The sequence below is a fragment of the Paenibacillus sp. NPDC056933 genome, assembly GCF_042674385.1.
Taxonomy (GTDB): Bacteria; Bacillota; Bacilli; order Paenibacillales; family Paenibacillaceae; genus Paenibacillus.
In genome coordinates this window covers 173,014-230,684 of sequence record NZ_JBHUQN010000004.1, presented here as the reverse complement: position 1 = coordinate 230,684, position 57,671 = coordinate 173,014, and the positions used below count along the sequence as shown (strand labels likewise).

At 48.7% G+C, this 57,671-nt stretch carries 50 protein-coding genes (1 of these 50 running past the window's edge); 16 read left to right on the top strand and 34 right to left on the bottom strand.

What is annotated here, in order from left to right:
- Positions 1–152: 152 nt before the first annotated feature.
- The 4 genes from ACFTRD_RS25145 to ACFTRD_RS25130 all read left to right on the top strand — a co-directional run bounded on the left by ACFTRD_RS25145 (position 153) and on the right by ACFTRD_RS25130 (position 5,982).
- Positions 153–1,052 carry a glucose 1-dehydrogenase gene (locus ACFTRD_RS25145; protein WP_379384798.1) on the top strand — a complete coding sequence of 300 codons (900 nt, stop codon included), beginning with the start codon at positions 153–155 and terminating at the stop codon, positions 1,050–1,052.
- A 235-nt stretch (positions 1,053–1,287) separates the two neighbouring features.
- Positions 1,288–2,898, top strand: a complete 1,611-nt coding sequence (locus tag ACFTRD_RS25140; protein ID WP_379384796.1) for a gamma-glutamyltransferase family protein — start codon at positions 1,288–1,290, stop codon at positions 2,896–2,898.
- Between the two features lie 397 nt (positions 2,899–3,295).
- Positions 3,296–4,303 carry a BMP family lipoprotein gene (locus ACFTRD_RS25135; protein WP_379384794.1) on the top strand — a complete coding sequence of 336 codons (1,008 nt, stop codon included), beginning with the start codon at positions 3,296–3,298 and terminating at the stop codon, positions 4,301–4,303.
- Positions 4,304–4,329: 26 nt separating this feature from the next.
- Complete coding sequence (locus ACFTRD_RS25130; protein ID WP_379384792.1) at positions 4,330–5,982, top strand: methyl-accepting chemotaxis protein; 1,653 nt, start codon at positions 4,330–4,332, stop codon at positions 5,980–5,982.
- Positions 5,983–6,112: 130 nt separating this feature from the next.
- On the opposite strand, the gene ACFTRD_RS25125 is transcribed toward ACFTRD_RS25130, so the two are convergent.
- From ACFTRD_RS25125 to ACFTRD_RS25115, 3 genes are all read right to left on the bottom strand, one after another.
- Positions 6,113–7,786, bottom strand: coding sequence for an NAD(P)H-hydrate dehydratase (locus ACFTRD_RS25125; RefSeq protein WP_379384790.1), 1,674 nt, complete (start codon positions 7,784–7,786; stop codon positions 6,113–6,115).
- 162 nt (positions 7,787–7,948) lie between these two features.
- A complete protein-coding gene (locus tag ACFTRD_RS25120) occupies positions 7,949–8,581 on the bottom strand; it encodes an NAD(P)-dependent oxidoreductase (RefSeq protein WP_192262802.1) in 633 nt (210 codons plus the stop codon).
- Positions 8,582–8,831: 250 nt separating this feature from the next.
- Positions 8,832–9,257 carry a GNAT family N-acetyltransferase gene (locus ACFTRD_RS25115; RefSeq protein ID WP_379384788.1) on the bottom strand — a complete coding sequence of 142 codons (426 nt, stop codon included), beginning with the start codon at positions 9,255–9,257 and terminating at the stop codon, positions 8,832–8,834.
- 213 nt (positions 9,258–9,470) lie between these two features.
- Between ACFTRD_RS25115 and ACFTRD_RS25110 the strand changes: the two genes are divergently transcribed.
- Positions 9,471–10,397 carry a hypothetical protein gene (locus ACFTRD_RS25110; RefSeq protein WP_379384786.1) on the top strand — a complete coding sequence of 309 codons (927 nt, stop codon included), beginning with the start codon at positions 9,471–9,473 and terminating at the stop codon, positions 10,395–10,397.
- Between the two features lie 180 nt (positions 10,398–10,577).
- On the opposite strand, the gene ACFTRD_RS25105 is transcribed toward ACFTRD_RS25110, so the two are convergent.
- From ACFTRD_RS25105 to ACFTRD_RS25080, 6 genes are all read right to left on the bottom strand, one after another.
- Positions 10,578–10,817 (bottom strand): YezD family protein, encoded by a 240-nt coding sequence (locus tag ACFTRD_RS25105; protein WP_192262798.1) that lies wholly within the window; start codon positions 10,815–10,817, stop codon positions 10,578–10,580.
- A 241-nt stretch (positions 10,818–11,058) separates the two neighbouring features.
- Positions 11,059–11,934: a sulfate ABC transporter permease subunit CysW gene (gene cysW, locus ACFTRD_RS25100; protein WP_379384784.1), complete on the bottom strand. Its 876-nt coding sequence runs from the start codon at positions 11,932–11,934 to the stop codon at positions 11,059–11,061.
- A gap of 218 nt (positions 11,935–12,152) precedes the next feature.
- Positions 12,153–12,989 carry a sulfate ABC transporter permease subunit CysT gene (gene cysT / locus ACFTRD_RS25095; protein WP_379384782.1) on the bottom strand — a complete coding sequence of 279 codons (837 nt, stop codon included), beginning with the start codon at positions 12,987–12,989 and terminating at the stop codon, positions 12,153–12,155.
- Positions 12,990–13,071: 82 nt separating this feature from the next.
- Positions 13,072–14,151 (bottom strand): sulfate ABC transporter substrate-binding protein, encoded by a 1,080-nt coding sequence (locus ACFTRD_RS25090; RefSeq protein WP_379384780.1) that lies wholly within the window; start codon positions 14,149–14,151, stop codon positions 13,072–13,074.
- Positions 14,152–14,623: 472 nt separating this feature from the next.
- On the bottom strand, positions 14,624–16,498 hold the full coding sequence (locus ACFTRD_RS25085; protein WP_379384779.1) for a rhamnogalacturonan lyase: 1,875 nt from the start codon (positions 16,496–16,498) through the stop codon (positions 14,624–14,626).
- 263 nt (positions 16,499–16,761) lie between these two features.
- Entirely contained in the window at positions 16,762–17,817 is a 1,056-nt protein-coding gene (locus ACFTRD_RS25080) for a lactonase family protein (RefSeq protein WP_379385238.1), read from the bottom strand.
- A gap of 221 nt (positions 17,818–18,038) precedes the next feature.
- Here ACFTRD_RS25080 and ACFTRD_RS25075 point away from each other — a divergent pair, with 221 nt between their 5' ends.
- Both ACFTRD_RS25075 and ACFTRD_RS25070 read left to right on the top strand, forming a co-directional pair.
- The gene (locus tag ACFTRD_RS25075; RefSeq protein ID WP_379384778.1) at positions 18,039–18,890 is read left to right on the top strand and encodes an AraC family transcriptional regulator; all 852 of its coding nucleotides are present in this window, start codon (positions 18,039–18,041) and stop codon (positions 18,888–18,890) included.
- A 148-nt stretch (positions 18,891–19,038) separates the two neighbouring features.
- Entirely contained in the window at positions 19,039–19,725 is a 687-nt protein-coding gene (locus tag ACFTRD_RS25070; protein WP_379384776.1) for an S-layer homology domain-containing protein, read from the top strand.
- Positions 19,726–19,874: 149 nt separating this feature from the next.
- On the opposite strand, the gene ACFTRD_RS25065 is transcribed toward ACFTRD_RS25070, so the two are convergent.
- Together ACFTRD_RS25065 and ACFTRD_RS25060 are read right to left on the bottom strand one after the other, a co-directional pair.
- On the bottom strand, positions 19,875–20,501 hold the full coding sequence (locus ACFTRD_RS25065; protein ID WP_062322614.1) for a nitroreductase family protein: 627 nt from the start codon (positions 20,499–20,501) through the stop codon (positions 19,875–19,877).
- Positions 20,502–20,752: 251 nt separating this feature from the next.
- Complete coding sequence (locus ACFTRD_RS25060; protein WP_379384773.1) at positions 20,753–21,217, bottom strand: Rrf2 family transcriptional regulator; 465 nt, start codon at positions 21,215–21,217, stop codon at positions 20,753–20,755.
- A 432-nt stretch (positions 21,218–21,649) separates the two neighbouring features.
- Between ACFTRD_RS25060 and ACFTRD_RS25055 the strand changes: the two genes are divergently transcribed.
- On the top strand, positions 21,650–22,375 hold the full coding sequence (locus tag ACFTRD_RS25055; RefSeq protein ID WP_379384771.1) for an MBL fold metallo-hydrolase: 726 nt from the start codon (positions 21,650–21,652) through the stop codon (positions 22,373–22,375).
- Positions 22,372–22,944, top strand: coding sequence for a TetR-like C-terminal domain-containing protein (locus ACFTRD_RS25050; protein ID WP_379384769.1), 573 nt, complete (start codon positions 22,372–22,374; stop codon positions 22,942–22,944). The genes ACFTRD_RS25055 and ACFTRD_RS25050 overlap by 4 nt, the downstream gene beginning before the upstream one ends.
- 403 nt (positions 22,945–23,347) lie before the next feature.
- Here ACFTRD_RS25050 and ACFTRD_RS25045 read toward each other — a convergent pair whose 3' ends face one another.
- Positions 23,348–24,478 carry a hypothetical protein gene (locus tag ACFTRD_RS25045; protein ID WP_379384767.1) on the bottom strand — a complete coding sequence of 377 codons (1,131 nt, stop codon included), beginning with the start codon at positions 24,476–24,478 and terminating at the stop codon, positions 23,348–23,350.
- 463 nt (positions 24,479–24,941) lie between these two features.
- On the opposite strand from ACFTRD_RS25045, the gene ACFTRD_RS25040 reads away from it, so the two are divergent.
- Positions 24,942–25,427, top strand: coding sequence for a CcdC family protein (locus tag ACFTRD_RS25040; RefSeq protein WP_379384765.1), 486 nt, complete (start codon positions 24,942–24,944; stop codon positions 25,425–25,427).
- Between the two features lie 246 nt (positions 25,428–25,673).
- Here ACFTRD_RS25040 and ACFTRD_RS25035 read toward each other — a convergent pair whose 3' ends face one another.
- The 9 genes from ACFTRD_RS25035 to ACFTRD_RS24995 form a co-directional block, all read right to left on the bottom strand.
- Positions 25,674–26,333 carry a response regulator gene (locus tag ACFTRD_RS25035; RefSeq protein ID WP_379384763.1) on the bottom strand — a complete coding sequence of 220 codons (660 nt, stop codon included), beginning with the start codon at positions 26,331–26,333 and terminating at the stop codon, positions 25,674–25,676.
- Between the two features lie 30 nt (positions 26,334–26,363).
- Positions 26,364–28,688, bottom strand: coding sequence for a sensor histidine kinase (locus ACFTRD_RS25030; RefSeq protein ID WP_379384761.1), 2,325 nt, complete (start codon positions 28,686–28,688; stop codon positions 26,364–26,366).
- 32 nt (positions 28,689–28,720) lie between these two features.
- A complete protein-coding gene (comX, locus tag ACFTRD_RS25025; RefSeq protein WP_094938120.1) occupies positions 28,721–28,903 on the bottom strand; it encodes a competence pheromone ComX in 183 nt (60 codons plus the stop codon).
- Between the two features lie 247 nt (positions 28,904–29,150).
- The gene (locus tag ACFTRD_RS25020; RefSeq protein ID WP_379384758.1) at positions 29,151–30,068 is read right to left on the bottom strand and encodes a polyprenyl synthetase family protein; all 918 of its coding nucleotides are present in this window, start codon (positions 30,066–30,068) and stop codon (positions 29,151–29,153) included.
- Between the two features lie 150 nt (positions 30,069–30,218).
- The gene (locus tag ACFTRD_RS25015; protein WP_379384756.1) at positions 30,219–31,325 is read right to left on the bottom strand and encodes a site-2 protease family protein; all 1,107 of its coding nucleotides are present in this window, start codon (positions 31,323–31,325) and stop codon (positions 30,219–30,221) included.
- Positions 31,326–31,336: 11 nt separating this feature from the next.
- On the bottom strand, positions 31,337–31,519 hold the full coding sequence (locus tag ACFTRD_RS25010) for a hypothetical protein (RefSeq protein WP_301881909.1): 183 nt from the start codon (positions 31,517–31,519) through the stop codon (positions 31,337–31,339).
- Positions 31,516–33,087: a S8 family serine peptidase gene (locus ACFTRD_RS25005; RefSeq protein ID WP_379384753.1), complete on the bottom strand. Its 1,572-nt coding sequence runs from the start codon at positions 33,085–33,087 to the stop codon at positions 31,516–31,518. Before ACFTRD_RS25005 ends, ACFTRD_RS25010 begins: the two co-directional genes overlap by 4 nt.
- Entirely contained in the window at positions 33,071–35,221 is a 2,151-nt protein-coding gene (locus tag ACFTRD_RS25000) for a peptidase domain-containing ABC transporter (protein ID WP_379384751.1), read from the bottom strand. The genes ACFTRD_RS25005 and ACFTRD_RS25000 overlap by 17 nt, the downstream gene beginning before the upstream one ends.
- Positions 35,214–35,474, bottom strand: a complete 261-nt coding sequence (locus ACFTRD_RS24995) for a LuxR C-terminal-related transcriptional regulator (protein WP_379384748.1) — start codon at positions 35,472–35,474, stop codon at positions 35,214–35,216. Before ACFTRD_RS24995 ends, ACFTRD_RS25000 begins: the two co-directional genes overlap by 8 nt.
- 244 nt (positions 35,475–35,718) lie before the next feature.
- Between ACFTRD_RS24995 and ACFTRD_RS24990 the strand changes: the two genes are divergently transcribed.
- The 3 genes from ACFTRD_RS24990 (at position 35,719) to ACFTRD_RS24980 (ending at position 39,667) form a co-directional block, all read left to right on the top strand.
- The gene (locus ACFTRD_RS24990; protein ID WP_094938127.1) at positions 35,719–35,907 is read left to right on the top strand and encodes a mersacidin family lantibiotic; all 189 of its coding nucleotides are present in this window, start codon (positions 35,719–35,721) and stop codon (positions 35,905–35,907) included.
- Positions 35,908–35,969: 62 nt separating this feature from the next.
- Positions 35,970–36,206: a mersacidin family lantibiotic gene (locus ACFTRD_RS24985; RefSeq protein WP_094938128.1), complete on the top strand. Its 237-nt coding sequence runs from the start codon at positions 35,970–35,972 to the stop codon at positions 36,204–36,206.
- A gap of 191 nt (positions 36,207–36,397) precedes the next feature.
- Positions 36,398–39,667 (top strand): type 2 lanthipeptide synthetase LanM family protein, encoded by a 3,270-nt coding sequence (locus tag ACFTRD_RS24980; RefSeq protein WP_379384746.1) that lies wholly within the window; start codon positions 36,398–36,400, stop codon positions 39,665–39,667.
- 149 nt (positions 39,668–39,816) lie between these two features.
- On the opposite strand, the gene ACFTRD_RS24975 is transcribed toward ACFTRD_RS24980, so the two are convergent.
- Entirely contained in the window at positions 39,817–40,830 is a 1,014-nt protein-coding gene (locus ACFTRD_RS24975) for an NADP-dependent oxidoreductase (protein WP_379384744.1), read from the bottom strand.
- Between the two features lie 185 nt (positions 40,831–41,015).
- Positions 41,016–41,762, bottom strand: coding sequence for a type I methionyl aminopeptidase (map, locus tag ACFTRD_RS24970; RefSeq protein WP_192262750.1), 747 nt, complete (start codon positions 41,760–41,762; stop codon positions 41,016–41,018).
- 372 nt (positions 41,763–42,134) lie between these two features.
- On the opposite strand from map, the gene ACFTRD_RS24965 reads away from it, so the two are divergent.
- Positions 42,135–42,356 (top strand): hypothetical protein, encoded by a 222-nt coding sequence (locus ACFTRD_RS24965; protein ID WP_379384742.1) that lies wholly within the window; start codon positions 42,135–42,137, stop codon positions 42,354–42,356.
- 52 nt (positions 42,357–42,408) lie between these two features.
- Here ACFTRD_RS24965 and ACFTRD_RS24960 read toward each other — a convergent pair whose 3' ends face one another.
- Positions 42,409–43,230 (bottom strand): serine/threonine protein kinase, encoded by an 822-nt coding sequence (locus ACFTRD_RS24960; RefSeq protein ID WP_379384740.1) that lies wholly within the window; start codon positions 43,228–43,230, stop codon positions 42,409–42,411.
- A gap of 141 nt (positions 43,231–43,371) precedes the next feature.
- A complete protein-coding gene (locus ACFTRD_RS24955) occupies positions 43,372–44,028 on the bottom strand; it encodes a hypothetical protein (protein ID WP_379384738.1) in 657 nt (218 codons plus the stop codon).
- 497 nt (positions 44,029–44,525) lie between these two features.
- Between ACFTRD_RS24955 and ACFTRD_RS24950 the strand changes: the two genes are divergently transcribed.
- Positions 44,526–45,479 (top strand): L-lactate dehydrogenase, encoded by a 954-nt coding sequence (locus ACFTRD_RS24950; protein ID WP_192262744.1) that lies wholly within the window; start codon positions 44,526–44,528, stop codon positions 45,477–45,479.
- Between the two features lie 118 nt (positions 45,480–45,597).
- Here the strand turns inward: ACFTRD_RS24950 and ACFTRD_RS24945 are convergent, their stop codons facing one another.
- From ACFTRD_RS24945 to ACFTRD_RS24920, 6 genes are all read right to left on the bottom strand, one after another.
- Positions 45,598–48,306 (bottom strand): PAS domain S-box protein, encoded by a 2,709-nt coding sequence (locus tag ACFTRD_RS24945; RefSeq protein WP_379384735.1) that lies wholly within the window; start codon positions 48,304–48,306, stop codon positions 45,598–45,600.
- 283 nt (positions 48,307–48,589) lie between these two features.
- Positions 48,590–49,324, bottom strand: a complete 735-nt coding sequence (locus ACFTRD_RS24940) for an ABC transporter permease (RefSeq protein WP_379384733.1) — start codon at positions 49,322–49,324, stop codon at positions 48,590–48,592.
- A complete protein-coding gene (locus tag ACFTRD_RS24935) occupies positions 49,325–50,041 on the bottom strand; it encodes an ABC transporter permease (protein ID WP_379384731.1) in 717 nt (238 codons plus the stop codon).
- Positions 50,038–50,952 (bottom strand): ABC transporter ATP-binding protein, encoded by a 915-nt coding sequence (locus ACFTRD_RS24930; protein WP_192262736.1) that lies wholly within the window; start codon positions 50,950–50,952, stop codon positions 50,038–50,040. The genes ACFTRD_RS24935 and ACFTRD_RS24930 overlap by 4 nt, the downstream gene beginning before the upstream one ends.
- A gap of 71 nt (positions 50,953–51,023) precedes the next feature.
- The gene (locus tag ACFTRD_RS24925; protein ID WP_379384729.1) at positions 51,024–52,514 is read right to left on the bottom strand and encodes a HAMP domain-containing sensor histidine kinase; all 1,491 of its coding nucleotides are present in this window, start codon (positions 52,512–52,514) and stop codon (positions 51,024–51,026) included.
- Positions 52,515–52,540: 26 nt separating this feature from the next.
- On the bottom strand, positions 52,541–53,224 hold the full coding sequence (locus ACFTRD_RS24920) for a response regulator transcription factor (protein WP_379384727.1): 684 nt from the start codon (positions 53,222–53,224) through the stop codon (positions 52,541–52,543).
- Positions 53,225–53,433: 209 nt separating this feature from the next.
- Between ACFTRD_RS24920 and ACFTRD_RS24915 the strand changes: the two genes are divergently transcribed.
- Positions 53,434–55,188 (top strand): alpha-glycosidase, encoded by a 1,755-nt coding sequence (locus ACFTRD_RS24915; protein ID WP_379384725.1) that lies wholly within the window; start codon positions 53,434–53,436, stop codon positions 55,186–55,188.
- Between the two features lie 113 nt (positions 55,189–55,301).
- Here ACFTRD_RS24915 and ACFTRD_RS24910 read toward each other — a convergent pair whose 3' ends face one another.
- From ACFTRD_RS24910 to sdaAA, 3 genes are all read right to left on the bottom strand, one after another.
- Positions 55,302–55,814: a helix-turn-helix transcriptional regulator gene (locus ACFTRD_RS24910; RefSeq protein ID WP_379384723.1), complete on the bottom strand. Its 513-nt coding sequence runs from the start codon at positions 55,812–55,814 to the stop codon at positions 55,302–55,304.
- Between the two features lie 109 nt (positions 55,815–55,923).
- Positions 55,924–57,141 carry a YhgE/Pip domain-containing protein gene (locus ACFTRD_RS24905; protein ID WP_379384720.1) on the bottom strand — a complete coding sequence of 406 codons (1,218 nt, stop codon included), beginning with the start codon at positions 57,139–57,141 and terminating at the stop codon, positions 55,924–55,926.
- A 249-nt stretch (positions 57,142–57,390) separates the two neighbouring features.
- Positions 57,391–57,671: the final stretch of an L-serine ammonia-lyase, iron-sulfur-dependent, subunit alpha gene (sdaAA, locus tag ACFTRD_RS24900; RefSeq protein WP_379384718.1), read on the bottom strand. 658 nt of this gene lie beyond the right edge of the window; only the last 281 of its 939 coding nucleotides appear in the window; its start codon lies off the right edge, out of view; its stop codon occupies positions 57,391–57,393.

Genomic DNA, 57,671 nt, shown 5'->3' with positions numbered 1-57,671 from the left:
CCATATTTTAATGGCCTGTTGCCCTAGCTACATCCTTATTATGGTATATTTTGCGCAAAAAACAAATGCCCTTCTTCCTCCTGTCGCACCTTCTTCTGGGCGAATGCATAGTTTAGGCGTATGAACGAACGTGCGAGGAGGATGTAAAACAAATGAATCCTGTCTATCCTTTTTACGGTGAGAAAACGGTGTGCAAGGAACAGAAGCTGGCTTTCCCACCCCAGCATCAGGACCAGCAGCCGGGCCTGGAAACCTTGATGGTACCTGAACCGATCAGTGAAGATCCGGCCTATATCGGCAGCTGCAAGCTGGAGGGCAAGGTGGCCATTATTACCGGTGGTGACAGCGGAATCGGCAGAGCGGCAGCCATTGCTTTTGCCAAAGAAGGTGCAGATATCGCCATCGCTTATCTATATGAACGGACTGACGCCGAGAGGACACGTGATCGCATTGAAGAGCTGGGACAACGGTGTCTGTTGATCGAGATTGATCTGCGTTTGAAGAAAAACTGTGAGGCAGTCATTCGCACGACGATGGAAACCTTCGGCAAAATCGACGTTCTGGTCAACAATCATGGCGTGCAATACGTACAGCCGAGCATAGTCGATATTACGGAAGAACAGCTATACCATACATTCCAGACCAATGTGTTTGCCTATTTCTTTCTTATTCAAGCGGCTCTTCCCCATCTGTGTAAAGGAGCATCTATCATCAACACGGCATCCATTACGGCCTATAAAGGCGATGTGCAGCTGATTGATTACTCCTCCACCAAAGGGGCGGTGGTTTCTTTGACCCGGGTACTCGCCAAATCGCTTGCCTCCGAAGGAATCCGGGTCAATTGCGTGGCTCCTGGACCCATCTGGACACCTCTTATTCCTTCCAGTTTCTCGGCCGAAGATGTGCAGGTGTTCGGTACAGAGACGCCGATGGGCCGGGCAGGCCAGCCTTATGAATTAGCGGCTGCCTACGTCTATCTCGCATCCCGCGACTCTTCCTACGTCACCGGTGAGTGCATTCATGTCAATGGCGGCGATATGGTAACAACCTAATCCCAATAGGTCACATTGATAGTGGTTGTTTTTGCACCATTTCTCCGTTCAAGGAAACTCACAAGGACATGGATGCGCGCGGTGTACACTTCGGTGTATCGGGCATGTCAGGTTGGATTTCGTACGGTCAGCAGGAGAACGGCGGTCTTGTTCCGAAGAGGTTTAGGAGTACATTCGTAAATCGAACCGGTCAATCCGGAACCTGACGTCTTGCGACAAGGAGCTGAGCAACCTGATGAACTACGATCCACTCTACCAACCGTATCCGTCTTACCGTGTGCCCGTCTATGCCAAGCAAGGCATGGTCGCCACTTCACAGCCTTTGGCTGCACAAGCCGGACTGGATATATTAAAAAAAGGCGGCAATGCCATTGATGCGGCCATCGCAACGGCGGCGGCACTGACCGTGCTGGAGCCAACGTCCAACGGCATTGGCGGCGATGCCTTTGCCCTCGTCTGGACCGAGGGCAAGCTGCACGGCCTGAATGCCAGCGGCCCAGCGCCTCAGGGCATATCCATTGAGGCGCTTCATGCGGCAGGCCATACGGAGATGCCGAAGCTTGGGGTGATCCCGGTGACGGTGCCTGGCGCACCGGCGGGTTGGGCGGAGCTGAGCCGCCGATTCGGGCGGCTTACGCTGGCGGAAGCGCTGGAACCGGCTGTCCGCTACGCGGAAGAAGGTTACCCGCTTGCGCCGGGGCTGGCCCGCCACTGGGCACGGGCAGCCGAAGTGTATGCACGCCAGGGCGATGCGGAAGCCGGTCGGGCATGGTTTGAGACATTTGCCCCGGGCGGACATGTTCCCGCCGTGGGCGAGATGTGGCGTTCGCCGGATCATGCAGCTACACTGCGCCGAATTGGCGAGAGCGGAGCGCGAGACTTCTACGAAGGCGAACTGGCGGAGCGTATTCATTCTTTTATGGCACAGCACAGCGGCTACCTGACCAAAGACGATCTGGCCGCATTCCAGCCTGAATGGGTTGATCCGATCTCGGTCTCCTATCGCGGATACGACGTATGGGAAATCCCGCCGAACGGTCAGGGGCTTATTGCTTTGGCAGCGCTCAATCTGTTGAAAGGCTTTGATTTTGATGAAAAGGAGTCCGTTCTGGCATACCACAGGCAGCTGGAAGCCATGAAGCTGGCGTTTGCCGATGGAGAAAAATACATTACTGAAGAACGCAAGATGGGTGTAACCGTGGAGGAGCTTCTGTCTGAAGCATACGCGAATGAACGGCGCAAACTCATCGGAGATACAGCACGCCTGCCTGAAGCAGGCGATCCACGGGCAAGTGGAACTGTCTATCTCGCTGCAGCAGATGGTGAAGGCAATATGGTTTCCTTTATTCAAAGCAATTATATGGGCTTCGGCTCCGGGCTGGTTGTTCCAGGCACAGGCATTGCCCTGCAAAACCGGGGACATAACTTCTCGCTTGATCCGGATCATGCCAACGCACTGGAGCCAGGCAAACGGACATATCACACGATCATCCCGGGCTTCCTGACACGTGACAATGAAGCGGTTGGGCCCTTCGGGGTCATGGGCGGGTTCATGCAACCCCAGGGCCATGTGCAGGTCGTCATGAACACGGTGGACTTCCACCTCAATCCACAGGCTGCGCTCGATTCTCCGCGCTGGCAGTGGACCACTGGCAAAACGATACTCGTTGAGCCTGGATTCCCTTCACATATTGCACAGGCACTGGCACGCAAAGGGCATGACATACAGGTCGCCCTCGACCCGTCGATGTTTGGACGGGGTCAGATCATCTGGCGCAACCCGGACAGCGGTGTATTGTGCGGCGGCACGGAAAGCCGGGCTGATGGCTCGGTAGCCGCATGGTGACCCACAGGGAGCCCTAGAGCCAGTTTATATCGCTAATCGCTACCACAGCGTTTTCTTATACATTTCGATTGGACAATTAACATCAACAGCAGGACATACCCATGATGTGAAATATGTACGCAACCGATCCATTCCATAGGCAAAGAGGAGATGATTCATCCCATCTCCTCTTTGCCTTTTTTCAGTCTTTTTACTTCTGCAAAGCAACCAGTTTCGGTTTTTCCACATCCATATGGCTGAGATTTGTAAACAAAATGTACAATTCATGAAATTATAATTTGTTTTCCGTAAATTTTCATCCCGCACCATAATACACACTCTGTTTCTGGCCGATATACATATAGGGAAATGCTCACCTCACGCTTCAACACTTATACAGAAATGAGGGTATACCGCTATGAAAACAAAAAGGAACATGAACGCAGGCTTCACCATGATGCTAATGCTAATGGTGCTGGTCCTGGGGGCGTGTTCAGCCAACAATAATAAAACGGCAACAGACACCCGAACGCGAGTCGGTATTGTTCTTACCGAAGTCGGTCTGGGCGATCGTTCTTTCAATGACGCCGCTTTTGATGGACTGGTTCAAGCCAGAAACGAGAAGAGCATTGTCTTTGACTACCGGGAGCCTAGCAAGGACTTAACCACCGAAGCTGCATTTGAGCAATTTGCGGAGGCCAAAGTAGACTTGATTATCGGCCTGAGCGACACGGCCCAAGCCGACATGGAGAAGGTAGCTGCCAAGTATCCTGATCAGCAATTTCTCTTGATTGACAGTCAGTCCAAGTTACCCAATATTTCTTCCATATCGTTCAAGGCTGAAGAAGGAAGTTATCTTGCAGGTATGATTGCAGGCTTTGCCACGACCGATGACCATGTAGGCTTTTTGGGTGGCATGGATATCCCTGTTCTCCGTAATTTCCAGCAGGGTTTTGAACAAGGCGTTAAGGCAGTCAACCCGGATGCTACTGTTGATGTTGTCTACGCTGGAGACTTCGGTAATGCCAAGCTTGGCGAAGAGCTTGCTTCTCAGATGATTGAGGAAAAAGATGCTGACGTTATTTACGTTGCTGCAGGTCTTACAGGCGTAGGTGCACTAACGGAGATTCAGAAATCAGGAAAATACGCCATAGGTGTAGATACCGATCAATTCTTTTTGGCGGAAAAGGCAATCCTTACGTCCATGCTGAAAAATGTGGATGTATCGATATATAACGCAGTTAACACGTTTATCCAAAACAATCACACCTTCCCTCAGAAACAAATCATTGAAGGTCTGGCAGAGAACGCCGTTGGACTTACCGCTCTTCATAATATCACGCTCAGTGATGAACAACAGCGAACCTTCGATGATCTGAATAGACAGATCTCATCCGGCAAAATAAAAGTTACGCTAGATCAATAAACTATCGGATTCGAGGAGATACGCTTATGAAATTGCAGGGAAAGCTGATATTTAATGCTCTAATCTCACTCTTACTATGCCTTGCATTGGTAGCCTATATCATTATGGAATTGCTCGGCATGAATGCCAAAAATCAAAATCTGGTGCCAGCAATGCTAAAGGTTAGTGAACTGAATGCCAATCAGATTCAGACCCAGCAGGCGCTCGATGTATACTCGTTCTCCATGACCGCCGGGAACCAGGATGCCGTAATCCGCTTGCTGGACGAAGGCCAAATGATGATTCAGCAGCTTACCGGCGGATTGCTCGAAACGGATCAGCAGCTACAACTCATTCAGTCTATCCAGACTAAATTGGCTGCTCTGAGTCAGGGAGCCACCGATGCCATGACAGCAATGGACAGCCCGGAAGCCAAACGCTATAGCACACGGGTTCGAGGCATACAGAACGATATTTATACGTTGGATGAGATCACCCGGGACCGGTATGATCAATATACAATCGATCTGGAGCGTGACATCCAGCAGACGTGGCAAGTCGCCTTGGGCGGGGCTGTCGTATTGCTTATCGCCGTTATGTTATTCAACATGTATACTTCACGTCAGATCGCCAAACGTATCCGTACACTGAAAGAAGCCGCGGGGCGAATCGCAGACGGTGATCTGACGGAGCAGCTGCCAGAAAGCCGGGGCAAAGATGAACTCGATGATCTGAATCGTTCATTCCGCCTCATGACAGACAACATTCGAACCATTATTCAATCGATTGGCGCAGCTGGTCATCGTGTCGATCGGATGGCCCAAGACATCGATCACGGAAATGACACAGTCCAAGCCATTGTACAGCAAGTATCACGCACGACAGAAGAACTGTCGGTTGGCAGTCAGAAGATTGCCGAAGATCTGAGTGAAACGGTCATGGTCGTGGACAAGATGCAGCTCACCTTCAATAACAATCTGCAGGCCACCTCACAATCGGCAATTGAGGGCAGCGAAGTGTTAAGTACCGTCGAAGAAGGAAACAAAGCTGTACAGGAACAGCTTCGCCTGGCCGAAGTGAACCGCATGGCGATGTTGGAAGTGCAGCAGACCGTGCTGGAGCTGGAAGAAAGTGCAGCCCGGATTACAACGATGACCGGATATGTATCGGAAATTGCCAAACAGACGACCCTTCTGTCTTTGAATGCCTCCATCGAGGCAGCTCGCGCCGGAGAAGCCGGACGCGGCTTCGCTGTCGTTGCAGGAGAAGTCAACAAACTCGCGGAACAGTCTGCTCAATCAGTGAAACATATCTATGCGGCTGTTGGTGAGATCACAACCTCCATGGACAAGGTGAAGAACTCTGTGGCACAGAGCATGCAGCTCTTTGGCGAACAGGAACAAGCCACCGGACAGACCCAGGAATCCTTCTCTGCTATTCGTCAGAGTGTGGAGCGGATTAGCACGGGTATCCACCAGCTTGCAGAAGATATGCAGCAATCGAGCGAACTCAGTGCACAGGTGCAGCAGGCCATCGAAAATATAAGCGCCATTACCGAACAGTCAGCGGCCAGCAGTGAAGAAATTACGGCTTCAACGGCGGAGCAGCAGCGTTCATTCGAAGAAGCGAGCATGAAAGTCAAATCACTCCGCGACATCAGTTCGGAGATGCATCAGGAACTTCAACGATTCCGTCTATAGTTAGATTTAATGGTATATCCAAAGGAAACCTACGTTCTCTTACATGAGGGAAACGTAGGTTTTCTTTTCTTATGTTGAGGTGCGAGATGCATTATTCATCGAATGTCTAATGGCTGTTCACAAACCAGCATCACAATGCGTCGATGATGTCCCCAGCGAGCAGAGAGGCCGGATCACCGCGCAGCAATGCTGCTCGCTCGGCAGCCTGCCCATGCAGATACACACCAAAGGCAGCGGCTTGCTCCGCGCTGAGCCCTTGGGCAAGCAGACCGGCGATAATACCGGTCAATACGTCTCCGGCACCGCCGGTAGCCATGCCGGCATGCCCGGTGGTGTTAATGTACGCCTCGCCGGAAGGCGTTGCGATGACTGTTCGTGCTCCCTTGAGCACAAGGGTCACGCCCTGCTCGCGGGCGTACCGTGCAGCGTGTCCGATTCGGTCACGCTGCACTTCCGGGGTCGGCATGCCCAGCAGTCGACCCATCTCTCCGGGGTGCGGCGTCAGGATGGTCGCCGCACTGCGTTTGCCCCAGTCGCGAGGCCCCTGTGGGCCGGCGTCTGCAAGCATGTTGAGGGCGTCCGCGTCGATGACGAACGGGCGATCCGTTTGCTGCCACAGACGGCGAAGCCAGTCTGTGTCGCCTTTGAAGCGACCGAGGCCCGGGCCGGTCGCGAGCACGTCGCGGCTTTCGGCGAGACGCAGCACGGCGTCCGCGGAAGCCGCGTTCCACTCGCCGCTGTCGCTATCTGTGGCGGCAGCGAGCATGAGCTCGGGCACGGTGCCGACGACATGCGGCAGCAGTGCCGCGGGCAGCGCCCATGTGGCGAGCCCGCAGCCAGCGCGCAGCGCGGCCTTGGCCGAGAGCAAGCCCGCGCCGCTCATCGGCAGACTGCCTGCGGCCAGCAGCACATGGCCGTAGGTGCCTTTATGGCCGTCCGGTGCCCGGAGACGGCCCGTGTCCACGCGCAGGGCACTGCGCAGCACCTCTTCCGTCAGCAGACGGACCGAGGGGCCATGCTCCGGCGCAAGCCGCGCGGGAATGCCGATGGAGCGCACCACGATGCGCCCTGCAACGGAAGCGCCCGGGTACTGCACCAGCCCGCGCTTGAGCAGCGCGAGACATACGGTCACCCGGGCTTGAATGCAGGGCTCATATACCTCCCCGGTGTCGGCATTCAGCCCGCTTGGCACATCGGCGGACACGACCGGCTTGCCGCTGTCGTTCGCCGCCTCAATCAGCGCCGCGTAAGCTCCGCGCGGCGCCCCCCGCGAGCCGGTGCCCAGCAGCGCATCCACGATGCCTGTGCACCGGCTGAAGTCCACGGCTTCGCGCCCGTGGACCAGAGCAGGGATGCCGAGCTGCGCGGCGGCATCCCGCTGCACTGCGGCTTCTCCCCGCAGTGACTCGGGCGCATCGGCGTAAACCAAAGTCACGCCGAGCCCCGCTTCAACCAAATGGCGCGCCGCAACCAGCCCGTCGCCGCCATTATTACCCTTGCCGATCAGCATGTACCACTGCTGATCGCCGGGTTGCTCCATCACGAGCGCCGGATCGGCGATGATGTCGCCACCATGACCTTGCCGATCCCCGGGCCCGGTGCGCGCCATGGAATTCGACGCCGTCTTTTCACACCGCGCTCCTCGCTCCATTCCACGCCTCGTGCCATCTTCCCTGCACAGCCCGATAACTTCCTCGGCAATAGCCCTGCCTGCATTCTCCATCAGACTGGCCGCAGGAATGCCGAGCTGATGAATGGTATGCTCATCCACAGCTTTCATCTGTTCAGCGGTTACGATAAACAACAGTCCATCCCTCCCCGGTGACAACCCTTTTTTACAACTTCACCCAACCTTATTTATTCTTCCTTGCTGCACTTTCACATCTCCGGAATTGAAATCCGTACTCACCTTCCATAAAACCAGCCAAGGTTCTCCATCTTACCATTCAGTCTGCATAACCCGTGCTTAGTACCCCACCGTAAACCGGGATTGAATAAATTGCGGATCATCCAGTTCATCCACTAACGCCGCTGCAAAATCGCCAACGGAAATCGAACTCTCACCAAGGTCATCGGTGATCACACGATTCATGCCAACCCGGAAGATGCCTGTCCGTCTTCCTGTTGTGATCGTAGCCGCAGGGCTCATGTAGGTCCAGTGTATATCCGATTTCTCAATGAGGTCATACGCGTCTGCATGAGCCTTCGCCAGTGGCTTGACTTCCTCCGGGAATCCTGGTGTATCCATCAGCATGTCCCCAGAATCCGTGATTAGGCTTCCCGCTCCGCCAACGACAACCAAACGTCCCGCCTTGCCTCGCCGTACCCCCTCAATCAGAGATCGCGTGACTTCAAGCATCTCTTCCTCCTGGCCAAACTGTGGTCCATAGGCGCTTACAACGGCCTCCTGACCGGCTGTAAAGTCGGCAATCTGGTCCGGGTTAAGTAAATCCCCTTGTACCACACGTAAACGCTCATGTTCCATCTCAACCTTCGAAGGCTCACGAACAATTGCCGTCACCTCATGTCCACGGTCCATCAATTCCCACAGTATCGTCTTCCCAATCGCTCCGGTTGCTCCAAAAATGGCAACTTTCATATTAAATCCCTCTTTTCAGTAGATATCATCTTGTCAATTTACCGTTATTTTAATACTTAATCCCATTGTTATATACCTTAAACGGCTCACGCCATCTTAAACCGTGTGTACTCACTTGTAAACCATCGTAAAAAAACATCTCTTGCCCTTAATTCATAGGAAAAAGCCCCATGATGCGGCTCAACAACAATGACCTCATATTTAGATGGAGTTTCTTCATCATACCTCGCTTCTTCTACAGCCCGCTGTTTTATTCCGGTCCATCTTCCCCTTGTCTCCACCACATGCCTTCCGATTTCGGACGGGTGTAGGCAAAGCCAAATTGAGCATACAAACGATCCGCAGGAACATCTGCCAGCAGACTGACCAAACCGCGAGCAGGTACCCGTTCACGCAAATAATTCATGATCTCGCTCATGATCAGTTTGCCATAGCCCTTGCCCTGGTATTCCGGGTGTACAGCGATATCTACAACCTGAAAGAAACAACCACCGTCTCCGATGACCCGGCCCATGCCTACAATTTCATTTTCTTTACGCAGACATACAGCAAAAAGACTATTCGGCAGCCCCATCTCCGCCCCCTCCTTGCTCATCGCACTGAGACCTGCGATCTTCCGTAACGCAAGGTACTCTGCTGCTGAGGGCGGTGTGTGTTCAACGTTGATTCGCTCCATAAATCATACCCCTTCCTATTAAAATGTGATTACATGCAAAAATAGAAAATCCATGGAGATTACATTTCTTTGCTTAGGCCCCTTAACCCTACTTATGACAGTAAATTCCTACTGTTCCTGCTTGAATTCATGTACTTCCTGTGTAATAGTTGAGAGAAGCTGAACTGATTCGTATTTCATGATACACCAAGTTCATGCAAAGGAGGAACACATGTGCTTCAACGCTGGATAGATGATGCCACATCACGACCAGGCTCTGATGCTGTGCTGTTCGGAGCAATGGCTGTGCTTCTGGGCATATACATATGGTCTGCCACTGAAGTTCGCCGCAGCCGTGACCGGCGAATGCGGAGAATACGAGATACTTTATACATAAGTACAGCTCTTCTGGGACAACTTGCCGACATCGAAAATCGGAAATTTAAATTTTCGGAACATGAACATAATGAATGGTTAACCGCCATGCTGGCCTGTAAGGCAGCAGCCTGCCTATCCTCCCAGCTTCAGGATCAGATCCGTGACTGTATTCGGGATCATGATCCGGCCAGACTCGCACTGATGCACAGGGCTTTGGAACGTGAGAGTACAGCATTATCCGAAGAACTTAGCCGGGATACACAGGCTGATCATTGGGGAAAAGCCGTTTGGAAAATCATCCGGCCTGCTGCTGAACCCGCTGCGCTGTTCGCGGTGTCGGTTCTCACAATCGATCTGATATTCCGTCAGCGTCTTCTTGAGGTTTCCATCGATTCCTGGCAGGCAGCCTTGCCCTGGATTCGCTTCGTTTCCCTGATGATTACCATAATTTATGGTTATCTGCTCTGGGCCAGCCCAAGACAGGATACAGCAGGTACAGTTACCAAAGCGCTATCCTTGCTGATTGCACTGTGCGGCCTTTTTCATCTGATTGGACTCGTTGCTGCTCCCTATGCGCTCGGATTGCAACTCATTCTGTTCATCTCCGGTTTCGGCCTGACAGGAAGTCCTTCTCGCAGTGATCGTCCCTATGTGGGACACACCGATTCCGATGATGAATTGAAGATGAGTACAGACACATATGCCAACGAGAACCTGAACCTGGAGCTGAATCTCAATAAACCACGCACACCCGGAGCTATTTCCGAAAAGTCAACCTTTTAACTCGGTTTGCCTGATATGAGCATTCTCAAGTTAATTCAATATCAAAAAAGAGAAGCCCGCGAAATCGTCGGCTTCTCTTTTTTTGATTTTCACTTCTTTCAGCATTTTGCATACTTCGATTTCCATTTTAGAAAAGGTCCAGACATATGATAACAGGTTCAATCGTGGATCACCTTAAGCCTATCCCTTCGCGCTCGCATTTGATCCGCGCAACGAACGGGGTGTATTGCTTCGTGCAGTGCTGCCGGATTTGGAGGCGCTGCCGGAGGGCGCATTTTCAAATCGCTTGCGTTCGGTCCGCTCCATCTGTACAATCTGACCTTCGTGTACAACGATGTGCAGCGAGCCAAACTCCATGTCATTCAGCTGTCCGGCAATGCGGTCCATCCATACCTCATCCACTTTTAACGGCTTAGCCATAGAGCCGCCTCCTCTTCTCGGGCTACTTGCCCGCGATATTCAACTCGTGTGCTGCCATCCAACCGAATTATAATTCATTCTTATCCAACCTATATACTTGGTTTATACATTAACAGGGCTTCCATTAGCTGTCAATCCGAATTTTTATGATTATGAGGCAAAATTTATTTTTATGCCATACTGTCCTGTCATCCAGGCTAAGGCATCCAACAAGGATTAAGGAGCATTGCGCCCCTTCTCTTCACTTTTCAGGAATCGTTTTATGCCCCAGCCAGCTCTTGAGCAGCAACGTAGCCAAAGCCAAGATCAACAAAAGGGAAGCGACAGCAAATGATGCCGAGAACTGGTACTCGTTATACAAAATCTCGACATGCAGCGGCAGCGTATTGGTTTCTCCACGAATATGTCCCGATACAACAGACACGGCTCCGAACTCGCCCATCGCCCGTGCATTACACAGAATAATGCCATACAACAGTCCCCACTTGATGTTGGGAAGTGTCACGTCCCAGAAGATTCGCCACCCGGAGGCACCCAACGTAACTGCTGCTTCCTCTTCCCTCGTGCCCTGATCCTCCATCAGCGGAATCAGTTCTCTGGCGACGAAGGGAAACGTAATGAATAATGTAGCCAGCACAATGCCTGGCAGCGCAAAAATAATTTTGATATCATGGTCGGCCAGCCACGGTCCAAACCATCCATTCGAACCAAAGACCAGGACAAAGATCAACCCGCCCACGACAGGAGAAATCGAAAACGGGAGATCGATCAGGGTGATCATAAGCCCTTTGCCCCTGAACTGAAACTTGGTAATAACCCACGCGGCCGCCACACCGAATATCGTATTCAGAGGTACGGTGATCCCAGCAACCAACAGCGTAAGTTTCAGCGCTGACATGGCATCGGGTTCGGTAAGCGCGGCGATGTAGACACCCCAGCCCTGCTTTAACGCCTCCATTAGCACAATCACCAGCGGCAAGATGAGCAGCCAGAGCAGCACCAGACTTGCCAAACCGATCAACAGCCATTTGACCCATGGCGCTTCCGTGGTTGCACGGTTTGGACTCGGCCCGGTTCGCACACGGGAAACAGGCGTTAATGGAACGGAACCCGCCATATATTCTGTACCTCCTTTTGGTTTATATAAGTTGAACAAATGATTTTACACTAAGCCACTGCGCGGTCAGAACATCTTCCGATTGCTGTTATCCCCCGATTTTTCATGAACCAATCCTAAAAAGGGGAAATGCAAACGCTCCGCTTCTCCAGATTTTTCTGTCCTCTCCGTTATCGTGTAAAGGTTACGTTCAACTTATATAGGTTGGCTTATATGCGTTAAGCTCTTCCTGCCTTTCGGCTCCAGCGCTGCAATGAATTAATGATCAGCAATAGGACAAAAGAGACCAGCAGCAGCAGCAAGGCTACCGCTGTAGCTCCTGCATAATCAAACTGCTCCAACTTCGCCATGATTAGCAGGGGGGCAATCTCCGTTTTCATCGGCATATTGCCTGAGATAAACACCACTGATCCATATTCGCCAATGCCTCGGGCAAAGGCCAACGCAAAGCCAGTCAGCAGCGGCGGGATCAGATCCGGAAGCAGGATTTTCCGGAATATCCGCCATCTTCCCGCTCCCAGCGTAGCTGCGGCTTCCTCCACCTCTGCCTCCAGTTCCTGCAAAACCGGCTGGACCGTTCGCACCACAAACGGAATTCCGATAAACATCAGCGCAAGAGTAATGCCCGCCTGTGAATAAGCCAGCTTAATGCCCAGAGGTTCCACCAACTGTCCGATCCAGCCATTTCCGGCATACAATGCCGTTAAGGCAACCCCCGCCACAGCCGTCGGCAAGGCAAAAGGCAGATCAATGACGGCATCAAACAGCCGTTTTCCGGGGAACTCATACCGGACGAGTACCCAAGCCAGAAGCAGCCCGAGGACCAAATCGATCAAGGCCGCTGCGCCTGCGGTTAGAAAGCTCACCTGAAAGGAAGCCAGTACCCGGGGATTCGTCGCCACCTCAATCAGTGTGGACCAGGTCAGTCCCGTGGAATTAAACAAAAGCGCTGCCAGTGGAATAAGTACAACAAGGCTCAGGTAGAGCACACTGTAACCCATCGTTAATCCGAATCCCGGCAGTGTACGACTCCGGGCCGCCATCACCTTGTTCATGCACGTTCATCCTCTCTGCCTTCAGTCGGTAGGACTGGTTGGCCGCTCACATGATCACGCAACAACATCGACATCAAAATCATTAGCTGCCCGGAACATAAATCTGGTCAAAGATACCGCCGTCATTAAAGTGCTTGGCTTGCGTATCCCGCCATGTGCCAAATACATCCTTCAATGTGAATAGCTCAAGCTGCGGGAACTGGTCCTTGAACTTTTCCTTCACGCTGTCCAGGGTTGGACGGTAATAGTTCTCGGCAGCAATCGTTTGCCCTTCTTCGCTGTACAAATATTTCAGATAGGCGTCCGCCACTTCACGACTGCCTTTTTTGTCTGCATTTTTATCCACGATCGCTACTGGTGGTTCGGCCAGAATGCTGACGGAAGGCACAACAATATCGAATTTATCCGGACCCAGCTCTTTAACCGACAAGAAAGCCTCATTCTCCCACGCAAGCAGAACATCACCAATACCACGTTCTACAAACGTCGTCGTCGCTCCACGGGCTCCAGAGTCAAGCACAGGCGCATGTTTGAACAATTCTGCAACAAATGCTTTGGCCTTCTCTTCATCATTGTTGTTATGTTTGAGCGCATATCCCCATGCCGCCAGATAGTTCCAGCGTGCTCCGCCGGACGTCTTGGGATTCGGTGTAATAACCTGTGTATCTCCCTTGATGAGATCATCCCAGTCCTTAATGCCTTTCGGATTGCCTTTGCGTACCAAAAATACAATCGTGGATGTATAAGGGGAGCTGTTATGCTCGTATTTGTCCTGCCAACCCGCATTGATCAAACCTTTATCCTCAATGGCATCGATGTCATATCCTAGAGCCAGCGTAACCACATCCGCGTCCAGCCCATCAATCACGGAACGACTCTGTTTACCTGAACCGCCATGAGACTGCTTAATCGTCACTTCCTGGCCCTTCTCTTTCAGCCAATACGCCGCAAAGGCCTTGTTATATTGCTCATAGAGTTCACGTGTCGGATCATAGGATACATTCAGCAGCTCGATCGCTTTTGCCCCTTCTTTGCCGCCTTCCGCTCCCTCCGGTGTTCCTGCTGCATTCGATCCACCGCCTTCCGATCCGCATGCCGCCAGTACCCCTGTTAACACCAATGCCAGACCAACCAGAATACCCTTATGAATTTTCTTTTTCATAGATAACACTCCCCCCGAATGGTTCTGCAAGACTACTTCAACAGGCTGAACAGCATGGAACGCACCGAAAAAAACAAAAAACGGAGGAACCCCCGCGCACTTCTCCCTCATAAAGTCATGCCGGCCCAAAGGCCGTGTATGCTTCATCCAGAATGATGCGCTGCGGTGTTCCTCCGTCTATACGGTGAGAACGTTATTCTGTTCACGTTACGATCTCTCATGTGACTGTAAATGACTGCTTCAGCAAATAGAACGTAGTCATTTTTATTATTCCTACCTGTTTAGTAAGTTATATACGTTATCATAAGGGCAGTATATATGGCTGTCAAACGTTTTTTCCGATTTCTCCCGATTTTCTGTTCAAGGGGTAGAAAAAGAAGAACAACGGACCTGAGTCCTTTGTTCCCCTGCGTTAAACAACCCTTATTCTTTGCAAAGCCTTCATTCGGATCGCATGCCTGTCTGCTTAGCCTTACTTGCCTGCATACCGGATATTGGGTACAGGAGGTGTGCTCATGCCATCTCCCAAATAAAAACCGGTGTGCGGCGGTTGGTTATAGGCTACATTTTGCCAGGCTACGCCAAGACGGTATACCGGATCATGCATCAGGGTATAGATACGTTTATCCGTTACGGCTGTTGTCGTGTAAATACGCAGCGCAGAGCTGTCATTGGTCCGCCATACCACTTCTTCTCTCCAGTCTCCAAACAGGTCGGCCTGCAAATTCGGTGTGGATTTCGTTCCATTATTGGAAGAAACACCGGAAGCGGTCAACAGATTCACCGTTTTGCTATTGGCGTAATCCCATTTATCAATCCGGTTGCTGTCCAGCAGTTCGCGGAGCAGATCACCATCCCACCAGATGCCAAAATTCGTGGAGGAAGGCAGGGTTGTCCCGATCTTCTGTCCTTTGGCTGTGTACAAACCACCATCCGCCCATACTTCGGCTCCCTTATAACGTGGGTCGATATCCGCCGCCATGCCTCGTCCAATATCCTTCGTTGTTGGTATGCCCCAAATCAACTGTCCTGTACGTGCATCACGGAATTCAACCCCCGCATTGGACGGTGTCTCATGAACCTGGAAAACTTCAAGTCCTGCACGATCCGGGTCCAGATCACTCAGATGCATGGCGTCTCCATGCTTCAGTCCCGTCGTATACAGACCTTTACCATTGTCATCCACCGCCATGGCACCATAGATGATCTCATCTTTGCCATCGCCATCCACGTCCGCCACGCTCAAATTATGATTACCTTGTCCGGCATAACCTGAATTACCTGATGTATTGGAATCAAAAGTCCATTGTTTCGTCAATTGTCCATTCCGCCAGTTGTATGCGACCAGCACAGTCCGCGTGTAGTAGCCACGCGCCATGACCAGACTTGGACGTTCCCCATCCAGATACGCAATCGCTGCGAGGAATCGATCCACCCGGTTGCCGTAATTGTCTCCCCAATCGGACACATTGCCACGCGCCGGTTCGTAGTTCACTGTGGAAAGTGCTTTGCCGGTCTGTCCGTTGAAGATCGTAAGGAACTCCGGTCCTGACAGCACATAACCGCTTAAATTCCGGTAATCCTTGCTGGCATCGCCGATGACCACACCCGTACCATCCCTGGTCCCATCTGCCGTTTTCATCGCCACTTCGGCCTTGCCGTCTCCGTCCAGATCGTACACCATAAACTGGGTGTAATGAGCCCCCGCACGAATATTTTTGCCCAGACTGATACGCCACAGGCGCGTTCCATTCAATTTGTAGGCATCCATAAATACTTCGCCCGTATAACTGCTTTGGGAGTTATCCTTGGAGTTGGACGGGTCCCACTTCACGATCAATTCATACTCACCGTCCCCGTCCAGATCCCCTGCACTCGCATCATTGGCACTATACGTGTAGGCTACACCATCCGGTGTTGTACCCCCTGCTGGCACACTGAGAGGTACGGACAAATAATGATTGCCCCATACGCTCGCTGCCGCCGAAGCAGCCTGCTCGGTTCCACTGACTACGGCTCGAACCGTATATTTGGAGCTGCTTGTCCCGCTTGCATCCTGGAGGTTGGTGCTGTTCGTTATGGGCGATGCATTCACCTTGGTTCCATCCCGGTAGACATTAAACGACACATTCGACCCTTCCGTACCCAACAGCCGCCAACTGACAAACACACCTGTGCCTGTCTTTACTGCAACCACACCGCGGTCCAGAAACTCCATCTGACGGGCACCCGCAGCATGAGTGACCGGCGTGTTTCCAAGACCGAGCGAAGTAACCAGTAACGCAGAACTCAACAGGGATACCCCCGCGGTCCACAATGTACGCTTCCATAACGATCGTTTTCCCATAAAGCCATTGCCTCCCCAATCGAATTGGTAAGCCCGATGCCCTTGGTAGCGCCATCTTTTATGTAAGCGCTTTAATATAATTATTTTAAATTAAACATATAATTCCATCTATAGGTCTAAATTAGTAGATTTCTAGAGGCGATATTCATAGCACTTTTCTAAAATCATATTTCCACGGACGCAAAAAAACTGTGGAAGCCCTGTCATATAGACAGGATTTCCACAGCTAATATTGACGTTATTGCACTTTACACCAAGGGATGTTAAACCACCGGAGCAATACACACCGGGCGGGACAACTCCAGTTTGAACCCGTTATGCGTCAGACGGCCGTCTTCTCCATTCATCTGAAAACCGACGAGATTGTTGCTGTCCTGATTGGCTACCAGCAGAATGCCACCTGGCAGCAGATTGAAGTTGCGCGGGGTCTGACCAATCGTCGAGGTCCACTCGACCGCTTCCAATTCACCGGATTCCTGATCAATGTGATACAGCACAATGCTGTCATCTCCACGGTTGGAAGCATAGAGGAAACGACCACACGTGGATACACGAATATCTGCCGCCGTGCCTTCTCCGTTATGTCCTTCAGGCAGTGTAGATATATGCTGCAAAGTATTGAATTCACCTCTACGCTCATCATACATGAATGCCGTAACGGTGTTGCTCAACTCGTTGATCACATATGCCCATTGTGAGTTCGGGTGGAAGACCAGATGTCTCGGCCCTGAGCCAGGAGGCTGATTCATCTCCCGATGAGTAACGAGACGTCCTTCTTCCAACCGATACACAATGATCTGATCCAGACCAAGATCACAGACAACAGCATACTGACCGGAAGGATCCGGCTGTATGGAGTGTGCGTGCGGCCCTTCCTGACGATCATCGTTCAACCCTCTTCCCGTATGTTTAACCAGCGCACTCATCTCTCCAAGCGTCCCCTGATCTCCAATCGGAAATACGTTCACACTACCACTGCTGTAGTTTGACGCAAGAACCCACTTGCCATCCTCCGTAACAGAGACATAACAAGGTGAAGCACCTTTCGTCAATTTGCGATCCATCAGATGAAGTTCACTCGTTGCCGCATCCCGGCGATAGACGAGCACTTCTCCCTCATCTGTTTCACTCGCGGCATACAGGCAGCTCCCGTCCGGGCACAGTGCCAGATAGGATGGATTATCCACACCATCCATATGATTCACAATCCGCATCTCACCTGTGTTCGTATTCAATGCACATAGAAAAATTCCAAGTTGATCCGCTGATGCATACGTACCTGTATAGAAAAATGTTTCATTGGTTGTTATCGGTTCCATCAACTATTCTCCCCCTATTCATTCAGATATTGATTCCATTGTTATGTACTTACCCAATTCACAGACTTCTGCTTCATTGGTCGCCCTCCATTCTTATGGATATGCATACCCTGGGAGCGCTTGCAGATAGACCATTGACTCCCCTATCCTCCCTCACCATAATACAAAGTATGAGACCCTACAATAGTTCAACCCCAATGCGTAAATCCGACGGATTCCATATGCAAAAACTTATTGTATTGCCTGATCCGCTACTGGAGGAAGCTGCGGCTGCTCCAGTCACGTCCGGGCTGTACGTTACCGATATTGGATATTTCCACGAAGCTGAGCACCATTACCGGGACCGGCCCGAAGGATGTGCTTCGCATATTGTGATGTACTGTGTCCAGGGTATGGGCTGGTATATGCTCGCTGGCAGCAAGCGGCATGATGTTACCGCTGGAAATCTGGTGATCCTGCCTGCCCATGTCGCTCACGTCTACGGATCCTATTCGGCTGAACCCTGGAGCATCTATTGGATGCATCTACGCGGCGAACACGCCTCTACTTATATCGAGCCGCTGGTTGCAGATGTCATCCCCACGATTTCTCCCACCAAGGCACAGAAATGGCTGGAGCTGTTCCATGAATGTTACAGCATACTGGAGACTGGTTATTCAATGCAAACCTTGACATACACTTCCCTGATTGCGGGTTATATGTTAGGTATGCTCGCTTATGGACACGAAACAGAGGGCGGGATGGTCAGCAGCAAAAGAGCAGCAGAACAATCTGTGCAGTATATGCTGGAGCATCTTGAAAGTGGGGTTACCCTCAAGGAGCTGGCTGCCCAAGCCCGTTTGTCTGCACCTCACTACTCCCAATTGTTCAAACAGGCTACAGGACATTCACCCATTGATTATTTCCTGCGCCTCAAAATTCAGCATTCCTGCCGCTATCTTGATTTTACCGATTGGACCGTAAAACAGATCAGCTCCGAGTTGGGGTTCAAGGACCCGTATTACTTCTCACGCCTGTTCAGCAAAATGATGGGACGTTCACCCACGGATTATCGCAATAAATCGAAAGGATAGGATTATCGGAGTGCCAAACGATTTGTTATGAATATTTTGGAATACGGCATGGGAAATTACAGCAACCTTTTTGAGGGAAGGGTCGTCTATAGGGACAAATAGCTTTTATATAAAGGGATGACCCCTGGAAAAGTGAGGCGAATCTGTAATGAAAAAAAATAATAAGTTGGCTGCATTGGCCGTCGGAGCTTTACTTACACTCTCTCTGAGCGCTGGTCCAATTCACGCTGCTCAAGCGGGTTTCACCGATATTCAAGGCATTGCGGGAGCAGACAAGATTGAATCCCTGCATCAGGATGGATTAATTAAGGGAGTGAGTGATAGCTTGTTCAAGCCGGAACAGGAATTAAATACTGCTCAGGGCATACAGCTCATTGCCGATGGACTGGATCTGAATTTGGACACGATCCGATTCATCAAACAACCACTGCCAAGTGACTCCTTCTCCCACGTAAAAGATGGCGTATGGTACAGCGATGCTTTTATCCGCGCCAAATACAATGGGATCAAAATGTCAGATGATATTGATCCATCCAAAGCACTGACCCGTGAACAGTACACCCTGTTCTTGATGCAGGGCATTGAAGCCAAAGGCGGTCTGCCGATGATTAACATCAAACCGGTAGATATCACGGACGAACAGGAGCTTACTCCCGAATACCAAGGCGCTGTTCAACGCTCCCTTGTCTTGAAGATTAACACGCTCGATGCGAACGGCAATTTCAATCCGAAAGATACCATTACACGCGCTGAAGCTGCGGTTATGATGTATAACGCCAAGGCCTATATGGAAGACTTCAATGCACCGAAAATCCCCGAGACACCTGAAAAGTAATGACTACGGGAGAGCCTCTGATCCTCCCTGATCCACATTTAAAAGCAAAACAAAACAGCCACATGCTCCCTCAAGAGGAACATGCGGCTGTTTCTGTTATATCTTCTAATATATGATTGTACGCCGGTATACCGGTATTCAGATCAGGATTAGAACGATCCTTTAACCACAACTTCAGACAACGGGAAACGACCTGCTGGACGAGCTGGTTGAGCTGCCTTACCCACAGTAATCAACAGCGTTGGCACGTAACGTGATGGAATGTTGAATGTTTCGATCAATTGTTGCGGGTTGTAACCACCCATTGGGCAAGTATCATATCCCAGGGAACGTGCAGCAAGCATAATATTCTGTGAAGCAAAAGATGCATTGCGAATCGCTTCGTCACGGGCGATTTGCGGATTTTGGTAAGCATTGTTGATCTGTCCAACCAATGCGTCACGAACTTCAGCCGGGATCGCACCTGCTTCAACAGCCTGATCATAAATCACGGCGTTGCGGTTCGCTTCCAGATCTCCGAGTACAGCGATAGTAACGGAGCTGTCTGTGATTTGACTTTGGCCGTAAGCGATTGGCAGCAACTTGGCTTTGTCCGCTTCGGATTCGATCACGAGGAATTTCCAGTGCTGCAGATTCCATGAAGACGGTGCTTCGGAAGCGGCAGTCAGGATCGCGTTCAGATCTGCTTCAGGCATAACAAAATCTTTTTCATACTTTTTGACAGCGTGACGTTCGTTAATCACGCGAAGTGTTTCATTGTTTTCAATGCTGGACATGTGTTCCACTCCCCAAGTTCTTTTTAATTTTTTTTTACGTTCGCAAGGCCAAACTCTACCGAGTACTTACCCTCCGAAAATAACATCAGCGCAGACGATCGCTTCCATCTGTGTTCACGTTATGCCCGGAATCTCCTGAAAATATGAACGGATCTTACTACCGGAGCAAACGTCCTTATATACCCTGTCCACCATACTTATCAGCAGCAGTCCAAGGCCAGATCATGAAGAAGCGTTAGCATTATTCTCCGTCATGATCTATCCTTTGTGGACAAAAGCTCCTTGGACAAGGAACATTCTTCCCCATTGCTGATACGCTGCTTCACATCCTCAATGGATATGCGGTCAAAATAGGCACTCAACGCTTGTTCGCCTCCATCGTAGATGCCTCCCATCACTTCTTGCATATTGGAAGAAACGACGCATGTTGAACCGGATTCTCCCGAACACCAGCTGGGACCAAGTGATCCACCCGCTACCAGTCTGTACAAATCTCCAAGCTTGATGTCCTCACTCGGACGGCTGAGTAAATATCCACCGTGGGCACCTTCCTTGGTGGTCAGGTATCCATTCTTCCGCAGAACACTAAGAACCTTGCGTACCCTGGCTGGATGTGTACCAACACTTTGGGACAAGTCTTCACTATTGGCCATACATTCATCCTTCATGGACAGAAAGACCAGACAGTGCACAGCAATGGTAAATTCACTGTTCATTACTTACTCCCTTCCCGGCACATTTCACCGATAAAAATTCATTCCAAGGTAAGTATAACTGTTATTATAGGAATAACAGTTATCTTTGTCAACACTCTCCAACAGTCGGTTAGGAATCCCGATTTATCCCGACACAGGCAGGATTTACAATCTCTTTTCGTCGATCGTATATCATCAAATTTGGGCCGTATTTCCATGAAAAAAAACAAAAAAGTGAGCCAATCGCTTCGCGAAAGGCTCCAATAAGATAGACATATGAAAGGGCTTACGTGATTATTATAATCGGTTATTGTCATTTTGAAAACGCTTTTTTTGTCAAGTGGATCATTATTTTAAATTTTTCTGTTCTAAACGAATATCGACACAGGGATTGCAAAAACTAATGGCATTAGTTATATTACTAATAACATTAGTTTTGAGGAGGATTTTATCATGCGAATCACCCGTGAACATGCCGTCATTCAAATTTCATTTCTTCCCCGCCTCTTCCCCGTGAATGTATATCTTGTCGAAGAAGAGGATGGATTTACCCTGATTGATACCGGAATGCCATTCAGCCTCAAAGGGATTTTGGCTACTGCACAATCCCTCGGCAAACCCATTATCCGCATCATTCTGACTCATGCTCATGGCGATCATGTTGGTGCACTGGATGGTCTTAAGGATGCTCTGCCCCATGTCGAAGTCTGCATCTCCAGACGGGATGCCCCGCTGCTGGCCGGAGATGCTTCCCTGCATCCCGGCGAGCCACAGACCCCTGTGCGCGGAAGTGTGCCCAAAGCGGTGCGAACCCGGCCGGATCGCTTGCTGGATGACGGCGACCGGATCGGCTCTCTGGTCGCCATTGCCACTCCAGGCCATACGCCTGGCCACATGGCCTTCATGGATACGCGCAGCCGCGTGCTGATCGCTGGCGATGCGTACCAGCTGCATGGCGGTCTCGCCGTATCCGGCCGCCTGCGCCCGCTCTTCCCGTTCCCGGCGCTTGCGACCTGGAACCGTGAACTTGCTCTTGCCAGCGCCAAGCGCCTGGCTGAGCTGGAGCCGTCCGTGCTCGCTGTAGGGCACGGACGACTCCTGCGCCAGCCCGCGGCCGCCATGCTCGCTGCAGCGGCTGACGCAGAGCAGCGGCTGCGCCCCGCCGGGGGGCGCCTGTGAGCCCGCGGCAGGGTCTGGATCGCGGCGCTCTGTTAAGCGCAGCCGCCCAGCTCGCCGACAGCGACGGATTCCATGCGCTGACGCTGGCCGCTCTGGCCCAGCGGCTGGATGTGCGCTCCCCGTCGCTGTACAACCACATCAGCGGACTTCCAGGGCTTCGCCAGGAACTGGCGCTGATGTCCGTACAGCAGCTCAGCCGCGCATTAACCGCGGCGGCGGCCAACCTCTCGGGCGACGAAGCCATTCACGCGGTTGCTGCCGCATATATCGCCTTCGTCCGAGAGCATCCGGGGCTGTATGAAGCCTCATTTCATGCCCCGGACCGCGAGGAACCGCAGCTCGCTGCGGCCAGCACAGCTGCGTTGGAGGTGCTGCTACATATTCTGCAGCCCTACCCGCTAACCGAAGCGGAAGCATTACATGCAGTCCGTGGTTTGCGCAGCCTGTGTCATGGCTTCGCCTCTATGGGGGCGCAAGGCGGCTTCGGCATGGACTTTGACCCGGACGAAAGCTTGCGTCTGACCATTGCCGCTTTTCTGAGTGGGCTGCATCACCTTCACAAAGCCTAACCCGTTTCTACAGACCAAAGTGAAGAGGGGCTGTCCCATCAGTCATAAGCATGACGATGGGCGCCCCTTGTTATCATTATTATGGTCTAACGAACCTGGCACACGTTATTCGCTATCATTTGCACCGTCCTGAGATGTAACGAATCACAGAGACGTTATGTCATCGGTTACGTCGCTTTTTAGGCTCTGAAGCCGTGTTTGCACTGAAATGGCGTCACTGAAGTTCGTTAAAATTGGCATGTATTAACAATCCGTCGTTTAAGGTGCGGTAGATTTGTTAGGTACCTTGTAAGTTTAGCGCATGACGCTGAGCAGCCGTTCGGTCATGCCTACCGTAGTGGGAGCCCTTTCGGGACAGACCCTCTATATGTATCCCGGCGTTCCATTTCCTGAAACGGTTTTTCTATTGCCAGGGTTGTCGCCCTGTCTGCACTTCCTGCAAAATCTTCTTCATAACGGGCACGTAGACTTTCCAGTAAAACAGGTCCGGAATCCCCTTTTCATCCGGCGTAAGCTTGTTTCTCAGTATCTCCCATCCCTTAATGCGCCGCCAAAACGAATAATGCTTCATCTCACCGAATGTTCCAGCCATATAATAAGACCGATTATAGTCATCATGTCGAATAAGTGCGGGGAATTCTGGTGGTATCCCTGCATCTTTCAGTTTCTGTTGGCCTTCCTTGGTCAGATCGGTTCCATACCAGGCCAGTACGGAATCATTTTCCTCCGGTACAATGATGTCAAACCAGTTGCTATAATGGGTATCCTTAGTAACTCCACTCCATTCTGCACCTTCCTTTGTGAAGGAAACCTGGATATCCTCCGTCTTCACATCCCGACCTTTCCGGAGTACGATAACCTGTCCATCCTCATGCGCAAGTACAATGCCAGCTCCATGGAAAGACCAATTCTTCTTCTCACTGCGTTCATAGTTCATTCGCACTCTCTGCGGTACTTCATCCGTATTCTGTAGATTCGATACCGATCTGCCCTGCCATCCGCTGCTTCTCATGCCCAGAATGGGGTACAACTGCTCTCTTGTCAGGTCAGAAGTGATGTTCGACAAGGCACTGGACTCGGCGACAATTGATACCCCTTTATTGGCAGCTTCACAAATTTTTTGGGCATCGTATATCGTGAGACCTTCCAATGTTTGGCCCTGTATATGTTCGTTGGGATCATCAGATGACATACTCTGGTTTGACGTCAGATAGATCAGGTCCGTATCCGTCACCTCATCAGGTAAGGACCGCTTCATACGAAGAATGCCGTTCTGGGTGTCATATCCATAGTAATCTTCCTCGTACCTGTAACGCTCTCCGGTCTGCTGCACAATCTTCTGCTGATTCAGAAGCCATACCAATCCCTTATGTGCCACATAGGAAAGATCAGGTTTACTTTTGTCGATAATCATGATGTTCAGCGGTGTCGAAGCCTGCGATTGCCACAAGATCCAGGGCACAACCAGAACTACCGAAACCACCGTCAGACAAGCCATCGTCCATACCTTGACTGGTCTGTGAGTTCTATTCATCGAAGCGTCTTCCTCCTTGCTCTGTTCCAAGGTATTCCTATGATCGGCATATTACTCGTTTCCGTTCTTACTGTCCTTCCTCCTGTAGCCCATCCATCCATAGATTGAATCGGGAATGTATATAATACGTCCACGCTCTTTCATCTGTTTCATATGTTTGTGCAGTCGCCTGACAAGCTCTATATGACCCACTTGATTATCTGTCTTGTCACCGTCGATTTTTATAACCCTACATGTTCGTTCATTTCCTGAATTCCCCTTATTCGAATAAACGGCTTCACATTGGGTACAATAAATACAAATTTTTCAAATAAATCCTGTATGTTCATTCCGGGTCCATGAGACACTAAGCATTCTATCGGCTTTCTGCGTTTGTGATATAATAGGAACAGAAAATTCCGGTAATTCGCATCATGTTCCGGATGTCCGGATAACATATTATTCCAGAAAGAGGGAGTTCTACGTGGCCCAAATCAGTCCGTTTTACCTTCAGATCGGCGCAACTCTGGGTATGCTCATCATGGCCCTGCTTGCCATTTTTATTCGAATGAAAGCCAGCCATCGCCCGGTTACCATTCGCAAAATTCTTATCCCTCCACTGGGCATGAGTACGGGCTTTTTTATGTTTGTTGTGCCTGAGACACATGTTCCGCTTCTGTGGGCATTCATCGCACTGCTGGTGGGCTGGTTTATTTTCTCGTATCCCCTCATTCGCAGTACACGCTTTGAACGAGTTAACGAGGAAATTTTCGCCACTCGTTCACGAAGCTTCGCGTTCATTCTGCTTGGATTGCTGGCTATACGTCTGATCCTGCACGAAGTCATTCAGCGATATGTAAGCATTCCGCAAACGGGTGGCTTGTTCTTCCTGCTGGCCTTTGGCATGATCGTACGCTGGCGGGTATATATGTACAAACACTACAAGGAAGTTGTTGGGGCACAATCCTGATCGGACTCCAACAGAAAAAAAACACGTTCCATGCATTCGCATAATGAAGTGCTTCCTGTCAAGTGAATAATCTAAAAAAACAAAAAAATCATTTTATTAGGTACCTCAGCTCGTGTTAACGAAGCTGAGGTACCTTTGTTATGCAACTCTTGAGTTATGTCGCGCCACCGCAAATTCAACTCATCTGCTCCTATTCCTCTCATCCGTAGGGCAGACGATTTTCTTGGGAAGGATTCCCTCTTTACCTCATAAAATCGAATTGTTGCGCAAAAGCCCAATGCGCATCGCTTCTGTTATCGCTTCGGAGCGGGAGCGCACGCCTAGCTTCTCGAAGACGCGGGTCAGACTGTACTCAACTGTACGTTGACTCATGAGTAGCTTTGCAGCGATTTCTTTGTTACTACGGCCACTTGCAACTTCCTGCAAAATCTCTTGTTCACGCTCTGTGATGGATACCTTATTCAGGGTCTGATCTTTATTACGTTTACTCAAATGAATCTCACTCCGACGCAATTGACGCAGCAAATGAACCGGAATAACTGCTTCATCACGCATCGCACAGCGAATTGCAGTCAGAAGCTGCTCACGGGTTGCTGTCTTACTCACAAAACCTGTCACACCTGAGTCAATAAGGATGTTGAAGTTGGGACTTATGTCATAACCGGTGTAAATCAATATTCGATTTTCCGGATCGAGCGAGATTACACGTTTAGTCAGCTCCAATCCACTGATCCCGGGCATATTCAGATCAAAAAGCAATAGGTCAAAGTTCTCGATTTGCAATCGTTCCAACGCCTCCATGGGAAGTGTAAGCGCCGTCACCTGAATCTCCGGGTCTTGCTCCAGCAAAAGCTTCGTTCCTTCTCCTACTGATGGGTGATCATCTACCAGCAATATACGAATCATTGGATTCTCTCCTTTCTTTCCACATTTACTTTATCCTTCATCTGCTCTGGTTACAGCATGACTACGGATCGGCAACCGGATTACGGCGAATAGTCCTTTTCCAGGCTGTGAGTACCAATCCAGGCTTCCCTCAAAGCTACGGACGCGCTCTTTTATTCCCGATATCCCCATATGACTAAATGAGTCCTCTGTCACCGACTCTTGCATCCCTATGCCATTGTCACGATATGTATAATGCAGCACCCCTTCCTCCAATTTAATGCCAATCTCAACTCTCGCAGCCCGCGAATGCTTGGCTGCGTTTCGAAGCAGCTCCTGAGTGATTCTATAAATGGCTAGTGTCTGTTCATCATCAAGCAGTCCATCAACGGATTCTGTCGAGAAATCTACCACATAATCCATGCGTGTCTGAGCTTCAATAAACAACTGTTCCAAAGCTTGAGTAAGTCCCATTTCCATTAAAAGTGGAGGGCGCAATTCATTACATGTCTCGCGGATCTGATGGATGACATCAAGTAGCCCTTCCTTAATCTGTTCCAGTTCATTACGCAAACCTTCAGACATCTCTTCATCAATAATAGCTGTCTCTAACCGCCGAAGCCAGATGATCTGATCCTGCAAGGCAGAGTCATGCAGATCTGAAGCCAAGCGCCGTCGCTCATTCTCAGACAAGTTGAAGATTAGCCGAAGCACCCAGGATGGAGCATGACTGTGCTTTTGTATTTCCGTCTCCATATCCACGATTAGTCCTTCAATTAAGTAAAGATTTTCATAAACAATAGCGCTATAATTGGCTAACGTACTGAGCCAGTTCCGTTCGTCCGGGTTAAACCGTGTATGATTTGCTTTGTCGTCAATCCAGAGTATATACAAAGAATCCTGACGCTTTCCAATAACAAGACAAATGCCACGAGACATGGTCAACAGATATCCTGGAGCGATTCGATTCATTTTTTTCCGTAACTCACTTGCCAGTTCAGTACGCTCTGTCTTCCTCAATTGATCAATCCGCACTTCGGTTTGATGCATATCCCAATCGAAGAAAGCCATATCTAACACAGGAAGCGAAGAATTTATTTCCTGCTCCAATGCTTTCTCAAGGTCAGAGCGTTTCATGACACGCGATACATTGTGAGAGAATCGTTCAAAACTGTCCCTTATATCCAGACGACTACCCAATTTTTTCTTCACTCGACGATCCATATATTCCTTGACAAACAGCGTAATAACCAGAAGGAAATAAAACAAGAGAAACATACGGATGCCATCAATCCCGTTCGGCCCTCCGCTATTGGCTATCCACATCCCAAGCGTGGCCATCAACGCAGAAGGTATTATGGCAAGAAGAGCATGATAAATAAAGCGGTTTAGTATAAAATCAACATCAAACATCCTTCTCGTTGTCAGCATATATATATAAATAATCGGCAATGTCAACAAGAAGGCTGCAGCCACATCGTTAGATACAATTGGATAATTGATCAGTGATGGCAGGCTGTACAGACAGACAAACGGGAGAAAGGCCAGCGTATGCGCAATTAACGTCAATTTGAACAACGAATGCAAATGATCAAAGCGATGTTTGCGATACTTGTGAATTAACTTCGCGACAATTAAAATGTTGGGTATCGCAAAAAATAAAATAAGTAATGTCGATCCATAAGAGTAGAATTCCACGTCAATGAGTTCACGGATCGACCTCATGACTATGTGGAACACGATGCAGATATAAAACAGAACAAGCCAAGGTTTGGATATAAACCGTTCTTCAAACTTTCTTAGATAGCTATTCATAAAGTGAATAAATAGAATCGGTACCATTAGAAAGGATAAATAGAAAAAAAGACGTCCAAAAGGTTCGTATCGGTCTGTAGTATAACCACCCAGATAGGCTAGAACTGTGAACAGAAAGAAGAGCGCCAGAAGAAATGCCGATGAATCTTTCCGTCGGTAGTGCCCCATTATGACGACGAAAAAAAGAAAAAGTACAGACGCACTCAGTGGACCTTTAATGGAAAGTAGCGATACGTGCAAAGGCAGCTTCTGGATCGTCAGAAGCTGCTCCTTTCCATCTGCCCCTATTTTGGTAATCGACTCAGCTCGTTCAATCCTTCCATAATGTTGAACAGTGAAATTTCTCGCTGGTGAAGCCCCATCGATGGCAATCACGACGTCTCCTGGCTCCAAATAAGCCCGACCCCATCCCTCATCGCCAACAGAGCTCACTTTATAATACCCTGTTACATCTGCCTCAACTTCAATATGAATTAAAGGTGACCCAACAACGAGGAGGATATCATATACGACAATGACGATGTATATCAAAACTGCGGCTAGCCAATTCCCTTTCCTCAATTCAAAATCCTCCAACCTATTTTATGTATGATTTAATCGCCCCAGTTTGAAATCTGCTGACTGGTGATGGAGCGACCTTCCGATCGAAAAGTGAACACATCCAGTAATGCTCGGTGTTCGATCTCCCCTAGTCCGGCGAAAAACAATTGTCCACTTTTCAAACTGTTACACGCATTCTTTTCCTTCATCAACATCTCAATAGCTTCCTTCAACATTCCAGTCAGCCTCCCGTATCGTAGTTTAGTTTGATGAGCATTAAATCCCATTCCTATATATTCTACGCCGGCTGCATACGCGTATGAGATGATCTTCTGATGTATGAAATGCGGGTGTCCGGCTTGTTTTTACTATATCAGTACAACAAAGAACATGAAACGACAACCCACATTGTAATTCCCGCAAAAGAATTTGCGCTCTGTTGCGTGATCTGCAACTTTACCTGCATTCCTCTTTACACAAGCATCAGGATTCTATCACAGCAGATAAACGTTTCTTGAACCCATCTTGAATGGGCAACTGCTCAACCAACCGGAGATAACGATAATAAGCGATGCGCATATGAACAGAAGCATATGTTAATGCACCGGAATTCTCCAATAACTCTAGTAGCTCGTTTATTCTGTTGCAAACTTGTTTGTACGTTAATCGACCTTCAAAATAATCAATCACCCAGTGGGATTGCCCATTCAGATTCGCGATTAAAGCAAGCACAGGAAGGGTTTTTTTTCGATTCCAAAAGTCGTTCTTCCCTTCCCGATTCATCACATCCAAAATATCATTTTTGATCTGAGCGGCTAAACCCAACTGCTCGGCGTATTCTTCTACTTCCACACGGCTCTCTCCACATGCGAGAACCGTACCTATTTGACAAGCCATCACAATCAAGGATGCTGATTTGTCGACAACTGTTTGTATATATTCACTTTCGCTGCGAATCCGGCTTGTCAAATCCATCATCTGACCGTTTACCGCTTTTATAGCCTGGGTGTTCAAAAGAGCGGCAGCCTTATATTTTCGCGTGGTCTCAAAGTCGCTTTCCAGCAAGAGATGCTGGGACAAGAATACGAAACCAAGCGCAATATTTAGTACACATTCTTGTGGAATGGAGCTCCAAACGGCCACTGTATTATCACGATCTTGAAGATCATCGATCATGTCCAGCGCGAGCAAAAGCAATTCAACAGCAGCGACCGCCCTATAAATCGCTTTGCCTTCACCACCATAGATTTGATAGTGCAAACTTGTCAGATTTCCGATTTTAGTTCCACCTTGCAACTTGTACAAGACACATTCCACTGCTTGCTTGCAAAGTACCTCATCTGTAAATTCTTTCTCTATGGCCTGGCACAATATCTGTTCGATCTTCATGTCTTCCACCATCACATATCCTCCTCATTCTCTTTTTTTCCATTTTAAATATTTTTTATATTTTTTCCAATAAGATATCATATTTATCTTTTTTGGCTCAACTTCCTAAGAATTAACGACAAAAAAACTCCTCTGGCTATATAGTAGCCAGAAGAGCTCCACTTAAGATTTATTCAGAAGTCTACCTTGTTCTAAAGTCTTTAGGCGCTGTTCTTCAAAACTGAGTAATGCGCCGTAAGGATGCAACGGGGAATACATACTTCGAATATAACTCAAGTATGAATCCGCGCTTTCATCCGAACAATGGGTAAAAGCCTCCACTTTGAGTAAAGACAATGGATCCAGTACCTGCTTGTTGAGCAGAAGATGTAAGAGAATGTCCGCCCCCCTATGGTCCCTCACTTCTTTCAATCGAATGACCTCTTCAGACAGGATCATTGCTACTGTATTCTGGTGTATGGGGGTTGTCCTTATTTCTTGCCAAAATTCGACTAAATTCTTTATCAGCCTGGTGACTAAAATATCTTCATGATTTCTATCACCCTGCATCGCTGTGTAAAAATATAAAACATTCAGATTATGCAGATCTTTGCTCCATTTAGTATCATTTCTCTCCGCTACTTCATACAGATACCGCCGTGAATCCTTAAGCAGAAAATCCAGCTTTCTGACGTCCATAGCGCTGGCAGTAATCAACGCATTCCAAGCAAAGAAAAGTGAATAGTTGCGTTTACCGAGCAAAAGAGCGTTTGTTCCATCTGTAAATAACGTACCGATCCCGATGGCGACTGACAAAAGACCAATCAGCCCCCACAGGCTGAGAAAATCGGATGAGAGCTTCAGAGCAAGCAGACCGAGAAGCAAACTAAACGTCGGACCAGCCGAAGAAATTACGCGTTGAGCTCGTATTGATGAGGCAAATGTGCGCTCGTCCTCATAAGCAGCGACTTCCGCTTTCATTGCTCCAAAAAAGTAGGCTTGTTTCCATTTCCATTCGAGGTGAAACGGTGAAAATGAAAACAGAAATGGTCCAAATATCAGATGGGTAACTCGGTTTCCCATAAACAGTGCACCGAGGATATGACCGAATTCATGTAACATAATAGCTATTACCAGTGCAATTGCAATATTGAGCAAGAGGGTAAGAAGCGACAACACTCCCCCCCACCCTCCTAGTGTTGGTATACCTTCTGTATCCCCCAGCAAAAACGAAGTAGCCAGAGCGAAAACAATCGTCACTCCAACAAAAACCAGCAGGTTCTTTTTCAAAAAACTTCCTCCTACGCCATGGGGCTGTCTTCCCCTGAATCTCCAAACATAACGTCCATCTCTTGAGTTCCTACTAGTATTTCAAACGCATTCATCTCCAGAAATAGTCTTTCAAGCATATTCATTCTCTCATGAATCAACTGCTCCATATACTTTTCATAAAGAGCTTTTCTTGCTTGAATTCGCCCGTTCATGGGTTCAACCGCATTAGTGCTGCGTATACATTCACACCCCCTACACCGAATACTTCATCCGCTCCAGGTTCCCCATAATCAGTTGCCGTCTCAAATAATATATCTTTCACCGCAGATGGACTCAGTCTGTAACCCTGCTCTTTCGCTTCAGCGATCAGCAGCCCCGCTGAAGCAGCCACCTTGGGAGCAGACAGACTGGTCCCTATCATAAATTCATAACCGACTGGCAGACCCACCAGCTTGCTTAGCTCTGATTGCGGAAGATGGATAGGATATGTCGTCAAGCACATACTCGTTAAGTTCAGCTCACCTTTGGTGAACCAGGTACTCCCATAATCCCCACCCGGAGATGCAATCATATCGCGCAAACCATAGTTCGAATAAAACGACTTTTCATGCTGACGATTGTAGGCAGAGACAGTGATGACACCAGCTAAACCACCAGGTGCATGAACGGCAGCCTCAAATGCATCCCATTTGAGCGCTTGGGCAAGACTGGAGGGATCACCAATATTAAGCCCGTCTGTACCAGAGGAAGCTACCACAGTCACCCCTTTTAATTGAGCATATGCCAACGCTCGTTCATAAGCGAGCAGCGCTGCTTGGTCATCAGGCTTCAATAAAGACTTGTAAGTCCCTAAACTGAGATTAATCACATCGACGTTATCGTTTACCGCCTCTACTATGGCCTCAACGACCCAAGAACTATCCGCCTTTCCCGTATCGAATACTTTATAAGGAACCAATCCAAGCCCGGGTCCCACACCAAGCAGCTTTCCATCCGCAGAGATCGTTCCAGCAATCATCGTCCCGTGTCCAAGGTTATCATCAGTGGACTCTATGCCAGGCACAAATGATTTCCCGGTTCCGATAAGGCTATCCTTCAGATCAGGATGAGAGGCATCGATTCCACTATCCACCACAGCGATGACCACATCCCGGCTTCCGCGTTGAATATCATGACTTTTCCAATCATCAGTTACTTCTTTGATGTCCCAGCCCCATTTCTCATATAATAGCTCCTCTGCCCTAACTGTTTCTTCGCCACGATTAGCATTTAATCCTTCGAAATCCATTGTTTTGAATAATGACTTATCTAATTTCGGGTTATCTCCCATATTTTGAATATCCACCAGATTTTGTTGCACAATCTGTGGAGTGAGCGCGGCAGCAATCATTTCTGAATCGTCCAATTTAAGTTCCAGTTTCGGGTCACTGCCAGTGTACTCCACCGCATCTGTGAATGCTTGTAGAACAGCTAACTCCGCTTCTCTCACGAGTGTGGGGGAAGACCCGCTCAACCGTATTAGCCCTGTTTCTGGCACTATAGTAGCTTGGATATCTTTCCACCCTTCTAAAAGAGTAGCTGCTTGCTCTGGAAACATACCTTCCTTGAATAAGACAAGTCTACTATATGAATCCCCTGTTACACTAAGCTCCATGGCCGCAGAGGCATCCGCTACTCCCGTCGCTGATACGCCTGATATTCCTACTAATCCTGCTGACAAGGCCATAGATAAGGACAAAACGCAAACCTTCAAATTATTAACTTTAGACTGCCAGTTCATGCTCTTTTTCCCCCTTATTCATATAAAGTTGATAATATAACCCTTTCTGATTGATTAGCTGCATATGGCTGCCACTTTCCACGATGCATCCTCTGTCCATCACAATGATTCTGTCGGCATCAATCACCGTGCTCAAACGATGGGCAATAACGATCCGTGTACAGTTCATCTGCGACAAAGCTTCTTCAATTCTGGCTTGGGATAAATTATCGAGTGCACTGGTCGCTTCATCCAGCAGCAGAATATGAGGCTCAGTTACAATAGCTCTGGCCAGAAGTAACCGCTGTCTTTGTCCCCCCGAGAGGTTCGCACCACTTTCAGACACCATCGTCGAATAACCAAGCGGGAGCTTGAGAATTTCCTCATGAATATTCGCCTTGATGGCGGCCTGTACGACCTGTTCCAATGTTATTGAGTCGTTCAGCATACGTATGTTTTCTTCCACAGTCCGTTGGAACAGTCGTGTGTCCTGCAAAATCGAACCCACATGTTTTCGTAGCGACTGCAAATCCATGTTTTTTAACGAACGTCCGTCATAACGTACCTCGCCTTCGGTCGGCATATAGAAGCCAAGCAATAGTTTAGCCAGTGTTGTTTTGCCTGAACCGGAAGGACCAACGATTGCAATTTTCTGACCAGGTTCGATCTGAAAATTCAGTTGTTGCACTGCTTCGGCTGAAAAAGGGGTGTATCGGTAAGAGACATGATCCAATTCGATCCGGCCACTCAAACGTTCTACGACTTCGCCATTTTCTTCTTGCTCAGGCTTCGCTTCAATTACATCGTAGATGCGCTGCAAATAAGAACTGACCGTAAGCAACTGTGTATAAGCTGAGCCCAGTGAGACGATGGGGATCATGAAAGCCATCGCAAGTGCGTTAAATCCCAGTAGACTGCCAAGTGTCATCTGTCCACTCCACACAGCATGGCTTCCAGCCCACAGCAGCAGCAACGGCAGAATGAACTGAATTCCAGTCGAAAAGGACTCAAGCAATGAGACCCAAACATTGCGCTTTTGTGTTACCGCCAATTGCCCCGTAAACAACCCGCGCCATGAATTGAAAATCCGATCTTCTGCACCTGCAAGCTTGATATCCGTGATCCCGTAGATACATTCAGCGAGAAAACTTTGTGTCCGACTTTGCTCGGTGATTTCGCGACTGGAGAACTTCCTGGTCACTAGTGTCGTCAAGACCAATACCAAGAATATTCCAATTCCCACACTGATGACCAATAATGCGAGTGAACTCGATTCCACCAGCATCAGCACAGCATAAGATATCAGCAAAATGAAGTCGATTACGACCGTCACCATGCGATTCGACAGAATCTGCCGTATGTATACGTTCGCATTCGTTCGAAACATCAACTCGCCGCCTGTGCGGGATTCAAAAAAAGAATAAGGAAGTCGTAACAAGCGTCCAATGAAAGTCTGCATCATACTCAGATCCATTACACTCTGAAGTCTGGCTACAGACCATCCTCTCAACATACAAAAAGCTTCGTAGAACACAAACAGCGAAAGAAGAGCAAATCCGATCAAGGAAATCTGATCTCGAGCCATATCCATCAAAAGACTGTCTGTAATATAGGCAGTCAGCTTAGGTGCAATCAGACCAAAACTTTGCAGAATAAGAGACACACACAGAATTCCGATTAACCATTTCGGTTGTTTAAATGCAAGCTTGATGAAAAATCCCCAGTTATTTCTCCCTTTTCGCTGCTCAAACCCATTATCTGGTGCTAAACAAAGTATATGTCCACTATACTTTTCACGCATTTCTACCAAAGAGAGCGTCCTGCGTCCAAATGAAGGATCTACAATTGTGACCTTGTGTTTGCCTACTTTTTCGATTACGACAAAATGCTTATTTTCCCAATGGGCAATTGCGGGGAGTGGCAGTTTGCGTAGCTCGTCAACGTCAGCTCGATATGCTTTACTCTTCATGGAATAGCCGGAAGAAATCGTGATCAGTTGCAGAAGTGAACTCCCACCACGAACAACGCCGAAGCGTTCCCTGATCTCGTGTAACGAAACACGGCAACCGTAACTTGCCATAATCATTGCGACACAGGCAATTCCGCATTCTGAATCCTCCATCTGCTCAATAAAAGGGACCCTTAATCTAGGCATAAGTCAGCTCCTGCTTGTGTTGTCGCACCTCATCATAGAGAGCATCTACAGGTGGGCAGACCCATCCAAGATGGCAAGCAAGGATGCCGATCTGTACCCGGGAGATAATCTCCCATTTGACTTTAATGGAGAAGATAATCTCACCTACACGTCTACGACTGATAAATAAGCTCTGTGCAATTTCTATGTCCTTCATACCCTGTGCAACCAAAATCGCAACTTCCTTTTCTTTCTCACTTAGATGCATAGCCATTTCACTCCTATCGTTTATTGAGGTGCTTGAGCTTCATCATAGAGGCTCCTGCGTGGTTTCGCACCGAAAACAACCTCTGCAGATTACGCCATTTTCTTGCGATATGAACTGCGGGTTGTCTGGCTCCTATTGCGTTGTACAAAGCAAGTTAATTTCTGCCATTTTGCGTAGTACCGCGAAAGGCTCATGCCCAGTAAGATTAAGCCATGAACAACACACCAAGCACGAGAGGAGGTGATCGGATATGAATCGTGAACATGCACTTCGTTTTCTTGAAACGCAAAGTCCAGTGGGAGAGACTCTGGTAGAGCTGAGTCAGGAAGAATTGATGCGAGTACACGGCGGCGCCGATGTACAACCAGAAACTACCCCATTATGCGGATTCCTCGTAGGTGTGGGAATCGGAGTTATTCTCTCGGTAACAAGTTGTTAATGAGATCATGCCTTCCTTACTTTGTTACTAAAAAACAAAATAAAAAAATGGAGGAATTTAAAATGAAAAGAGAAGACGTCCTGAACGCCCTAGAAAGTGCCAATCCGGCAGGAGAAGCATTAGTTGAACTGAGTCATGCTGAACTGTCTCGTGTGTTTGGCGGCGGTGATGTACAACCAGAGACAACTCCTGTATGTGCGGTTGCTGCAACCGTTGCTGCATCTTCAGCAACTTGCGCAGCTGTAGGTGGCGGGATCGCGGTAGGTGTTACAATCGTTCTAACAATCAAAAGCTGTTAATTCATCACGAAGATTCTCATAGGATAATAACGATTCATTTTGAGTTCTTGCGAAGTGTACAACCACTGGGTTGTACACTTTTTGGCGTTGCTCTGAATTCTTGATTATGAATCATAAATTGCTATTTTGCGAAGTGCAATCTCTGATTCATTCTTGTTATGATGAACCCATCATATGAATCGGGGGGAATTATGATGTCTACTCTAACGACTCAATCGCACGATTCCAAATATAGTGCTCTGAATGCATCAGCTCTCTTTTTTGAAGAGCGGAAAGACTTTTTGGACACATTGGACCAGTCTGAGAATCAAGCAGAAGCACGTAAAACAGCAATAGACCATTGGAGGAATGAGGCTCTACTGCTAGATGATAACCAATATCAGGCTCGCCTGAATGCATTGGGCTTGAGTGAAGAAGAGTTTGGTAATCTGCTTCTGCTTTCGTTGAATACCAAAGCACTGAGCACAAATAATCCGGTAGCTAAAGACCAAGTGCGAATCGGACTTAAAGAATGGGAAGAGGCGTTGCTTCTGAATCGCTCCATCCCTCTGCAAAGTGGAGCTCCGACCAAGCTGATTTCCGCATTCCGTCCTTTCCTGCTCTGGGCAGCTCGACAATGGGATACCTTCGTGGACGAATGCACAGAAGTACGCTTGATTGCAGATGTGGATCGTTTAAGAGAAAAGCTTCTTCAAGATCTAGCGGAGTGTCTATTACAGTTTGGGGCGCGAACGTTCGTCCTGGAACTTCATGTAGCCAAGCAGATGGGTGAGCTATACGGGGATACCCCTGAAGAACGATTTCGCAGTTTCGTAGAAAGAAAGTTGTGGGATACAGCTCAGCTCGAATTTTTGTACAATGAGTATCCTATGCTCGCCCGTATGTTGATGATCCGAACGATATTTATCGTCAACGCAACATTGGAAGCGATGGAGCGCTTTACCGCAGACCGCCCCAAATTGATCCTGACACTTGGGCTGCCCCAAGATTGTGGTCGCTTGCAATCGTTTGTAGCCGGTATGGGCGATGCACACCAGGAGGGTCGTTCCGTCATTCGCATGCAATTGGAAGATGGTACCGAACTGGTCTATAAGCCAAAACCACTCGGAGCCTCGAAACATTTCAGTGATTTTCTTGGTTGGATGAACAGTCAAGGATTCCAGCCCGAATTCCAACCGATGCGGGTCCTAGATCTGCAAAGCTACGGGTGGGAAGAGTTTATCATGCAGAGGGGCTGTACGAATTCAAACGAGGTAGAACGCTATTACACTCGGCTTGGTGGCTTGCTCGCCATACTATACAGTATGCGCGGCACTGATTTTCACATGGAGAACGTGATTGCATCCGGCGAACACCCGATCCCAATTGACCTGGAAACGGTGTTTCACAATACACCTACACTTCATTTCCCGGATACAGCCGATGTGGAAGCCAAGAAAAAAATCGTCGATTCGGTCATCGGCACGGGGCTACTCCCACTACTACTGTATCAGAACGAGGAAGGATTCGGAGTCGAAATGAGCGGTATAGGTGGTGGTGAGCAAGTACTTCCATTCCCGGTACTTCAAGTCGAAAACGACGAAACTGACGAGATGCGTTTCGTACGCAAGGCCAAGTCTACCAAGGGATCAGAAAACATCCCTATGCTGAATAATATTCCAACACATGCAGCCAAGTATGTGGATCATATTGTGGAAGGTTTCCGACAAGCATGTTCAATTTTTCGTCGCAATCGGACGCTGCTACTTGACAAGAATAATGGTCCACTCGCACCTTTCGCAAACGACACCGTGAGAATTATTTTGAGAGCTACACAATTCTATGCCAACTTTTTGATGGAATCGGGACATCCGAATTATACACGCGATGCTTTTAAACGCGAACTCCTAATGGACCGTCTCTGGTTTACAGTACTCGATCCACGTGCTATTGCTTCGGAACGACAGGATCTGCTATATGGCGACATTCCCTACTTCACTACGACCCCTTCTTCACTTGATCTGTTCGATAGCCGAGGCCAACGTATTCCTGGATTCTTTGCCTCTTCTAGCTATGATCTAGCTTTAAAGCGTCTACTTTCCTTAGACGACGAAGAAGATCGACAGGTGGACTGGATCATATCCTCCATTCTTGGCTCAGCTGACTGGCGAACAACAGAAAAGGAATACTGCAACAAGGATAAAATCTTGGTAAATCTTGAAGAAACGGGCGAATCTGACGACCAGGCAGTAGAATCCATTGATCAGAATAATACTTTTCTGGAACAGGCTTCGGAAATAGGGGACTACCTGCTAAAGGAAGCGATCTATAGCACTGGAGGACATGACGCCACATGGGTAGGAGTCGGTATGAACTACAGGGGGCAATGGAACGTAGCAGCGATGAAAGGTGGTCTATATGACGGAGCAGCTGGACCATCTCTTTTTCTAGCACAGCTAGGACGTCTCACAGGCCAACGTAAATACAGTGACCTCGCTCAACTTTCTATGCGAACATCCATTGCATCACTGCCTTATAACACTAGCTTCGGCTCGGCATTTTATGGACAAGCTTCTGTGCTTTACAGCATGCTTCAACTGTCCGCATTAGGTTTGAATGAGAAAAATTGGAGTGAGAAAACAGCGCTGATTCTGAATCATCTACGCATGGGCGTGCCATTTGATAATTGCTATGACGTGCTGGGTGGGGGTGCAGGTATCATACCTGTGCTATTAGATTTGTACCGTGAGCAAGGAATAGAAGAAGCACTGGACACGGCGATCCTCTATGGTGACCGATTGCTGGAATATGCGATACCTGTAGGAGACGGGCTTGGCTGGCCTTCTCCCTTGAAAAATAAAAAACCCTTAGGAGGCTTCGTACATGGCTCGGCTGGCATAGCTTGGTCACTCCATCGACTCGCCAGAATTAATGGCGATCCACGTTATCTGGAAGCAGCCGAAGCTGCACTAAGGTATGACCGCTCGCTATACAATTCGGAGAAAAAAAACTGGACGGATTTGCGGAAACTGGAGGCGTCAGAAGCTCACTCATCTAAGTTCTGGTGCCATGGTTCTGCGGGAATCGGGCTGAGTCGTTTACTCCTGCTCCAAGATAGTGAGTCCTTGAATGGCTGCACTGCGATGCTGGACGAAATTGAAACCGCCATCCACTCATCGCTGAACGGAGGTATCGGAGCAAGCCACTGCCTGTGTCACGGTGATATGGGCATCCAAGAGCTTCTACTCCAATCCGGGCTGATCCTAGGACGTCAAGAAGATTTGAAAAAAGCTCGACTACTTGCTCAGCATGTGATCCGTGAAAAAAAATTGACTGGTCATTGGCAGACAGGCGTGCCCCGTGCAATAGCTACTCCGGGCTTTTTCCTTGGCTATTCCGGGATAGGATACCAGCTTTTACGGACTGTCGATCCGACGAGCGTACCATCGGTCTTATCGTTGGCACGGCCTGCACTCTCTTAAGATCGCTATCAAATTAAATCCGCCCCATCTCCAGTTCACTGGTAACTTTTTGTTATAGTTGTTGGAATAAACAAACGTTTGCACCGCACAAGAATTTGTCGCGGTGCTTTGTTGTATTACATGAAGACGGATTGACTACACATCCCGGTTCATTCAGGGTCTGCCACTTTTACAAGTTGTTTGCCCAGGTTATCTCCGGAGAAGAGGCCCATAAATGCTTCTGGCGTCCGCTCAAAACCATCCACGATGTTCTCTTCGTATTGTATATGACCTTCCTTCATCCATTTTGCCAATTTGGCCCGGCCCTCTTTGAAGAATTTGGCATAATCACCCAGCAAAAAACCTTTCATTAACGCTGTATTGGTTAGCAGCAGCGTCTGTGGACGCAAACCGATGTCCGGCTTCTCCAGATTATAGGACGAGATCTGCCCACAGAGCGGAATCCGCGCATTTCGGTTGATATGACGCAGTACGGCATCAGAGATATCACCGCCAACGTTGTCGAAATAAACGTCTACACCATTCGGACAAGCCCGTTCTATGGCAGCTGACATATCCTGCTCATGTTTGTAATTCAACACAACGTCGAATGCCAGTTTTTCTTTCAGGTAAGTACATTTTTCGTCAGAACCAGCGATTCCGACCACACGTGCACCTACAATTTTGCCGATCTGACCTGCGATCATGCCCACCGCTCCGGCTGCACCAGATACAACAACCGTCTCGCCGTCCTTCGGTTTACCAATGTCTTCCATTCCAAAATAAGCGGTCAGACCCGTCAGACCGAGCGCGCCCAGATACGCTGTGAGCGGTGCCTCTTCTGTATCAATCAGGGTAATATCTGCTGTATTTACTGCCGCGTACTGCTGCCAGCCCCACATTCCTGATACCAGGTCACCTTTGCGCAGATTCGGTTCCGAAGACTCTACAACCTGCCCAATCGTCCCACCCTTGATCACTTCGTTCAAAGCATAGGGGGGAGCATAGGATTTTGTATCTTTCATCCGGCCCCGCATATACGGGTCTACAGACAAATATAGTGTACGTACCAGAACTTGTCCTGCCTCCGGCTCAGGAAGCGGTGCATTAATGAATTGGAAGTTTTCTTTGGATGGGGCACCTTCGGGACGTGATGCAAGTACGATCTGTTTATTTTCAGACACCAAAATTACCTCCTTCTTGCCAGTGGACCTGGGTTAACCCTCTGTCAGCTGATCTCTTTCACCACCGGCTCTATGTGTAACGCCTCTTATTAGTTTAAACCGAAACAGGCGGATCACAAACGTGGGCCGCCTGGAAATATGCAAATATCATCACATTGTAGCCATACAATGGATGACAGGAATGATTATTGAGCAGTCAGAATCACAGGGCCATCCGCAGTAATGGCAATGGTATGCTCGTATTGGGCAGACAGACTCCCATCCTGGGTACGTGCCGTCCAACCATCCGAGTCCAGCTTGCTGCGATATGTACCAATGTTCAACATAGGCTCAATCGTAATAACCATGCCTTCCTTAAGACGCGGACCACGATGTGGTGGGCCGTAGTGAGGTACTTGAGGTTCCTCATGCATCTTCTCACCAATTCCGTGACCGATAAATTCACGCACTACCGACAGGCCTTCGCCTTCCGCATACGTTTGAATCGCATTGGAAATGTCTCCGATCCGGTTGCCAACCACTGCCAGTTCAATCCCTTTGTAAAGGGATGTTTTGGTAACATCCAGCAGGTGCTGCGCTTCAGGAGTGACTTGACCCACGGCATAAGACCATGCGGAATCGGCCAACCAGCCGTTCAGATTCACAACCATATCAATCGTAACGATATCGCCATCCTTCAGCGCATATTTCCCCGGAAATCCATGACAGATTACATCATTAACCGACGCACATGTCGCATACTGGTATCCGTTATATCCTTTTTGCTCCGGCGTGGCGCCATTTTTCTTCATAAACGCCTCTGCAAACTGATCGATCTCTTGTGTCGTGATACCCGGGCGAATCATTCCCGCGATTTCTCTATGGCATGCGGCAAGAATCTCACCAGCCTTTTTCATATATTCGATCTGTTCTTTAGTCTTCAACGTAATCATTACAACTACTCCTTGTCCGTTAAAATCTTATCCTGTCTTCTATTGTAACGCGAAACGCGCAAAATAAAAAATTCCGTGTAATCATCAACATTCCATTATGCGCCAAACCATTGTCCATTGAAAACATTTCTCCTGAAAAAACGAAACCCCTTCCGGGAAAACCCCGTATATGCTTAAAACGGTTGAAGACGAAAGGATGAACTTCGATGTTCAAAAAGATTATAGGTAAACTTCTCGATTCTAAATCTTCATCTCACCGTAGGCGTAACAGCTCATCGGATCGACGATCCTATAAACGTTACAGCAGTTCCTCAGGCAAACGTGGTTACAGACGCTATTCGTCTTCGGATGTAAAGCACCGGGATAACCGCCATGGCTCCGGTTATTATAAAAGCAGAAAATACAGCTCCAGCTAAGCTGCTGCCACACTGTATTCAACAGAATTGTTCTTATCAGTTAGCCCAGCGTCAAAATAGTGGGATATGTAATAAAGGGGTTTCCGCCAGCCGTATTGCACGGGAGCAGAATACCCCTATTTTCTTTTTGATGATACGTTATGAAATTCTTATAAAAAAAGGAAAAAGACCCCTGTAGAAAGCACCTAGAGGTCATGAATAGCAAATATATAGGCTAAGCAGCGTTTAATTTACCGCATTTTCAGCCGTATAATCTCTATCTCAGCCTGTAATTCCGCAGCCCCTGCTTCATAATAAGGACGCAGCCCCAGAAGTCGCTCCAGCATTTGGTGCAATTCGGGTGTGAGCTCAAGCTCTTCCTGCCAACTGGCAGGTTCCCGACCCTTCTCCGGCTCATAAGCCGAATACAGCATAAACAACAGAAAATGACCGAGATCCTGCAAATCCTGCTCAGGGGCAGCCCGTTCGTCATCAGGCTCAGGCATTTCACGCAGCCGGCGTTTCAGCTCAGGCAGCAACGGCTCCCCCATGCGCCGTGCCAGGCCGAAATCAATCAGATGAACTTGCCCGTTACGCAAAATGACGTTCGGAATACGTACATCCCCATGAATAAACCCCTGCTCATGAACATGTGCAATGGGAGTCAACAGCTGGCTTACCAGTTCCAGACATTCCCGCTGCGTATAGGTTTGACCTTGCTCAAATATACACTCCTCCAGTGTCTGCCCCCGAATATATTCAATAACGATATAACGGCGTCCCCGGTAGGTGAATGAATCCAGCAAATCCGGAATGGCCGGATGATCCATACGGTTCATCACATCCGCTTCCCTGGCCAGCAGCCGTGCAGCAAGTTTGCCCTTGCTGGGTTTGGATTCTTTTAACGCCACATCCCTACCGGTCTGTTCATCGGTACACAGATATGTCAGTCCATAGCTCCCCATGCCAAGTAATTCATGTATCGTATAACGCCCGGCGATCAACGTACCTTTCCGCCGGGGGCGGTCTGTCCATAGGCCTAGCAGTCTTTGCCAGCTTCGTCGCAGCTCCACAGATCCTCCCATGCCAGCCGTCTGATCTCAATCTTTTCTCCGTATATCCAAAGTAGATCAGCAGCCAGTCTTCTTGATGTTGTATGGAGACTATTATATCAAGCCGGTTGGACGAAATCACGACATGCCCGAACTTCGCTCTCAGGCTTCTTTATGTTTCTTTGGCAGCAGGCCAAACAACATGCGCAGGGATGTCCCCTTGGGTTTGCGTTTTCTGCCCTGAAAGCTGCGCAGATTGGTGACCAGTTCCCGATCCCGCTCCTCTTCCAGTTTCTCGTTCATCCACAAACGCTGCTTATCCATCTGCTCCTGGAGAGCAAGATGGGTATCCGCCAGATGCTGCAATGTTAACTCCAGCTCGTCCACCCGCTGTTGCAGCAGTTGCACGCGATCATCCTGCTGTTCTACAGCACCATGAGTCACTTCACTTACCAGCTGTCCAAGTCCTTCATAAGCTCTTTGGGTACCGGTTAGCATGGGTTCATGCCCCTCAGGGGAAACCTCGGGTACGACGGTTGCCGCACATTCCGCTGAAGAACTTTCGATTGCCACCACAGGCACATCCGGAGTCAATACGGTAACCACAGCATCCGCTAGTGGCAGGTTATGCTCCCTGAGTTCTGTCATCAGTCGTTCAATACACACAATATCGTCAGACTTAAACAACCTGGATTTGTTGGCGGAACGCTCGAATCGGTACCCCTGTTCCTCTAGTGCTGCCGCATATTTACGAAGAGTACTGGCACCAATGCCCAGGCTCTTGGCCGTTTCCGTCGTTGCTCCTGCTTCTTCAATCATTATTATTCCCTCCCGGAATGAAGTCTTTTTGAAAACAAGATAGTGGCGTCAGTGTTCCCCTTTGAAACTGTCATCGGATTGGGTCAACCTGTCTCATGGATCAAATCACATTTCATTTGCTTGTCCGTATGTATTCGTCAGCTCCCTTTCAGAACCCTTTGACGCTTTTCTTCTGTTTCTGCGGATTCATAAGAACATTTGTCGGGCCTCTTATTCGTAAAAATAACCCTCTATCCGACATCAAGCATGAATGCTGTCATGTCGAAATTCAGTCATGCAAATGCTGTCGTATTGGATAAGGAATACTAACCATGTCAATATTGTTAACTCCATCACTCCAATACGCTCCCGCGACAGAGGATATCATTGCTGCAAAGCTTTTCCATGTGTTATCTTATGTAACGTAGAAGCCATTCCTGGCATAAAATAAAGGACTATACTTAACATAGGTCTCATCAAAAACGGATAAATCAAATGTAAATGGGGGCTGAACGGCAGTGTTAGGCAAATCAGGTAAAGTAGCGGTGATCGGGGCGGGTCTTGTCGGTTCAAGTTGTGCGTATTCTATGATTAATCAATCCATATGCAGAGAAATTATGATGGTTGACCGGACGTATGACCGTGCCGTTGCTCAGGCACTGGATTTTTCCCATTGCATGGATTTTACACATAACCGAACGAAAGTATATGCTGGCACATATGCAGATTGTGGCAGCATGGATGTCATTGTAATGACTGCCGGAGCGAATCCGAAGCCAGGACAGACTCGTCTTGATATTTTGGAGGAAGCCGAGTCCATTGCCAAAGATATTGTCGTTCCCATCATGAATAGCGGATTTCGGGGGATCTTTGTCGTCGCGGCCAATCCAGTTGACATAGTAACTTATATGGTATGGAAGCTGTCCGGACTTCCACGTGAACGCGTTATCGGTACGGGTACATCCATTGATTCTTCACGTCTCAAAACGCTGCTATCTGAGGTATTCTCCATTGATCCACGCAGTGTGCATGGATACGCGCTCGGAGAGCATGGAGAATCCCAATTCGTGGCATGGTCGCATGTGACCATCGGAGGCAAACCGATCATGCACATTATGGAGCAGCACAAAGAACGTTTTAAACATCTGGATCTGGAGGATATCGCTCGCAAGACGAAAGATGCCGGGTGGGAAATCTTCACACGTAAAGGGTCCACCCAATTCGGAATTGGTAATGCACTCGCACATATTACCCGTTCCATTCTTAATGATGAGCATAAAATCATCGCTGTCTCTGCGATTCTGGATGGAGAGTATGGACAGAGCAACGTCTGTGCCGGTGTGCCAGCCATTATCGGCGGGAATGGAATTCAGGAGATCATCGAATTGAATCTGGATACGGCTGAACGTGAGAAATTCGATCGTTCCTGTGAAGTACTGTCAGGCAACATTAATCGCCTAACCTTGGTATGATCCATCCCTTCTGCTAATTAAATAATCCTAAACATCAATAAGCCAATGAGCTCCCGAGGCGGGAGCCTATTGGCTTATTGATTGCATGTTTGCCTATAATATACCCGCTCACTACTGCTCAGCTTGGTGCAAGCTGGGGTTCATCTGTCGGCCCCCACTGTTGAAGCACTCGTTTCAATTCACTCAGCATGACCGGTTTGCTAATGAAGTCACGCATCCCAATCTCCAAACAGGCTTCCTTGTCTTCACGTTTGGCATTACCCGTAACCGCTATAATAGCCGGTATCCGCTCCTGCGGAATCAATCGGTGTACAAGATCTGTCGCTTTGAGCCCATCCATGACAGGCATCTGGAGATCCATCAATACGATGTCATAGGTGTTCTGCGAAATGGCTTCGATAGCCTCGACCCCATTCGTGCACACATCAGCTTGGTAACCAAGCTTCTCCAGATACTCTGTGAGAATTTTTCGATTAACCGGATGATCTTCGGCAACCAGGATACGCATCGCTACCTTATCGCCCTGGCGTGTACGATCATGGCTGAACTGGCGTGCAGTCTTCTCCGCAGATACATCTACACTTGTCGCAGGCACTGCGAAACGAAAGGTCGAACCTTTCCCCTCCTCACTTTCCACACTGATACTGCCACCCATAATTTCTACGAGCCGCTTCGATATGACCAGCCCAAGACCGGTACCCCCATACTTGCGGTTAATAACCGGGTGCAGTTGAGAGAATGACTGGAATAGCTGATCAAGCTTATCTTCTGGAATACCAATTCCCGTATCCTTTACTGCAAAGTCCAGCACACTCGTTTCCGGACGGCTGCCGTGAATGATATCAACCGCGACATCAATACTTCCCTGATTCGTAAACTTCAAGGCATTACTGACCAGATTGACGAGAATCTGCCGAATACGCATCGCGTCACCCACCATAAATTCAGGGATGTCCGGATTGAGACGATACCGTATCTTCAATTGTTTCTCTTCTGCTCCAGGCGAGAACAGTTCCGCTACCTGCTCCAACATCTTGCGTAACGAGAATGGTTCGAAGGCTAGAGCCATTTTGCCAGACTCCAGCTTGCTGAAATCCAGGATATCATTCAAGATGTTCAACAATGCATCGCCGCTCTCACGGATGATCTCAGCATATTCACGCTGTTCCTCCGATAGATCGGTGCCGATTAACAATTCTGTCATGCCTACAATTCCATTCATCGGTGTACGAATCTCGTGACTGACCATGGATAGAAATTCCGACTTGGCCTGTGCCGCAAGTTCGGCCGTCTCCTTGGCGCGCATAATTTCACGATCGCCAGTCACATCATTAAACACAATAACGGCGCCCTGGATCTGACCCTCATCGATGATCGGTGTAACCTGATATTCCACCAGGAAGCTTGTTCCGTCTTTACGCCAGAACACATCCTCCTTAACCGTACGGCACTGCCCATCCATCACCGTCATCTGAATAGGACATTCTTTTTTGGGGAAATAGCTGCCATCTGCACGTGAATGGTGGATGATGGGATGTGAGCTTTTGCCAATAAACTCTTCTACTGTATAACCGAACATGGATGCCGCAGCCGGGTTCATGAATCGGGTAATCCCCTCCGCATCCAATCCATAGATCCCTTCTGTAACCGAGTTGAGAATCAGCGCATGCTGCTTGCTAAGTTCCTGAATCTGCTCCGTATAGTCCTTACGCTCCGTAATGTCGGACAAAATTCCGTACACACCCACGAGCTCCTGATCCACAATAATGGGGACATTAATGATGGATACATCAATCTTTCGGCCGCGAGCATTCACGATCTTTGTTTCATAATGCTGGGGTTTACCCTGTTTGACCAGTTCAAAATAAGCTTTTCCGGCGTGAACTTCACTCTGATCCAGATGAGAAAGAAAGGACTGACCTATCAATTGGCTTCGAGGGATGTCCAGCATTTTCACCAAATTGCGGTTCACTGCGTTGTAATTCCCTACCAGATCCAACGAGTAGACCGCAGCCGGATTGTGCTCAAATAAGGATTTGTAACGCTGGCGACTCTCCCGCAGACGTCTTTCTGCATCCTTGTGCTGTGTAATGTCACGACTGATACTTACGATCTGTGTGCCCTTGTGCAACTCTCCGGCCACTGGCTTCGCCAATGTTTCCATCCAGATGTAGTGCCCCTTCTTGTGCAGTACACGCATCTTGCAGCCATTCCCGCTCAATGACAATTCCTGTAACACGGGATAATCCTCCGGGTGACAGTAATCCCTCAGAAACCTTCCTGTCACCTCCTCTGGACGATATCCGAGCAACGGATAGACAGAAGGGGAAACGTATAACAGCTTACCATCCAGGGAGGTTGTAGTAATGAGGTCCTGAGCATGGTCAGCCAGCATCTGATACTTCTCCTGCGTTTCCTGCAATTTACGTTCCACTTCAACCATCTCGGTTACGTCCCTGGCGATACCGTATATCCCCACGATCTCTTCTTGCTCCGTTATGGGCACATAGGTAATCTCGGCTTGTTTGAGAGAACCATCTCTATGATAAAATGTGATCGAATTACTAACTGAATGTCCAGCCAGTACCTCACGAATATATTCTTTTCGTAACTCCTCACTCTCAGGGGGACAGATCCCCACTCGATTCAACCGACGGAGTTCTTCAAATGTATACCCTGAAATCCGCTCAATAGAGGGATTGGCATCAATATAATTTCCATGGATGTCCATCACATATATGGCATCCGGGTGGTTAAAAAACAGTGATCGGTAAGAACTCCCCTCAGAAATAATGCGCTTCAGAGTTTCCGTTTTATTAATATCCAAGGCTTACCCCTCTTTTCTTTAGCCTTCAATCCATATAACACCGGATCATAATAACTTCCGGAAGAATAGGCTTACCCTCGAATAACCAGGTTAAGCGGGATAGAAACACCTTTTTATATTTTACCAGATTCCAATTCAATTTTGCTTACAAGCTCTTCACCAAATCCCGTTAAAACGACAAAAAATCCCCTCTAGTGACACATGCCGTCATTCATGATGACATATGCCTTTTCTTTGTAGAAGGGAAATTTTGTATGCAAGTTTATGGATGGTTTCTCGTCACTCAAATTTCTTTTTTTCTAAAATATAAAACTCCGATAAGCATGAAGAGTACAGCACTGCCTCCAACTACCGTCAGCATTGTCTCGAGTGGAACATTGTAAGCTCCAAATCCCTCGCCTTCCATCGGCGTCATTAGGATCATTGGCTGCGCCCAAGGGTAATACGGGCCAAAAGTGGCCGAGTTGACGATCAGAATATTGGGTACTGTCAATGCAAAATTCAATGCCAGCGGCGCCGCAAAGCTGCTCCATACCAAGGAAACAAACATCTGCAGAGCAGCAAGCGGCAAACAGGCGAACAGGCCGAGCAACAACTTCTCTGCAAGGAATCCCCATGGAACAGGAGCTGTCATCCCCTGAAGCTGACCAGCAAGCAAAATGGAACCCAGCAACAATAGTTGCGTCCCCGCCAGAAGAAGCAGCACGATTGTCAGTTTGCCTGCATATACGCCTGTACGGGTGAGCGGCAAGACCAGCATCTGTTTCCAGCCTCCTCCTGCATGTTCGAAGCGGCAGACAAAGGAAGTAAATACACCAGTCAGAATCGGCAGCAACAATAAACCATGCAGGAAGACCATTGTTGTCATCAATACACGCCAATTCCCAGAAGGAGTGGATAGCAGCCCAATAAGCAGCGCAATTAAGGGACTCAGCAGGATCAGAAGCCACACGGGAGACTTGCCCATTTTCAGCCGTTCAGCGGAAAGAATCCGGAAATAGGTTGTCGCAAAGCTCATTCAGGCCACATCCTTCCGGCTGAAGTGAATCATGCCCAGCAACATGATTAACAAGCCCATACCTATGCCCATACCTGCGTACATCCATGGATGGGGTCCATTCCAGGCCATTTGTGCCCAAGCAAGCGGGAAGTACGGTGAGATACTGAGCGCGAACATCCCCATCACGGCGAGAATAATGCCCAGGGTTACGGGAAGTGCCTGATTTTTGGTGACCATCGTGAGCCATAGCTCCAATGACAACACAGGAAGCGCCCCGGCCAAAGGCAGCAGCCCCACTCTGATGGTATCCGTCCATGGGATCTCACTGGCATCGAATCCGAGCACGAGACCCAAACCCACCATCCCCACAGTTAACAATAAAGAGGAGACGATGAGCAAGATGCAAGCCAGCATGAATTTTGCCAGATACACGGCTGTTCTCGGAATGGGCAATGCCAGAAGTTGTTTCCAAGATCCCTGTTCATGCTCGACATTGGCAATCATCGAACTAAGAATCGTCGCCCCCAACATCAAAGCGAGGGGTACAAACACAATCACATTGTTCAATAAGCCGCCCCACAGGTTATCCCCATACTGCTGTTTCAGATAATCCAGACGTAATCCGAAGTTCAACGCTTGCATTGCTGTCAGTCCAATGGGCGCCAGAAACACGAGGAACCAGATACCTTTGCCTCGGATCTTAAGCCAATCGGACGATAATGCTCGGCCTGTCATACGTTCGCCCCCTCACCGATGACCCGCATGAACAGGTCTTCCAGTGATTGACGATGCTCTTCCACACGATAGACCGCGTGATCCTGCTCGACCAGTCGGCGTACCAGCAAGGCGATCGCACTATTATCCATATAAGGGAACGTCAGGGCTGCTCCTTGCCGCTCGCCGAACTGCCCTTGCTCCCTTGCAAGCTTCATCGCCTCTTCCGGCTCGGATACGGTCAGTCGAATAGAGCTGCCTGTCTGGCTATGCAGATTCGCGATTGTATCCTGAAGCACCATCTTGCCCTCACGAATAATGCCGACACGGCTTGCCATCTGCTCCACCTCACTCAGCAAATGGCTGGAAACAAGGACCGTGATGCCATGTTCCAGTGGCATGCGTTTGATTAGTTCCCGAATCTCCTGAATTCCCGCAGGATCGAGTCCATTCGTGGGCTCGTCCAAGATAAGCAATTCCGGTTCGCCCAACAATGCACTGGCAATACCCAGACGCTGCTTCATGCCAAGAGAGTATCCTTTCACCGAGCGTTTCGCGTCGCGGGTCAGATCGACAATGGAGAGCACTTCGTCAATTCTCGATTTGGGTACATTGATAATCCGGCGCAGGGCTTCCAGGTTCTCCACTGCGTTCAGGTGTCCGTAATACGATGGATATTCAACCAAGGAACCTACACGCCGCAGAATATCCATGCGGTCTTTGCGGATATCTTTGTCGAATATACGGATGACTCCTTTGGTTGGCTTGATTAAGCCAAGAAGCATGCGAATAGTTGTTGTCTTTCCAGCACCATTGGGACCCAGGAAGCCGTAGATATCTCCCTTTTTAATATGCAAGTCAAGCTCACGGACCGCCGCACGATCCCTATAAGTTTTCCATAAGTTAGCGGTTTGAATAATGTTGTTACTCACTGTTAATCACCTCGGATAACATCGTAACCTTCCAAGGTTAAAACGGAGTTCTTTCCAAGTTTAAGTTTAGTTTAAAAATAGATATAGATTCGGACCCCTTCCGGTGAGCTATCCAGCCGCTTGCGCAGTCCCATCTCTCGAATCAACAGATCCACAATGGATAAGCCCAGGCCTGTTCCTTTGGTATCGGAATCCTCCTGGAGTCCTGGTCCCCGATCTTGAATAACAAGAGCAACTCTTCCCTGAACCAGACTTGTCGATATACCGATATATTTTCCGCGCGCTGCATGACGAATCACGTTCTGAAACAGGTTATCGAGAATACGGCGCATGCCCTGCTCATCCACCTGCCAGATTAATGGTTCTTCCGGCAGATCAATATCAATCTCATATTGCTCTTTTTCCCAAACGGGGTACCAAGCCGCAGCGGTCTCCCTGACAATTCGCAGGATGTCCTTCTGTTCCAGCTTCAAAGTATATTTCCCACTGGCAAGCAGGTTATAAGACAACATGTTATCAATCAGTCCGCTCAAGTCATCCATTTTGGCTTCCATCCGGCGCAATGAAGTGTCCGCAGTTATGCTTAGCGGCTCTTTGTGAAGTGAATGCATATGTCCACGAATTACAGTTAGCGGGGTACGCAAATCATGCGACAGTCCCGCAACCAGACGTTTGCGCAGCTGTTCTTCCTCCCGTTCCCGGTGACGGCTGTCTGTCAACTGATACACCATTGCATTGAATGATTCTTCCAACTGTCCGATCTCGTCGGATCTGAGAATGTCCACAGGAAGCGGAATGCCTTCTTTGCCCGGAGTCATCATTGCCGTCTGCAGCCGAATGAGTCGCTTGCGAATTCGCGCAAAGAACAGGATCGACATGACGATGAACAACAGGAAGATGATCATCATCAAGACGCCCAAATACAAGAGTTCCATGGGCCAATTATTCTGTGATTTTTCCAACAGATACCGGGGTACCTCAATTACCATAAAGCCCTGACCCTTGTCCTCGTTGTCGCCTCCCACAAATGAAACCACCGTAAGTGGATCACGATAGGAGGCTTCCTTCATAAATTCGAGGGCAGAGTTTGCATCCCATAAGCCAGGAATCCGGGTCACTGCCGCATTCTTGTCATTCCGTGCCCACTTCAACGTGGTTATCGTTATTCCGGCCTGCGTTGACTCTGTTACGTTAACGTCTTCCCCTCCGAGTATATATGCCGTTTCGCCCTTCTTGTTCACATAATACATCGATGATTTTGGATATTTACCGTGTAACTGTTCCAATCGTTTATGAATCTCTCCCGGTGTAGCCCCATGTAGTTCCTTGGATTCCCTGGACCACAAGTTGCTGATTTTCGTAGAGTCTCCATAGGGGGCTGTATTCTCTATATTAGTATTATTCACCACTACAACGTAAATGATGGAGGTGAGCGGAAGAACAACCGGAACAAATAAAACCGCCGCCAGGATCAGAAGCATATAACGGGACATCAGGGACTTTCCAAAGCGCAGCTTACGTTTCCCTGCCGGAATTCGATCCTTGCGCCCTTCTCCCTTCATCCTCTCTCGTTCTCCGGATCTCCACCTCATGGCTTCTTCACGCGGTACCCTACACCGCGGATCGTTTGAATGATGGCAGGGTTCGCCGGATCAAGCTCCAGCTTCTCGCGCAAATGTCGAATATGTACCATTAGTGTCTTGTCCCCGTCGAGATAAGGCTCATTCCAAACAGCCTCGTAGATCTGTTCTTTTGTACGAATCATGCCCATATGCCTGAGCAGATAGGCGAAGATATGAAATTGTTTGCCCGATAAAATAATCTCTTCCCCGGTTTCCTCATTGACGATCCGATGGTCCTTCTCATAGATGGACAGATGATCCAGCTTTACGACCGTTTCGGACGAGACAGCCGTTCCCGCCTTCCGCAGTTGCACTTCAATTCGCGCAGCGAGTTCATCAGGATGAAACGGCTTGGTTACATAATCATCGGCAAAATCGAGCCCATGCAGCTTGTCGTCAATGGACGTTCTGGCCGAGAGCATGACGATGGGCACAGAAGGATGTTCCTTTTTGAGCCGCTGCCCGACTGTAAATCCATCCAGCCCCGGCAGCATGACATCCAGAATAATCAGCGAACAGCCTCCGGCAGCTTCACCCGCGCCCTCTCCACTTCCGAGCCATATGACCTCATAACCACGTTCCTCCAGGTCAGCTCTGACCCATGTCGCAATCTCCGTATCGTCTTCAATGTATAACAATTTTGTTTTCATGCGTAAATTCGTTTCCTTTCTGCACCCTTTGGGTTAATTATATATCTAAACATAATGGAGTAAGCTGTATGTATGAACAAAGCGATGCACCGTACAACGGGGTCTCCGTTACTTTTATTTGTATTATACCTTAATCTCCAGATTCAGAAATATCATGTCATAAGGTCCATGAAGTACATACATAGGGTATAGACGGGAGGAATTTTAACATGCTGCTGGAAGCCATCTATCATCAACCCAAGCGAAACTGGGCTTACGCCTACGACAAGGATACCGTTCGTCTGCGTCTGCGCGCCAAAAAGAATGATCTCACCGAAGTATACGCCATGACGGGTGACAAGTACGCATGGGACAATACCAAAGAACTGATTCCTTTAGCCAAATTCGCATCTGACTCCATGTTCGATTATTACGAGGGTGAAGTAAAGCCTCCTTACCATCGCCTGAAGTACTCTTTTTTGCTAAAAAGCGGAGACGAGCAGATCTGGATGTCCGAAACGGATTTCCAGGAACATGAACCCGACGATCCCGGGCAAATGTTTCAGTTCCCGTATATTCATCCGGGTGCTGTTTTTACACCACCTGCTTGGGTGAAGGATGCTGTTTTCTATCAGATCTTCCCCGAGCGGTTTGCCAATGGCAACCCTGACCTTAATCCGGAGAATGTCGAACCTTGGGGCGGCGAACCTACACCGTTTAATTTCTTCGGCGGTGACCTCCAGGGCGTGATGGATCATCTGGACTATCTCAGCGAGCTGGGCATTAACGCTATCTATTTTACCCCCATCTTCGCGGCAACCACCAACCATAAGTATGATACCGAGGACTATCTGCGAGTAGATCAGCATTTCGGAGATGCAGACACGGTCAAACGACTGGTCAAGCTGTGTCATGAACGTGGCATCCGGGTGCTCCTGGACGCGGTGTTCAATCATTCCGGGAAAACGTTCGCACCATTTGTGGACGTGCAGGAGAACGGGGAGAAGTCCAAGTACAAGGATTGGTTCCATGTGCATGAATTTCCGCTGGATGTGAAGGATGGCATCCCTACCTATGAGACCTTTGGATTTGAGCCTCACATGCCGAAGCTGAACACGGAAAATTCCGAGGTGAAGGACTATCTGCTCAAGGTTGCGGAGTATTGGATTAAGGAAGTGGGTATGGACGGCTGGCGACTGGATGTCGCGGATGAAGTGGATGATGCATTCTGGCGTGACTTCCGCCGAGTGGTGAAAGCTGCAAATCCGGATGCGTACATTCTCGGGGAGATATGGAATGAATCCTCAGCCTGGCTGCAAGGTGACCAGTTCGATGCCTCCATGAACTATCCGTTTACCGATGCCGTGAATGGTTTCTTTGTGAAAAATAAAATGAATGCCGAGACATTCGCGGACTCCATCGGCCGACAATTGTCACGTTATCCGCTGCAGGCCAGTGAAGTGGCCTTCAACCTGCTGGACAGCCATGATACTCCAAGGCTGCTGACGCTATGTGAAGGTGACCAGCGCAAAATGAAGTTGGCGGCTCTGTTCCAGTTCACCTACTTGGGCACACCTTGCATCTATTACGGGGACGAGATTGGGCTGGATGGCGGCGCTGATCCGGGATGCCGGAAATGCATGGAGTGGGACGAAGCGAAGCAGGACCGCGAGTTGTTCACCTTTTATCAGCAGCTCATTGCACTTCGCCATGCTCATCCTGCCTTGCGCGCAGAAGGCCGCGTTCGATTCCTGCAGGCCCGTGCCGAAGGAAGCCAGCTGGTCCTGGAACGGCAAAGTGACGAGGAACGCATTCTGATCTTGTTCAATCGCTCGGAAGAAACGGCTATCGTCGAGCTGGAAGCGGGTAACAGGGAATGGAAGGAATTATTTGGAGAGAATTATCGTACAGCCAAGGAGGAGGGTATTCTGGCGGTCGAGCTGCCCGCATATGGATACGCTGTGCTAAGTTCGAATCCCGTGTAATACGATAAATAAGCGCTCATAGACCTGTAACGGATCTGTTGAGCGCTTATTTGGCGTTAAGGATCGATCATTGGAACAGTCACAGTTTAACGTCAGGATTTTTGTTGCGAAACTCATTCTGACGCGTTTACCTGCTCCCTGAGCAATTGGATGGTAGCCTCATATTGGACGAGCCCCACTTGCATACATAAGCGCTGTGAAGGTGAGATCTGTTCACCAAATTGCTCCATCTGGCGCTGAAGCTCGGCATACAACAATTCTTTACGCTTTAGTTCCGACCGAATCCACCCTGATACGGTATCTTCATCCGCCAACTCTCCGAAATACAAACGCATGAGAAAGTCGGATCGGAACACCTCCGCTTCCAAGGGACTCATCAAATAGGTGTTAAACTCCGCTGCCCCCTTCGGCGTTAGTGTATACACGTTTTTGTCAGGCTTCCCTTCTTGTCTAACCGATTCCTTGGTCAGCAATCCCAACTTTTCCATTTTGGCAAGCGTGGGATAGATGGTGCCAAAGCTGGCATCGAAGAAAAATGAAAAGTATTGTTCAAAGTACTGCTTGATCTCATATCCGGAACATGGCTGATTGTGCAGTATTCCGAGGATGACATGCTGCGTGTTCATCGGTGTACCGCTCCTTTCAATTCCCCTTAACGTATCACATCCTCCCTATTTCATTCAACATCATCAGACGTTTCACTAACGGTTGTTTCGGCATATAGGAGCGTATTTGTTATCCATGATCTGGTGAAGGCAGGTTTCCAGCCATTACAGCAGGGGTCTCAGCAGGCTTCGATTCCAAAGACATGTCAGAACGAGCCGGGACAGATCGCCGGATCCACGTGTACAGAACACCCAGAACCAGTGTTGACGTTCCAATCACTGTGAGAAGTAGAACATCCCTGTGAATTCCATTACCTCCAAGCACCAGATTCATCATACCCTCCACCGCGTAGGTGGCAGGCAAATAGTGACCTATTTGTTGATAGAAGTCAGGCAATACATCTCGTGGTATTGTCGAGCCGGAGGTCAGCATCAGCAAAGGCAGCAACGCACTGTTCAACCAGGCACCTGCATTTCCAAGCAACAACAGGCTCAATTGTGCTACAAACAAAAAGGTTAAGGTGATCAGCCATTGAAACAGCCATAACATCCACCATCCATCCACTGATGACACTCCCATAAGATGCATCATACTCGCTCCAACCAGCGATACGATGAACGCTGCACCCAGATTGATCATATTCCGAGCCCAGAATCGTTCCCATTTCCCTGTTTTACTACTCAATTCGCCAGAGACTTTCTGCAGGTTCATTCCAAGCAGCATTGCACCCGTAAACGTAGCCGTCACAATCAACATGGGTACCATAGAAAAGGCAAAATTCTGGACTGGATTCACCCGCTCCACGTCTGCCTCTACACGGGAAGATAACCCCTGTGCCAGTACATTCGCCTGCTCTGCAGCCATACCGGATTGATCCAGCATGTGGTGAATGCTGTTTTGTTGAACTTCACGGTTCAATGCCGCTGTAACTTGGGCGGATACGGTCTGCATCACACTTTTTACCGTAGCCACGTTGGATTCATTCATCACATACTTCACGGACACCGGTCTCGACAGGTCTCCCGCCCGCTGCATAAAACCGGATGGAATCTCAATGATCATGTACACATCCCGATCCGTTAACAGCTGTCTCGCTTCTTCCATTGATCCGGATGGTTTGATCTCGAAATCCAGATTCGTGGCCAGAGACTTTGCCACTGGCTCAGCTTCATTTCCATCTTCATTCACAATGGTTACTGCAAGCTGAGTCATCCGCGCATTAACCTGATCATAGCCACTAAGCCAGATGAAGTTAAAAAAGACCTGGAACAGCACAGCTGTAATCAAACCAACAATCGTAGCACCGTTTCTCATAAACAACAGACTCGTGTGAAATATACTTTTCATCCTATCTCTCTCCTTAGGCATGGCATTCTTCGCTATTATATATCATATCGATATATGACAATTATCAATATAACAATTCGATATATAAACGTCAACTCTATTTTATTTGCTCTCTGTTTAAACAGCAAAAAAGCCGATACAATTCTTCTCTAGGAAGCATTCGTATCGGCTTTACGTATCATGATGAAGCATATTATTTTTTTATATTAAAGGGCTCCAGGCATCAAAATTGATTTCAGGCTAAGGAGATTATGCCTTAGCTTCTGGTTCATTTTCACCAGGAGACTCAGACTCAGGTTCTGCACGCTTCGCCTTCGGTTTGGCCAGCTTTTCCATCATTTTCCGTCCAGTTGGCGTTTGAGCGAGCCCGCCTTGAGCCGTTTCACGGTGCCTGCTTGGCATCGCACTGCCCACTTCCAGCATGACATCTATAACTTCGTCTGACGGAATGGCGCTGCGCACCCCGGCCAGTGCCATATCGGCCGCAGCCAGCGCGGTTACCGCACCGAGTCCGTTACGGACGATACACG

Excerpts from the sequence above, each read along its gene's own strand:
- ACFTRD_RS24985 (WP_094938128.1), top strand. The coding sequence starts at position 35,970 with ATGAAAAGAGAAGACGTCCTGAACGCCCTAGAAAGTGCCAATCCGGCA.
- ACFTRD_RS25115 (WP_379384788.1), bottom strand. The coding sequence starts at position 9,257 with ATGGAGCGAATCAACGTTGAACACACACCGCCCTCAGCAGCAGAGTAC.
- ACFTRD_RS24935 (WP_379384731.1), bottom strand. The coding sequence starts at position 50,041 with ATGACAGGCCGAGCATTATCGTCCGATTGGCTTAAGATCCGAGGCAAA.
- ACFTRD_RS25130 (WP_379384792.1), top strand. The coding sequence starts at position 4,330 with ATGAAATTGCAGGGAAAGCTGATATTTAATGCTCTAATCTCACTCTTA.
- ACFTRD_RS25075 (WP_379384778.1), top strand. The coding sequence starts at position 18,039 with ATGCAAAAACTTATTGTATTGCCTGATCCGCTACTGGAGGAAGCTGCG.
- ACFTRD_RS25035 (WP_379384763.1), bottom strand. The coding sequence starts at position 26,333 with ATGATTCGTATATTGCTGGTAGATGATCACCCATCAGTAGGAGAAGGA.
- ACFTRD_RS24905 (WP_379384720.1), bottom strand. The coding sequence starts at position 57,141 with ATGAAAAGTATATTTCACACGAGTCTGTTGTTTATGAGAAACGGTGCT.
- ACFTRD_RS24925 (WP_379384729.1), bottom strand. The coding sequence starts at position 52,514 with ATGAAGGGAGAAGGGCGCAAGGATCGAATTCCGGCAGGGAAACGTAAG.
- ACFTRD_RS25000 (WP_379384751.1), bottom strand. The coding sequence starts at position 35,221 with ATGCCTAGATTAAGGGTCCCTTTTATTGAGCAGATGGAGGATTCAGAA.
- comX (WP_094938120.1), bottom strand. The coding sequence starts at position 28,903 with ATGTTGAAGGAAGCTATTGAGATGTTGATGAAGGAAAAGAATGCGTGT.
- ACFTRD_RS24920 (WP_379384727.1), bottom strand. The coding sequence starts at position 53,224 with ATGAAAACAAAATTGTTATACATTGAAGACGATACGGAGATTGCGACA.
- ACFTRD_RS25140 (WP_379384796.1), top strand. The coding sequence starts at position 1,288 with ATGAACTACGATCCACTCTACCAACCGTATCCGTCTTACCGTGTGCCC.
- ACFTRD_RS24995 (WP_379384748.1), bottom strand. The coding sequence starts at position 35,474 with ATGGCTATGCATCTAAGTGAGAAAGAAAAGGAAGTTGCGATTTTGGTT.
- map (WP_192262750.1), bottom strand. The coding sequence starts at position 41,762 with ATGATTACGTTGAAGACTAAAGAACAGATCGAATATATGAAAAAGGCT.
- ACFTRD_RS25135 (WP_379384794.1), top strand. The coding sequence starts at position 3,296 with ATGAAAACAAAAAGGAACATGAACGCAGGCTTCACCATGATGCTAATG.
- ACFTRD_RS25010 (WP_301881909.1), bottom strand. The coding sequence starts at position 31,519 with ATGAACGGGCGAATTCAAGCAAGAAAAGCTCTTTATGAAAAGTATATG.
- ACFTRD_RS24910 (WP_379384723.1), bottom strand. The coding sequence starts at position 55,814 with ATGAACACGCAGCATGTCATCCTCGGAATACTGCACAATCAGCCATGT.
- ACFTRD_RS24955 (WP_379384738.1), bottom strand. The coding sequence starts at position 44,028 with ATGATTGAAGAAGCAGGAGCAACGACGGAAACGGCCAAGAGCCTGGGC.
- ACFTRD_RS24965 (WP_379384742.1), top strand. The coding sequence starts at position 42,135 with ATGGCTCCGGTTATTATAAAAGCAGAAAATACAGCTCCAGCTAAGCTG.
- ACFTRD_RS25145 (WP_379384798.1), top strand. The coding sequence starts at position 153 with ATGAATCCTGTCTATCCTTTTTACGGTGAGAAAACGGTGTGCAAGGAA.
- ACFTRD_RS25070 (WP_379384776.1), top strand. The coding sequence starts at position 19,039 with ATGAAAAAAAATAATAAGTTGGCTGCATTGGCCGTCGGAGCTTTACTT.
- ACFTRD_RS25060 (WP_379384773.1), bottom strand. The coding sequence starts at position 21,217 with ATGAACAGTGAATTTACCATTGCTGTGCACTGTCTGGTCTTTCTGTCC.
- cysW (WP_379384784.1), bottom strand. The coding sequence starts at position 11,934 with ATGGCGGGTTCCGTTCCATTAACGCCTGTTTCCCGTGTGCGAACCGGG.
- ACFTRD_RS25065 (WP_062322614.1), bottom strand. The coding sequence starts at position 20,501 with ATGTCCAGCATTGAAAACAATGAAACACTTCGCGTGATTAACGAACGT.
- cysT (WP_379384782.1), bottom strand. The coding sequence starts at position 12,989 with ATGAACAAGGTGATGGCGGCCCGGAGTCGTACACTGCCGGGATTCGGA.
- ACFTRD_RS25005 (WP_379384753.1), bottom strand. The coding sequence starts at position 33,087 with ATGAACTGGCAGTCTAAAGTTAATAATTTGAAGGTTTGCGTTTTGTCC.
- ACFTRD_RS24990 (WP_094938127.1), top strand. The coding sequence starts at position 35,719 with ATGAATCGTGAACATGCACTTCGTTTTCTTGAAACGCAAAGTCCAGTG.
- ACFTRD_RS25085 (WP_379384779.1), bottom strand. The coding sequence starts at position 16,498 with ATGGGAAAACGATCGTTATGGAAGCGTACATTGTGGACCGCGGGGGTA.
- ACFTRD_RS25105 (WP_192262798.1), bottom strand. The coding sequence starts at position 10,817 with ATGGCTAAGCCGTTAAAAGTGGATGAGGTATGGATGGACCGCATTGCC.
- ACFTRD_RS25020 (WP_379384758.1), bottom strand. The coding sequence starts at position 30,068 with ATGGTGGAAGACATGAAGATCGAACAGATATTGTGCCAGGCCATAGAG.
- ACFTRD_RS24980 (WP_379384746.1), top strand. The coding sequence starts at position 36,398 with ATGATGTCTACTCTAACGACTCAATCGCACGATTCCAAATATAGTGCT.
- ACFTRD_RS25045 (WP_379384767.1), bottom strand. The coding sequence starts at position 24,478 with ATGAATAGAACTCACAGACCAGTCAAGGTATGGACGATGGCTTGTCTG.
- ACFTRD_RS25080 (WP_379385238.1), bottom strand. The coding sequence starts at position 17,817 with ATGGAACCGATAACAACCAATGAAACATTTTTCTATACAGGTACGTAT.
- ACFTRD_RS24915 (WP_379384725.1), top strand. The coding sequence starts at position 53,434 with ATGCTGCTGGAAGCCATCTATCATCAACCCAAGCGAAACTGGGCTTAC.
- ACFTRD_RS24940 (WP_379384733.1), bottom strand. The coding sequence starts at position 49,324 with ATGAGCTTTGCGACAACCTATTTCCGGATTCTTTCCGCTGAACGGCTG.
- ACFTRD_RS25055 (WP_379384771.1), top strand. The coding sequence starts at position 21,650 with ATGCGAATCACCCGTGAACATGCCGTCATTCAAATTTCATTTCTTCCC.
- ACFTRD_RS25120 (WP_192262802.1), bottom strand. The coding sequence starts at position 8,581 with ATGAAAGTTGCCATTTTTGGAGCAACCGGAGCGATTGGGAAGACGATA.
- ACFTRD_RS25090 (WP_379384780.1), bottom strand. The coding sequence starts at position 14,151 with ATGAAAAAGAAAATTCATAAGGGTATTCTGGTTGGTCTGGCATTGGTG.